Here is a 57,671-nt window from a genome sequence, read left to right on the forward strand (position 1 = left end):
CCGTGGGCTCCTTGGGACCGTCGTCGGTCGCGGCGAGCGCGGTGGCGGGCGCAGCGAGCAGCAGGGCGGCGCTGCCCAGCACCACCCCGCCGGCGAGCTTGGTCAAAAACCTCATCGACATGTTCCTCACTCCCTTCTGGTCGGCTCAGGAGGACGAGCCATGACGAACGTTAGGCCCGTTCATGTGAAACAAGAGGACTTTTCCGGGTTTCGCAACATGTAGTACTTGAGGTGCTATAAGTAGTTAGTTCACATCACCTGGGGTGTAAGGACCGTTATGTCCGCCTGAGTCCGATAGTGGCTAGATGCTGCCGGGTGGCGCTGCCACCTGCGCGGCTCGTTGCCACCTACGCACCGCCGGCGAGGGATCCGCCGGCCTGCCCCGGTCGTCGCGGTAGGGCTGCCCCCACCCCCCACCAGGAGGCTCACTGGATCGACCCGCCCCGTCGCGCTCCATACCGTTCGAGACATGAGATCCAGGGAAGACGTCACCGGCATCGCGGCGCACGTCGCGGTATGGAGTGCCCGTCACCGCACGCTCGCCATACTCGGCTGGCTGGTCTTCGTCGTCGGTGTCACCGTCCTGAGTGGGCAGGTCGGCATCGTCAAGGCGACCGACAGCGACTTCGGCCTCGGCGAGTCCGGCCACGCCGACCGCATCGTCGAACAGGCCGGCTTCCCCACAGAGCACGCCGGGGAGATGGTCATCGTCAGCTCGCGCACGTCGACGGTCGACGGTCCGGAAGGGCGGGCCGCCATCGCCGAGGTCACCGCCGCCGTGCAGGCCACCGGCGCCACCGATGCGATGAATCCGCCGGTGATCTCCGGGGACGGGAAGTCGGCGCTGCTCACCTTTGCCATGCACGGCGATCCGCGAACCGCCAAGGACCGAGTCGGGCCGGTCCTCGACGCCGTCGCCGCGGTCCAGCGGGCGCACCCGCAGTTATACATCGCGCAGGCCGGCGACGCCAGCAGCGACAAACTCGTCGGCGACGACCTCGACGCCGGCCTGACCAGGCTGTCGATGCTCTCCATCCCGGTCACCCTCGGCATCTTGTTCGTCGCCTTCGGCGCGGTCGCCGCCGCGTTGCTGCCGGTCGGGCTCGCCATCACCGCCGTCGTCGCCGCGATCGGCCTGCTCGGCTTCACCAGCCACCTGGCGCCGACCGTCGACACCACCATGCACGTCATGCTGCTCGTCGGGCTGGCCGTCGGCGTCGACTACTGCCTGTTCTACATCCGCCGGGAGCGCGACGAACGCCGGAACGGCTCGGATCCGCAGCGGGCGCTGGTCATCGCCGCGCAGACCTCCGGCCGGTCGGTCTGGATCTCCGGGCTGACCGTCATCGTCGCCATGGCCGGCATGTTCCTCACCCGCGACACCACCTTCGTCAGCTTCGCCGTCGGCACCATCCTCGTCGTCGCGACCGCGGTGCTCGGCTCGCTGACGGTCCTGCCGGCGCTGCTGTCCGCGCTCGGCGACCGCGTCGATTCGGGCCGGATCCCCGTCCTGTACCGCACCCGTTCTGACGGCCGGGTGTGGGGCACGGTTCTGCGGCTCGTCCTGCGCCGCCCGCTGGTCTCGGCGGTGCTCGCCGCCGCGGCTCTCGGCGCGCTCGCCGCGCCCGCACTGGACCTGCGCACGAAGGGGGAAGGCGTCGAGGACCTGTCTCCGAGCGCGCCGATCGCGCAGGCGTTCGTGGCGATCCAGACCGCCTTCCCAGGCGGCGCCGCCCCGGCCGAGGTCGTGGTCAAGGCCTCGCAGGTCACGGGGCCGGCCTGGAACGGTGCGATGGCGGCGTTCAAGGAGCAGGCGTTGGCGACCGGCCGGTTGCACGAGCCGATCACGGTCGAGGTCAACCCCGCCGGTACGGTCGCCGTCGTCAGCGTCGGGCTGTCCGGCTCCGGCGGGGACCGTACCTCCGAGGAGGCCCTGGCGACCCTGCGCGGCACCGTGCTACCGGCGACGCTCGGCCGGCTTCCCGACGCCTGGGTCGGCGTCACCGGCGCCACCGCCACCTCCCAGGATTTCAACGACCAGCTCGCGAAGTCCCTGCCGCTGGTCTTCGGGTTCGTGCTCGGCCTGGCCTTCCTGCTCCTGCTGGTGTCGTTCCGGTCCGTCGTCGTGGCCGTCACCGGCGTGCTGCTCAACCTGCTGTCCGTCGCCGCGGCCTACGGCATGCTGGTCTACGTCTTCCAGTACGGTCACTTCGAGTCGCTGCTCGACTTCCGCGCCACCGACGGCATCACCAACTGGATGCCGCTGTTCCTGTTCGTCATCCTGTTCGGGCTGTCGATGGACTACCACGTCTTCGTCGTCAGCCGGATCCGGGAGGGCCACGACCGAGGACTACCGACCCGGCTGGCGGTCACCGAGGGGATCACCCGCACGGCCGGGGTCATCACCAGCGCGGCGACGGTGATGGTGGCCGTGTTCGCACTCTTCGCCACGCTGCCGATGGCCGCTCCCAAGCAGCTCGGCGTCGGGCTCGCCGCAGCCGTGCTGCTCGACGCGACGATCGTCCGCGCGGTACTGCTGCCGGCGGTCATGGCCCTGCTCGGCGAGAAGAACTGGTGGCTGCCCCGGTGGCTGGAATGGCTCCCGCGCGTGTCGCACGACCTACCCGTGGCCCCGCAGCAGGAGTTGACGCCGGTGACGACGGGGGCGTGACCCCGCCCGCCGAACCCGGCCCTACCCGTCCTCGGGTCAAGGCCGGTTTCGGCGTCGGGTCAGGGGCGTGACCACACCTCCGGTCCCGAACACCGGCACCGGGCGGGCGGCGTGACGCGGTCGGCCACCGCGGGGTCAGGCCGCTTCCAGCTCCCGCTTCAACCGGCGCAGGGTCTCCCGCATGCCGTTCCGGTTCACGGTCGGGCGGTCGCCCGACGCCCTGCCGGTGAAGATCCGGCCGAGAACGTGGGCCACCCCGTTGCGCCGGTCCTGCCAGTACTCGGTCACCTGGGTGCCGCCGTCGGTCTCGCTGAACCGGTAGCCCCAGCGGGCCACCGGCTGGCCGAAGGTGGTGACGTCGAAGGCGAACTCGCTGCCCGGCGTCGCGGTGACGACCCGGCAGGTGGTGAACCACAGCAACGGGCCGCGACGGTTCCAGCCGACGAACCGTCGCGGCTGCCCGCTGTCGCGCCGGGTGACCCAGACCGCGACGCACTCCGGGCTCCACCGGGCCATCCGCCGTACGTCGGCGACGGCCGCGTAGACCGTCCCCGCCGGTGCCGCGACGGTGATCTGTTCGGCGACTTCCGGACCGTGCCCGGCTGCCTGCGCAGTCATGCCGCAACCATAGACGTCATTCGTTCCTCCACGGGAGGTGGTCGGGCAGGTCGCTGCTGACCCGTCCGGGGAAGGCCGGAGCGCGCCGCTGCCGGAAGGAGTCGAAGCCCTCCCTCGCGTCCGCGCTGGTCAGAGCCTCGGCGGAGAGTCGGGAATCCAGCCGGTGCGCCGGGTACGGCGAGTCCAGCGCGCTGGTCCGGTACAGCATCTGCCGGATGACCGCCACGGACACCGGCGCGGTGGTGGCGATGATGGTCCGCGCGAGCTGGTACGCCTTGTCGAGCAGGTGCTCCGGCTCGTGGACGCTGTGCACCAGGCCGGCCGAGAGCGCCTCGGCGGCGTCGAACGCCCGCCCGCTGATCATCCAGTCGAGCGCGCGGCCCATCCCGACCAGCCGCGGGAGGAACCAGGTGGACGCGCCTTCGGCGTAGATGCCGCGCCGGCTGAAGACGTACCCGAATCGCGCGTCGGTGGCGGCGAGCCGGTAGTCGGCCGGCAGGATGATGGTGGCTCCCGCGCCGACGGCCGCGCCCCGGATCGCGGCGATGACCGGCTTGTTCATCGCGAAGATCCGCATCGAGCACCGCCCCGCCGGTTCCGCCCACTCGGCCTCGGGGTCGTCGGGGGTGTCGAACTCCGTCACGGACATGTCCAACCCGGCGCAGAAGTGCTCACCCGTGCCGGTGAGGACGACGACCCGGACGTCGTCGTCGCGGTCGGCGCGGTCGAACGCGTGCGCGAGTTCGTCGGCCATCCGCAGGGTGTAGCCGTTGCGTTCCTCGGGACGGTTGAGCGAGACCGTGGCGATCCGGTCCGAAACGGAGTAGATGATCTCGCTGTACGTGTCCACGCCGGCACCCTAGAGCAAGGTCAACGCTCGCAGCAATGCTCGACGGGTCGGCTGTTCGGTCACCGACCGCTGTCCTGAGTAGACCATTGATCGGTTGGTGCCGTTCGGGCAGACTTCCGCCGTGTCCTCCAGTGTCTTCGATATCTACCGCCGCCATCTCGGCGAGGGGCTGGGTCGGGTCGCCGCCATGCTCCACACACCACTGGAGGTCGGCGCCACGGGCACCGTGGTGCACACCGCGGACGGTCGTCAACTGCTGAACTGCGCCGGCTACGGCGTGTTCTTCGTCGGTGCCGGGAATCCGGTCGTGCTCACGGCGGTACGCGACCAGCTCGAACGGCAGGCGTTGTCCACCCGGGTGCTGCTGAACGAGCCCGCCGCCCGGGCCGCCGAGGCGTTGACCTCGGTGGCGCCGGAGGGCCTGGTCAAGGTGCACTTCTCCAACTCGGGCGCGGAGGCGGTGGAGACCGCGATCAAGATCGCCCGGGCGAACGGGCGGCACCGGCTGGTTTCCATGCACAGCGGATACCACGGCAAGACGGTCGGCGCGCTGTCGCTCACCGCGCGGTCGCTCTATCAGGACCCGTTCCGCCCGCTGCTGCCCGAGGTCACCCACGTCAGGTTCGGCGACCTGGACGAACTGGCCGCCGTCGTCGACCGTGACGTCTGCGTGGTCGTCGAACCGGTGCAGAGCGAGGGCGGGGTGATCATCCCCCGGCCCGGCTATCTCAAGGCGGTCGAGGCGCTGTGCCGCGATCGGGGGGCGATGCTCGTCCTGGACGAGGTGATGACCGGGCTGGGGCGGCTCGGGACCTGGTGGGCGGCGGACCGCGACGGCGTACGGCCGGATGTCCTGCTGGTCGGCAAGGCGCTCAGCGGCGGGCTGGTGCCGGTCGCGGCGACCCTGGCGACCGAGGAGGCGTTCGCCCCGTTCGACAAGGACCCCTACCTGCACACGTCCACGTTCTCCGCGAACCCCCTCGCCATGGCCGCCGTCCGCGCCACGGTCGAGGTGATCAGGGAGGAGAAGCTGGTGGAGCGGGCGGCCGACCTGGGCGCGCGGCTACTCGCGGCGATCACCGGGACGGTGCGGCCGATCGGGCACCTGGTGGCCGACGTACGCGGCGCCGGGCTGCTCATCGGAGTGGAGTTCCGCTCCGGAATGCACGCCGCGGAGTTCCTGATGGACCTGCTCGACAACGACGTGGTCGTCAACCACTCGATGAACGCGCACCCGGTGCTGCGGCTCACCCCGCCCGCCACGATGACCCCCGACGAGGAGGACCGGCTGGTCGCCTCGTTCGAGCGGGCCTGCGCCGCCCTGGCCGCGCGTTTCCCCGCCACCGGAAGCGACTCCCCCGCATGACGCGACGTACCGTCCTGGTCACCGGGGCCAGCGGCGTCGTGGGCACCGCCGTACTGGCCGAACTCTCCGGGTACGACGTGATCGCCGCCGCCTACCGACGCCTGCCGGGCGGCTCGAACCGGGTGGTCCGGCTGGACCTGCACGCCCCCTCGCTCGGGCTCGACCGCCGCGCCTACCGCGAGCTGTGCGCCGAGGTCGACGCGGTGGTCCACTCGGCCGCCATCGTCAACTTCTCCGCCGACCAGGCGGAGGTGGACCGGCTCAACATCGAGGGCCTCGGCCGGGTCGTCGAGTTCGCCGCCGAGGCGGACGCGCCCCTGGTCCACGTCAGCACCGCCTACGTGTCCCGGTACGGCCGGGCCGGTGGCGGCGGCAGGCTGGGCACCGAGAAGGTGGCCGCGCGGACCGACGAGTACGTCACGTCGAAGTACCTCGGCGAGCAGACCGTCCGCGACAGCGGCATCGACGCGGTGATCGTCCGGCCGGCGATCGTCATCGGCGACTCCCGTACCGGCGTCATCCGTCAGCCCCAGGGAGTGCACCAGCTCGCCGAGTACCTGGTGACCGGCAAGCTGCCGTTCATCCCGGCGCATCCCGGCACGTTCTTCGACCTCGTCCCCCAGGACATGGTCGCGCGGGGAATCCGCGCGGTGCTCGACGCCGACCTGCGCAAGGGCGACTACTGGCTGACCGCCGGGCCCGCCGGCATCCCGGTCGAGCGTTACCTCGAACTGGTGACGGAGACCGCCCGCGAGTGCGGCATGGACATACCCGACGGCCGGATCGCGGATCCATCCATCGTGGACCGGCTGGTCCGGCCGGCGTTCGCGGACGTCCTTCCTCCCGAGGACCTGGCGCGGCTGGACGGCGTGGTGGCCGTCTGCGGGCTGGTCATCATCCCCGAACTGCTGCCGACGTCGTTCGGCACGATTCCCGGCGGACCGGACGCGATGACCCCGGCGCAGGCCGAGGACGCGTGGCGGGTCAGCCTGCGTCACCTGATCCGGGGGTTGCAGCAGTGATCGTCAACCCGAGCTGAGGAGGCCACCCGCGATGGAGTGCTCCGTCATCGTGCACGCTCTGCTGCCCAGGGCAGACGCCAAGGAGTCGTTCGACCGGTTGGCCGACTTCGCCGCGTATCCGGAGTTCACCGACACCGTACGGACGGTCGGGGTGACCCAGGTCAGCCCGACCCAGGTGGAGTCGAAGTGGGAGGTGAACTTCCGCCGGGGCATCCTCGTCTGGACCGAACGCGACGAGATCGACCCGGTCAGCCGCCGCATCGACTTCGAACAGACCACGGGCGACTTCGCGACGTTCACCGGCTCGTGGCTGGTCGTCGAGGCCGACGAGGGGGTACGGGTCGAGTTCGACAGCCGATTCGACCTGGGCATCGCCTCCCTGGCGAGCCTGATCGACCCGGTGGCGTGCGCGGCGATGCGCGACTCGATCCGGGACATCCTGCGCGGGCTGTTCGGCTCCGACATCGAGGTCACCGTGGTGGAGGCCGCCCCGCTCGGCTGAGCGACCGCGGGCCGTCCTCCAGCCGCCCGATCGGCTGGAAGACGGCCCGCTTTGTCGACGGCCGAGGCGGTCTCCTAGTCGAGCAGGTCGAAGAAGTCGTCCTTCGCCGCGTCGACCTTGTCCGACTCGGTGTCGACCAGCGACAGCAGCTGGTTCAGGGCGTCGGCGAGCCGCTTGCGCGCCACACCGTCCATCGTCAGGTTGGCCAGGCTGGACTCCAGCCGGGTCAACTCCTCCAGCACCCCGAGCGCGGTGGACGTCTGCTCGGGTAGCAGCTCACCGCGTAGGTAGCCGACCAGTTCCCGCACGTTCGGGTAGTCCAACACCAGGGTCGCTGGCAGGGTCAGCCCGGTCGCGGTGGCGAGCCGGTTACGCAGCTCGACCGCCGTCAGCGAGTCGAATCCGAGCTCGGGCAGGCTCCGGGTGGCGTCCAGGTCGGCGGCGGAGGTGTGGCCGAGAACCCTGGCGGCCTCGGCGAGCACCATCTCGCGCAGCACCCGGTCCTGTTCGGCGGGAGCGAGCCCGGGCAGGGTCCTGGCGAGGTCCGTGCCTCCCGCCCGGGTGCCACCGGCCGGGCCGGGCGCGCCGCCGGTCACCGGGTCGACCGACGCGGTGGCCGGCGCCCCCAGGTCGGCGGCGTCCGCGCCGGCCGGGCGGTCCGTGGTCATCAGGTCGTGCAGCACCGGCGGCACCGACCGCCGGTCGTGCCCGTCGAGCAGGGCGCTGTCCACGTCGACGAGGACCGGCGTCGCCGCGTCCGAGTCGAGCGCCCGTTCCAGCAAAGCCAGTCCACGCCCCGGCGGCAACGGCGTCAGCCCGATCCCGCGCATGCGACGCAGGCCGGTGTCCCTGACCTGCTCGGCCATCCCGTCCGGCAGCTCCCACAGGCCCCACGCCAGCGACTGCCCCGGCAGCCCCTGCGCGCGCCGCTGCTCGGCCAGGGCGTCGAGGTAGGCGTTGGCGGCGGCGTAACCCGACTGCCCGGGCGAGCCGAGCAGGCCGGCGGCGGAGGAGAAGAGCACGAACGCGGCCAGGTCGCACTCGCGGGTCTGCTCGTGCAGCTGCCGTGCGCCGTCCGCCTTCGGCCGCAGCACTCCGGCCACCCGCTGCGGGGTCTGCGACTCGACGACCCCGTCGTCCAGCACACCGGCCAGGTGCAGCACGGCGGTGAGCGGGTGCTCGGCGGGGACGGACCTCAGCAGGTCGGTCAGGGCCGCCGGGTCGGCGACGTCGCAGGCGACGACGCGCACCGACTCCGCGCCGAGCGCGGTCAGCTCGCCGACCAGGTCGGCGGCGCCGGGGGCGTCGGCTCCACGCCGGGACGTGAGCACCAGGTGCCGCACCCTGCGCCGCTCGACCAGGTGCCGTGCCACGATACGGCCGATGGCGCCGGTCGCGCCGGTGACGAGGACGGTGCCCTGCGGGGCCCACGGCCGTGCTCCGACGCGGATGACGGCCCCGGGATCAGTGGGGGCCCCGGTCTCCGGGACGAGGCTGTCGGCGGCCGACGGGCGCAGCCGAGGCACCAGCAGTCCGCCGCCGCGGACGGCGACCTGCGGTTCTCCGGCGGCGCCGGCCGCGGCGAGCGCCTGCCGCGACGCCGGGTCGTCGTCCAGATCGATCAGCGCGAACCGGCCGGGATGCTCGGACTGCGCCGACCGCAGCAGCCCCCACGCCGCCGCCTGCGCGAGGTCCCGGGACTGGTCGCCGACGGCCCGCCGGGTCACCACCGCCAACCGGGCGGCGCGGTACCGCGGGTCGGCCAGCCAGCGGTGTGCCAGGTCGAGCGCGGCGGCGACGGTGGGGTACGGGTCGTCACCGCCCGGCGGCAGTTCGGTGAAGACGAGGTCGGGAACCTGGTCGCCGGCCGTCAACTCGTCGAGCCAGGCCGCCGGCTGGTCGGATCGGACCGGCGCGGCCGGCACCCAGCGCAGCTCGTACCCGCCGCCCGACCCGGACGGCCCGAGGGCGAGCCGGTCGGGGGTGATCGGCCGCAGCGCGACGTGCCGGACCGAGGCGACCGGCGCACCGGACGGGTCGGCGAGGACGACGTCGACACCGTCGCCGTCGCGGGTCAGCCGGGCCCGCAGCGCCGTGGCGCCTCGGGCGTGCACCTGCAGGCCGGTCCAGGAGAACGGCAGCGCGATCCCGGCGTCCGCGCTGGCGTCGCCGAGCAGGGCGAGGGCGTGCAGCGAAGCGTCGAGCAGCGCCGGGTGCAGCAGGAAATTCTCGGTCGCGCCGGCGGCGTCGGCGGGCAGCGTCACGTCGGCGAAGATCTCGTCGCCCCGCTGCCACGCCCGGCCGACGCCCTGGAACACCGGGCCGTAGTCGTAGCCACCGGCGCGCAGGCGGTCGTAGAGGCCGTCCGTGTCCAACGGCGCCGCGCCCGGCGGCGGCCACAGCCTCAACCGGGTGGCGTCGCTGGTCCGCACCGGGGCGACGGTTCCCGTCGCGTGCGGCGTCCACGTTCCGCCGGGTGGGCGCGCGTGGATGGTCAGCGGGCGGGTCGGGTCGCCGTCCGTCCCGGCGACGACCACCCGGGTCTCCACGGCGCCGGCCTCGGGGAGCACCAGCGGCGCCCGCAGGAGGAGTTCCACCACCTCGGGGCAGCCGGCGTGCGCGCCCGCGCGCGCCGCCAGCTCCGCCAGCAGCGCGCCCGGTACGACGACCGTCCCGCCCACGCGGTGCTGGGCGAGCCACGGCTGGGCGGCGATCGACAGTTCGCCGGTCAGCAGCACTCCGGCGTCCAGCGTCTCGACCGGCTCCCCGAGCAGCGGCCGGACCGGTTGGGTCAACCAGTACCGCCGGTGCTGGAACGGATAGGTGGGCAGCTCCGCGGGCGGGACGTCCCCGCCGACCAGCGCGGGCCAGTCGACGTCTACGCCGTGGGCGAACAGGCGGGCCACCGCGCCCCAGGCGGAGTCCCGTTCGTCGCGCCCGCCGCGCAGCAGCGGCACGGCGATCGTCGTGTCGCCCGTATCGGCGTCCAGGTCGCCGACGGAGTCGAGGACCATGGCCGACAGCACGCCGCCGGGCCCGACCTCCAGGAACCGGCTCACCCCCTGCTCGCGTAGCCGGCGTACGCCCTGCGCGAACCGCACCGGTTGCCGCGCGTGCCGACTCCAGTGCCCCGGTGTGATCATGTCCACCGGCAGGCCCGTCTCGTTGGAGACCAGCGGGATCTCCGGCGCCCGGTGGGTGAGGTCCGCCTCCAGCTTGGCGAGGTCCGCGAGCATCGGCTCCATCAACGGGGAGTGGAACGCGTGGCTGACGCGCAGCCGGGTGGTCCTGCGCCCTCGGGCGGCGAACGCGTCGGCGACGGTCTGCACCGCGTCCTGCGGGCCGGCGACGACGACCGACGTCGGGCCGTTGACGGCGGCGAGCCCGAGCTGCGCCGCGGGGTCGGCGATCAGCGGCTCGACCTCCTGCGGGGTGGCCTGGATCGCGGCCATCGCGCCGCCGGCGGGCAGCGCCTGCATCAGCCGTCCGCGGGCGACGACGAGGCGGGCGGCGTCGTCCAGCGACAGCGCGCCGGCCACGTGGGCGGCGGTGATCTCCCCGATCGAGTGGCCGAGGACGAAGTCCGGCCGCAGGCCCCAGTGTCGCAGCAGCCGGTACAGCGCCACCTCCACGGCGAACAGCGCCGGCTGGGTGTACTCGGTCTGGTCCAGCAGGTCCGGGTCGCCGTCGATGACCGCGCGGATGGGACGGTCCAGGTGCCGGTCCAGTGCGGCGCAGACCTCGTCCAGGGCGGCGGCGAACCGTGGTTCGGCCGCGGCGAGTTCCCGCCCCATCCCGGGTCGCTGCGATCCCTGTCCGGGGAAGACCAGGGCCAGCCTGCCCTCGCCTGCCGTGCCGGTGACCACGGCCGGGGCGTCCTGCCCGGCGGCGAGCGCCGCGAGGGCGTCGCGGTCGAGGACGACGGCGCGCTGTTCGAACGCCGTACGCCGGGCCGCCGCGACCGCCGCCGCGCGGGCCGGCAGGTCGGGATGGGCGTCGAGGAAGGCGTCGAGGCGGCGGGCATGTTCGCGCAGCGCGGGGACGGTCCGCGCGGAGAGCACTAGCGGCGCCGGCACGGCCGCGCTGTCGGCCGGGGCGCCGGGCTCGTCCTGCGGCGCCTCCTCGACGATGACGTGCGCGTTGGTGCCGCTGATCCCGAACGACGACACCGCCGCGCGGCGCGGCCGGGCGCCGGCCGGCCAGGGCTGCTCGTCGGTGAGCAGCCGCAGCGGGCCGGCGGACCAGTCCACGTACGGGGTGGGTTCGTCGACGTGCAGCGTGCGGGGCAGCCGGCCGTGCCGCAGCGCCAGCACCATCTTGATGACCCCGGCCACGCCGGCCGCCGCCTGGGTGTGTCCGATGTTCGACTTGACCGACCCGAGCCACAGCGGGACCTGCCGGCCGGAGCCGTACGCGGCGGTCAGCGCCTGGGCCTCGATCGGGTCGCCCAGCCGGGTGCCGGTGCCGTGTGCCTCCACCACGTCCACGTCGGGTGCGTCGAGTCCCGCGTCGGCGAGCGCGTCGGCGATCAGGCGTTGCTGGGACGGACCGTTGGGCGCGGTGAGGCCGTTGGACGCCCCGTCGGAGTTGACCGCGCTGCCCCGCAGGACCGCCAGGACGCGCCGGCCGTGCCGGCGGGCGTCGGCGAGCCGTTCGAGGACCAGCACACCGGCGCCCTCGGCCCAGCCGGTGCCGTCGGCGGACGCGGCGAACGACCGGCACCGCCCGTCCGGGGAGAGCCCGCCCTGGCGGCTGAACTCGGTGAACACCAACGGCGTCCCGATCACGGTGACCCCGCCGGCCAGAGCGAGGTCGCACTCGCCGGTACGCAGCGAGCGGGCCGCCAGGTGCAGCGCGACCAGCGACGACGAGCAGGCGGTGTCGACCGACAGCGAGGGTCCTTCCAGGCCCAACGTGTACGACACGCGGCCGGAGACGATGCTGGTCGCGTTGCCGGCCATCAGGAAGCCGGCGACCTCCGGCGGGATGGCGCCGAGGCGCGGGGCGTAGTCGCCGGCGATGACGCCGGTGTACACGCCGGTGCGGCTTCCGCGCAGCGTGCGCGGGTCGATGCCGGCACGTTCCAGCGCCTCCCAGGAGATCTCCAGCATCAGCCGCTGCTGCGGGTCGGCGGCCAACGCCTCGCGGGGCGACAGGCCGAAGAATCCGGCGTCGAAGTCGCCGGCGTCGTAGAGGAATCCCCCGTGGCGGGCGTAGGTGGAGCCGGGACGGTCGGGGTCGGGATGGAACACCTGCGGGTCCCAGCCCCGGTCGGTCGGGAACGGCCCGATGCCGTCGCGGCCGTCGGCCAGGAAGGTCCAGAAGTCCTCGGGGGTGGCCGCTCCGCCGGGGAAACGGCAGGCCATCGCCACGATGGCGATCGGCTCGGACGCACCCGAGGGCGTGCCGTCCGGCTCGCCGGCCATCGGCGCGGCGACGCGGTGCCCCGGTCCCGGGCCGGCGTCCGGGCCGCCGACCTGTTCGGCCAGGTACCCGGCCAGGGCCGACGGGTTGGGGTAGTCGAAGGCGAGGGTGCCGGAGAGTTGGAGCCCACTCGCCTCGGACAGCCGGTCGGCCAGTTCGAGCGCGGTCAGTGAGTCGAAGCCAAGCTCGGCGAAGGCACCGTCGGCAGTGACGTCACCACGCGGCCGATCGAGCACCTCGGCCGCCTCGGTACGTACGACATCCAACCACCACTGCGTCCTGGAGTCACCCATTCAGGCGGCCGCCCTTCCGCGATCATCAATGTCGGTGCCGCGGTCACCCACCGGGCAGCGGTCATCCTCCATCGGTCACGGCGGCCAACACAATCGCCCGTCCGGACTCCACAAAGGATCTATGGTCTTTGTCGATCGCCCTGTCTACGCTGTCCCGCATGATTCAGGCGAGATCGAGGTGAGCCGTTTCGTCGATGCCGTCGTCGGCACCGCCGGGCGGTCGCCGGGCGGCATGGTCACCGGCGCCCCCGCGAACCCGGTGCGGCGCGGCTGGGGGCAGTTGCACGAGGCGGCCCGGCGTACGGCGGCGGCACTGGTCGCGGGCGGGCTGGCCCCCCGCCAGGCCGTCGCGGTCCTGGCCGGTGACCCGGGGGAGGTCGCGCGGGTCGCCCAGGGGACGTGGCTGGCCGGCGGCAGCGTGACCATGCTGCACCAGCCGACCCCGCGGACCGACCTGTCCGTCTGGCGCGACGACACGCTGCGTGTCCTGCGCATGATCGACGCGCGTCTGGTGCTGGTGGGCGCCCCGTTCGAGGCGATGGCCGACGTGCTGCGCGAGCAGGGCGTCCCCCACCGGATGATCGGCGACCTGGACAGCGACCGGGAGTTCACCGTCGTGCCCGCCGCCGAGGACGACACCGCGCTGCTCCAGTTGACCAGCGGCTCGACCGCCGAGCCGAAGGCGGTGCGGATCACCCACCGCAACATCCACGCCAACCTCGTCGACACCGCCGCCCACCTCGAGTGCGGCGACAACGACGTGCTGGTCAGCTGGCTGCCGCTCTTCCACGACATGGGCATGGTCGGCTGTCTGCTGCTGCCCATGTTCACCGGCATCGACCTGGTAATGGTCACGCCCGCGGAGTTCCTCGGCCGTCCGATGGTGTGGGCGGAACTGATGAGCCGGTACGGCGGCACGATCACCGCCGCGCCGAACTTCGCGTACGCGATCCTGACCCGGCAGCTCGCCCGCGCCGACGCCGGTTCGCTCGACCTGTCCCGGTTGAAGGCCCTGTGCAACGGCGCGGAGCCGATCGACCCGTCGACGGTCGAGGCGTTCGTCGCGGCCGGCGCCCGGTTCGGCCTGCGGCCGGAGGCGGTGAACTGCTGCTACGGCGCGGCGGAGAGCGCCCTGGTCATCTCGCTGTCGGCGCTGTCGGATCCGATGCTTCTCGACACCGTCGACGCCTTGGAACTGGAGAAGAACCGGCGGGCGGTACCGGCGAGCGACGACCACCCGACCGCCGTGCGCCGGCTGCCCATGCTCGGCGCCGCCCACCCGAGCGTGACCGTGCGGGTCGTCGACGACTCCGGCGCCGAGCTGGGCGACCGTGAGGTCGGCCGGTTGCAGCTGCGCGGCGACTCGGTGACGAGGAGCTACCTCACCGAGGACGGTCCGGCCCCGGCCCTGGACGACGACGGCTGGTTGGACATCGGCGACGAGGGCTACCTGGTCGACGGTCAGATCGTGGTCTGCGGTCGCCGCAAGGACGTCGTCATCATGGGCGGTCGCAACATCTATCCCACCGACATCGAGCGCGCGGCCGCCGGCGTCGACGGCGTCCGGGACGGCAACGTCGCGGCGGTACGACTGATGGCCGGCGACGGGGTGGCGCGGGAGTCGTTCGCGGTGCTGGTCGAGTCACGCCTGGTCGGTGACCCGGCCGCCGAGAGGGCGCTGTCCGACGCGATCGCCAACCGGGTCCTCGCCGATGTCGACGCCCGTCCGGCGGAGGTCGTGGTGCTGCCGCCGGGCAGCCTTCCGAAGACCCCGTCGGGCAAGCTGCGCCGCGCGGCGGCCCGCTCGCTCATCCCTCGTTGACCATCCGCCCCCGGAGGAAGCTGTGCGATCCCTTGATCAGGCCCGTGCCCTCTGCGAGTCGTACCTGCCGGGGTTGCTCGACGGGTTGTCGAAGGTCCCGTTCGAGCAACGGGAAGCCTCCGGCGGCGGCACGCTGCCGGTGTTCCGGGCCAGCGGCGGCCCGAGCCTGGTGATCCCGAAGGACTACGGCGGGCTCGGCGCGTCCCCGTTGGACGCGGTACGGGTCACCCGCGCGATCGGCGCCCACGCGCCGTCGCTGGCGGTCGCGACCACGATGCACCACTTCTCCGTGGCGACGCTGTTCACCTTCGCCGAGAGCATCAAGAACTCGGGCATGGAGTGGGCCCTGCTGGAGGCGATCACCAGCCGCAACCTGCTGGTCTCCTCGGGCTTCGCCGAGGGCCGCCCGGCCCAGGGGATCCTCTCCCCCACGATGACGGCGACGCCGGTGGACGGCGGCTACCGGATCAACGGGGCGAAGAAACCGTGCAGCCTGAGCCACTCGATGGACCTGCTGACGGCCAGCGTGGCGGTGCCCGCACCGGGCGGCGGCCAGCAGACGGCCTTCCTGCTCATGCCGGCCACGCTGCGCGGCATCACCCGGCACCCGTTCTGGGGCAGCAGCGTGCTCGCCGGCGCGGAGAGCGACGAGGTCCGGCTGACCGACGTGTTCATCGAGGAGGAGTTGGTCATCCCGACCGAGAACGGCCCGGACGGGATGCTCGACGACCTGCAGACCGTCGGGTTCATCTGGTTCGAGCTGCTCATCACCGCGTCGTACCTGGGCATGGCCAGCGCGCTCGTCGAACGCGCGTTGGCCGCCGGGCGCGGCGCGGTCACCGACCGCGCCGCGCTGGGCACCCGGCTGGAGACGGCGACGCAGCTGCTGGAGGGCGCGGCCCGCGCCATGCAGGCCGGCGAGACGGACAACGACGCGCTGGCCCGTGTCCTGATGGCCCGCTACGGCACGCAGGACGCCATCACCGACGCCGCCCGCCAGGCGGTCGAGATGCTCGGGGGCATGTCGTTCATCCGCTCCCCCGAGGTGGCCTATCTGGTCGCGGCCTGCCAGTGCGTCGCGTTCCACCCGCCGTCGCGGGCCAGCGTCGCGTCGCCGCTGGTCGACTACCTCGACGGCACCCGCCCGTTCATCATGAACGACAGCGCCCCGGCACCGGCCGCGCAGCCACCGGCGGCGCCGCAGCCGTCCGTGCAGGCACCGGCGGTGCCGGCCGCGCAGCCACCGGACCCACAGGCGGTGCGGGCACCGGCGCCGCAGTCGTCCGTTGCCCCGCCGGTCGGCGCACCCACGCCCAGCCTCGCGGTCCACCCGGTCCAGGACCCGGCCTCCACCCGGCCCGTCGAGGCCGCGGCACCGGTCACCGTGCCCGGCCCCCGCCCGCAGCCGGTGGTCACGTACAGCCCGCAGCCCGCCGCCCCCCGCACCGACGGACGGTCGGGAATGACGGCGGACGACGCCGCCGACTGGGACCAGGCGTCCTCCCTGTTCGACGGCGCGGAGGGCATCCGGCTGACCGCACGCGACTGCGACCTGCGGTACTGGTTCGCCAACGTCCCGCAGCGCACGCTGCGCGGAAACATCGTCGGCTACCCGCCGGAGCTGGTGACCCCGGACTTCCTGCACGAGCCGGGCCCGCTGCGGGACGCGCTGATCCAGGAGGTCGCGTTCCGCGCGCTGGCCGAGGAGCGGGCGGCCCGCGCGATCGGTCACATCGTGGCGTGCGCGCCGGACTCCACGACCGCCGAGTTCTACGCCACCCAGCTGATGGACGAGACCCGGCACGCGATGATCTTCCGAAACCACCTGCGGAACCTCGGCATCGACGAGCACGACGTCGCCGCCGTCATCGCCCGACAGACCGCGCACGACAAGGCGACCATCCTCGATCCGTTGGAGGAGTACGGCATGCCGATCGTGCGCGAGCAACAGGACTTCGTCGGCGGCGTGGTGCTGCTGACGATCCTGGTCGAAGGCTTCCTCGCCCCGTCGTTCGAACTCAGCGAGCGCAAGTGGCGACCGCTCGACCCGCGGATGGCGGACATGGAGAAGGGCGCCGCCATCGACGAGGTGCGCCACCTGGCCGTCGGCACGTCGATCATCCGCGAGCACGTGCAGCGGCACCCCGACGAGAAGGAACGCCTCGTCGAGCTCATCCGCGACGGCATGCGGCTGTGGGAGCAGTTGCCGGTGTCCGACCAGCTCACGCGCTGGGAGAACTGGTTCCAGGAAGGCATCGCCCCGCACCTGGCCACCATCGGTGACTACGAGGTGTGGGAGGGGCGGCGGCTGGTCGACACCACGCCGGAGGAACGCATCCAGAAGGCTGTGGAGGTCACGAGCATCGTGCACTCCACCCGCCTCACCGACATGGGCCTCGGCCGTGCGTTGATCTACTGATCCTCCATCCCGTGGCCTGGGGGCGGCCCCAGGCCACGGGCGCACCTCACGACGGGCTGGCACGGCGAGGGCTCCCTGGGCGCGGGCACCGCGGCGGCGCGGCTCTACGCGGCCGTACGCTCCGCGTCCAGGTGGCCGCTCTCGCCGCGGATCCCCCACCGGCTGTAGAGCGGTCGCAGTGGCCCGGGCACCCACCAGTTGAGCCGGCCGAGCAGCCGCATCGTGGCCGGCATCAACAGCGCCCGGACGATGGTGGCGTCGACGACGACGGCGAGGGCGAGCCCGATACCGATGATCTTCACGACCAGCACGCTCGCGGTCGCGAACGACACGATCACCACCACCAGCAGCAGGGCCGCGCTGGTGATGATCCGGCCGGACCGCTGCAACCCGACCGCGACCGCCTCGGTGTTGTCGCCGCTGAGGTCGTAGTGCTCGCGGATGCGCGAGAGCAGGAACACCTCGTAGTCCATCGACAATCCGAACGCGACGGCGAAGATCAGGATGGGTTGCACCACGTCGATGTTGCCGGTGGAGGTGAACCGCAGCAGCCCGGCGAGGTGGCCGTCCTGGAAGACCCACACCACCGCGCCGAACGCCGCGGTCAGGCTCAGCATGTTCATCAGGATCGCCTTGACCGGCAGCACCAGCGAGCCGAAGGACAGGAACAACAGCACGAACGTGGTGACCACGACGAGCAGCGCCATCCACGGCAGCCGCTGCTCGAGCATGTCCATCAGGTCGGCGAACCCGGCGGCGTCGCCGCCGACCAGCACCGTGCCGGAGGGCGGCGGTTCGACGCCGCGCACCGCGTCGACAAGGTCCCGTCCCTGCTCGGAGATCGGTTCCGCGTCGAACCGGACGGTGACCCGCGCGGTGTCGCCGGCCAGACCGCTGACGTCCGCCTGCCGTACGCCCGGCAGGGCGGCCACCCGCTGCACGTACGCGGCGATCTCCTCCCGGCCGGGAGAACCGGTCACCGGGCCGTCCAGCGTGACGATGGCTTCGATCGGCCGGGTGACGCTGTCCGGAAACGACCGCTCGATGGCGTCCTGGACCTGCCGGCTCTCCGCCGAGGCAGGCAGCACCCGGGTGTCCAGCCAGCCGTAGGAGATGCGCAGGAACGGCAGGCCGAGAACCACCAGCACGGCGATGACCGCGCCCCCGATGAGTACGGGTCGACGCATCACCGTCCGCGCGATCCGCGCCCACGCGCCGGAGTCCGGGTCGGTGTCGACCGGCCTGCGGCGACGTTCCCGCAGCCGCAGCCCGAACAGGGCCAGCATCGCCGCCATCACGGTCATCGCGAAGAACCCCGCCAGCAGCACCGCGGCGACCCCGCCGACGGCGATGGACCGGAGGAACACCTGCGGGAAGACGGCCAGGCTGGCCAGCGCGAGCGCGACGGTCACCGCCGACACGACGATGGTCCGGCCCGCGGTGACCATGGTCCGGCGCAACGCCGCCGGGACGGGGTGGCCCGCGGAGAGTTCCTCCCGGAACCGGCTGACCATGAACAGGCTGTAGTCCACCGCCAGCCCGAGACCGAGCAGCGTGACCACGTTGACCGCGAAGATCGAGATGTCGGTGAACTGTGCCAGCAGCCGCAGGCCCGCCAACGAGCCCACGATCGCCAGCACCCCGACCGCGACCGGCAGCAGCGCCGCCAGCAGGTTACGGAAGATGAGCACCAGCAGCAGAAACAGGATCGGCAACGCCAGCGCCTCGGCGCGGGTCAGGTCCGCCTTGCTCTGGCTGTTGACGTCGTCGATCAGCGCCAGCGGCCCACCGACGGTGACGTCGAGATCCGGGCTGGTCAGGCTGTCCTTGATGGCCAGGTAGTTGGTGAGGCGTTCGTTCTCGGTGGCGCCGGCGATCTGCACCGCCGCGAACGTCTCGTGCCGGTCGGCGCTGACCAGGGCGGGAGCCCCGGCCCGCCAGTAGTCGGTCACGCCCTCGACCCGGTCCGCCGGCAGCCCGTCCAGCACGCGCCGGGCGGCGTCGGCGTACGCGGGGTCCTCCACCGTCCAGCGGTCGCTGCCGAACAGCACGACGACGTCCGCGTCGTTGCGTCCGAGCGCCTTGCGTTCGACCTCGTCGGCGCGGGAGCTCTCGCTCGCCGCGTAGGTGAACCCGCCGACGGCCAGGTCGCCGAACGCGCCGGCGCCCCAGGTGCCCGCGGCGACCAGGAACACCGCAGCGCCGGCGATCACCCACCAGCGCGCCCGGTGCGCGAGCCGGCCGAGGAGATCCAACATGACAGCAACCCTTCGCTCGACCGCGGTGCTCGGGAGAACGACGCGGCGCCGGCACAGTCAGGACCGGCGCCGCGTCGATGTGATCACAGGATGGTGATGATCAGGTCCAGCGCCCGATGCCGATCGCCTTCGCATCGGAGAGCAGCTTCTCCCGGAGCGCGACCCGGCGGATCTTCCACGTGCCGGTTCGCGGGAACTCGTCCCACTTTATCTGGATCGGCGGGGCCATCGGGCTCAGGTCCGCGACCGCCCGCTCCCAGTCGGCCTTGTCCAGCGGAACGTCGTCCGCAGTGCTGACCACGGGTACCGGCAGGTCACCGGCGACCGGGAGGACGATGACCTCGGTGGTGTAGTCGATCCGGTCGAGGATGAGATCCTCGAACTCGATCGCGCTGCCGCCGGGGATCCGGTCGATCTCCCGGTCCACGATCCGCACGGCGCCCCACTTGTTGATGACCGCGAGGTCGCCGGTGTTCCACCACCTGCCGTTGCACTTGAGGTCGTGCCGGTCCTGCTCGCCGACGTAGGCGAGGCACCGTCCCGGCTGGTCGATCTCGATCAGGCCGACCTGGCCGCGCGGGACCTCCTTGCCGGTCTCCGGGTCCACCGCCCGCATCTTGGCGTGGAACGGGATGGGCCAGCCGATCAGCTGCGTCGGCGGCGGCCGGTGCCCCCTGCGGCGTACCACGAAGCGGAAGAACGGCCGGATGCACAGGGCGCCGTTCTCGCTCTGGCTCCACGACTGGACCCAGATCGGGAACCGGCGCTTGGTGGCGGCCATGAAGGTGCGGATCGTACGGGTGTGGATGGCGTCGAACGAGTTGACGTACTCGCGCACGTTGCTGAACAGGCCGGCGGGGTCGCGGGCCAGCGGCTCCCAGGCGAGGTAGATGTTCGGCAGCGCCTCCACCAGCGTCGGCTTGTGCTCGGCCAGCAGCTCCCGGATCCTCGGCGAGAGCGGGTCGGACAGGTAGAGCACCCGCGGGCCGACCGCGGCCATCGCCAACTGCATGGTGGTGAGCCGCTCGTGGGTGTAGGGGTCGCAGAACGCCACCGTGTCGCTGCGCCGGAGCCCGAACCTGGGCCACCGCTCGGTCTCCACGATCGCCATCGCGTAGATGGACTCGGCGGAGTGCATGACCAGCTTGGGTATGCCGGTGGTGCCGGAGGTGTGGGTGATGACCACCGGTTCCTTGAACTCGCGCATGTTCGGCTGGACCGGCGGCGCGTCCTTGAAGTCGTCCAGGTGCAGCACGTCCGGCCGGTCCGCGACCGCGTCGACGCTGATCGTCCGTACGGTGAGCTCCGCCACCACCTCCGGGGTGATGCCGCACTTGTCGAGGTGCTTCTGGTCGGTCAACAGGAACGGCCGTTCCAGCCGCTCCAGCATCGGGATCATCGCCTCCGGGCCGTAGGAGCCGGAGAACATGCAGGGAATGGCGCCGATCCGGGCGATGGCGCAGCCGAGAATGACGATGTCCAGGTGGTTCTGCTTGAGGATCGCCACCCGGTCCCACGGGCGCACGCCCGCCTTGTGCAGCCAGGCCGCGGCGCGATCGACGAGTTCCGCCCACTGGGTGTAGGTGCGGGTTTCGGCTCCGTCGGGGTCGATGTCCGGCGGGCGGTCGACGATGACCAGCTCGTCCGGGGCGGTCTTCGCCGCCACGTGCCAGGTCTCGCCCATCTTGGAGTGCTTCGGTACGCGCGAAAAGGGGCTCAGCCGACGGCGCCACCGGGTGGGCGTGAACTCGGTGAGAAACCGCGGAATGGGCCGCTGCGGCTCGACGTCGTCGCCGGCGACCGTTGAATCAGCGGGTGAGGCCACGAGCGCGTCCTCCTGTTCTCGGGGCTTGGGGAGGTCAGCTGACGACGAATGATCATCGGCCGTCCAATTGGCCGGTAACGATATCGACATTGTCCGGCGTAGACCAGATCTGGGTGGACGGAAATCCGACCCCGAACGCATCCGGCCCCCGGGCCGTCCGACCAGTGTGGACGGATCGACGACCGGCCATAATGGCCGCCGTTCCCCGTCGACGTGGGCGTCGCGGTGTCCGCCTGCGGCCATGGCCGCCTTCGGACAGCTCGGCCAGGGCCCGTGGTGATCACCCCTCTCCTATCGTCTGCTCGGCACATTTCTCATGATCACGGGCTTGTTAGCGAGGTGTGATGGCGACGCGTGGGCGGGAGATCGCTCGCGGCGCGATGGTTGCAGCCGTGAGTCTGCTACTGCCGGCTACGGCGGTGGTGGCGATATCGACGGGGGTTTCCGCGGTACCTTCGAGCGAGAACTCGGTGGCGGCGCGGGCCACGGGAAGTGAACAAGCGGCGGCCCTGGCGGCAGCGCGTCGGTCCGGGAAGCGAGTTCGGGTGCCGAGCCTGACGACCGAGACCGGCGAGGTGTTCGCCAACCCCGAAGGATCGTTCACGCTCGAGCAGCACGCCCACCCGGTGCGGGTGCGACAGGGCGCCGGGTGGGCGCAGGTGGACACCCGGCTGCGCCGGCAGGCTGACGGCTCCGTCGTCCCGGCGGCCACCACGGTGCGGGTCGCCTTCTCCGGCGGCGGTGACCAGCCCCTGGCGCGGCTGCACCGCGAAGGACACGAACTCCGGCTCGGCTGGCCGGGCCGGTTGCCCGAGCCGGCCCTGGACGGCGACACGGCGACGTATCCGGAGGTGCTGCCCGGGGTCGACCTGCGAGTTCAGGCCACCGTGGACGGCTTCACGCAGGTCCTCGTCGTCAGGTCGGCGAAGGCCGCGTCGAACCCTGCGTTGCATCGGCTGTGTCTGAGCACGACCGGCAGCGCGGGACTCACCGTCGTGTCGGATGCGAACGGAGGGCTCAGGGCGGTGACCGCTACGGGGCGGGTCGTCTTCCGGGCGCCCACCCCGCTGATGTGGGACTCCTCGGGGGTCGAGGCCGCCGCCGGGGCGGTTGCCGACAGCGGATCGGTACGCGGGCCGGGCACGGGTTCCCGTCAGGCGGCGATGGCTGTCGAGGCCCGTCCCGGTGAGCTGGCGGTCGTTCCCGACCGGCGGATGCTGACCGACCCGAAGACCCGCTACCCGCTCTTCATCGACCCGATCTGGGGCGGCACCAAGCAGGCCCACGCCGTGGTGTCGAAGCACTTCATAGACGAGCCGTACTACAACGGCAGCGGGGACGTGAAGGTCGGCTACTACAACGACCCCTACGCCTCGCCGACCAGCGACACCTACCGGTCGTTCTTCCGCATGGACACCTCCCAGGTGCGCGGCAAGCAGATCCTCTCGGCCACCTTCCGCATCCGGGAGACGCACTCCTGGTCCTGCTCGCCGCGGGCGGTGGAGCTCTGGGCGACGAGCTCGATCAGCGCCTCGACGACCTGGAGGGCCCAGCCGACCTGGGCCTACCGGATGGACACCAGAAGCGTCGCGCACGGCTACTCCAGCAGTTGTGGGCCGACCGACGTCGAGTTCAACACGTTGCAGCACGTGAAGGACTCCGCGGCGGGTGGCTGGACCAACGTGACCATGGGGTTGCGCGCCAGCGACGAGACGGACAAGTACGGCTGGAAGAAGTTCAACAACAACCCCGTCCTGTCGATCACCTACAACACGACGCCGAGCGTGCCGACGAACTCGACGACGTACCCCGACCAGCCCTGCCTGACCGGCGAGAGCAGGCCGGTCATCGGCCCGCCCGGCACCGTCAGGATGCTGGCGACCGTCGCCGACCCCGACGGCGGCAACGTCAGGGCCCGCTTCGAGTGGTACGACATCGGTGGCGCCAGGCTCGGCGAGACCCTCACCGCCGCGAAGAGTTCCGGGCTGCAGCACGAGGCGGTCGTCCCGTCGACCGACATCGGGACCGGCCGCACCCTCTCCTGGCGGGTACGCGCCGAGGACGGCACCGCGGTCAGCGCGTGGAGCGCCTCCTGCGAGGTGACAGTCGACCCGGAGGCGCCGACGAACGGCCCCACGATCAGCTCGAGCACGTATCCGGCGACCGGCGTCAACGGTGGAATCGGCCAGCCGGGCTCGTTCACCTTCGGGCCGAACGGCGTCACCGACGTGGCCAGCTACGAGTACGAGCTGGACGGCGCGGCCGGCGGCACCGGGACCGTGGCGGCCGGCGGTGACCTGACCGCGACCGTGTCGCTCACTCCCCCGGACTCCGAGGCGCTGCTGCACACCCTGCGGGTCCGCAGCCTCGACGCCGCCCACTCGCCCGGACCGTGGACCACCTACTCGTTCCAGGTGGGCGGCCGTGGCGCCCCGGTCGGGCACTGGACGTTCGACGAGGGCAGCGGCGCCACCGCGGCCGATTCCTCCGGCAACGGCCGCACCGCCAGCCTCGGCGCCGGGGCCGGCTGGACCGGCGGCCGGGTCGGCGCTGCGCTGACGACCGACGGAACCGCCGGTCACGCCTCGGCGAGTTCGGTGGCGCGGACCAGCAGCAGCTTCACCGTCTCGGCCTGGGTCCGGCTCGACACGGCGGGCCAGGACCGCACCGCGGTCAGCCAGGACGGCAACCACCACAGCCGCTTCTCTCTCGGCTACGACAGCGCCGACCAGAAGTGGTCGTTCAAGGCGCCGGTGATCGACAGCAGCAGCAGCTCCATGCACTACCGTGCGGCGTCCGACGCGCCCGCCACCCCGGGCACCTGGACCCACCTGGCCGGTGTCTTCGACGCGTCGGCCAGAGAGATCCGGCTCTACGTCAACGGCGCTCTCGCCGGGACCGCCGCCCACGGCGCCTTCGCCTGGCCGGCATCCGGATCCCTGCAGATCGGGCGGGGCAAGAAGTCCGACAGCGCGACCAACTACTGGGCGGGCGCGATCGACGACGTGCGGGTGTGGAACCGGGTGGTCTACCCGAGCACCATCGGCGGTACGGCCAGCGAGATCCGCAACCTGTCCAACCAGCCGCCGCGCGCCGAAGGGGCCTGGGCGCTGGACGAGACGGCCGGTACGAGCACGGCCGACACGTCCGGCAACGGTCGTACCGCCACGCTGCACGGCGGGGCGAGCTGGGACGAGGGCTACACGAGCGGTGCCCTGATGTTCGACGGCACCACCGGCTACGCCGCGACCGCAGGGCAGGTGTTGCGTACCGACAGCAGCTTCACCGTGTCCGCCTGGGTCCGCCTGGACCGGGCAGCCGGCGTCGGAGACCCGTCCGCCGTCTCGCAGGTCGGCACCCGTACCGCCGCCTTCTCCCTCGGCTACAGCGAGCCGGACGGCAAGTGGGTGGCGACCATGAAGGCCACCGACGCCGACACCGCGACCAGCATCCGCGCCCTCGCCTCGCCCGACCAGTTCCCGGTGACGGCCGGCGAGTGGACCCACCTCACCCTGGTCTATGACGACGCGGTGCGGCGGATGCACCTCTACGTGAACGGGATCTGGGCGGCGAGCAACACGATCGACGCGCAGTGGACGACCAGCGGCCCGTTGACCATCGGGCGGGCGGCGGCGAACGGCAGCCCCACCGGTTTCTGGCCCGGCGCGGTGGACGAGGTCCGGGTCTGGACAGGTGCGCTGACGGATGCGCAGGTCAACGGCCTTCCTCTCGAGATCTACCCGTAGCAGCTGCCAGCGGCAGCGACTTCGTCGGCGGAGCGGGCCGCGGCACCACGTGCCACGGCCGGCGCCGGCCTGCCCTGAAGCAACGCTCGACGTTCCGGCCGGATGCCGGTCTCACGAAAGGATGTCAGCGTCCAATGCGGACAAGAAGAGTCCCGCCTGGCGACTGGGCGCGCCTGCGGGCGGCCCTCCTGGCCGGGTTGGTCCTGGTGCCGCTGGCGGTCGCCGTACCGGCGCACGCGGCACCGGACGATCGGTGGAATCCACCGCGACCCGACCGGGGTCGCTCGGTTCAGGGTGGCGCACCGGCGGCCTGGGCCAAGACCCTGCCCGACCGTACCGCCCAGCACGCGGTCACCACTTCACCGAAGGTCTCCTGGCCGGAGGCCGGCAGCGCCGAGGTCGACCTGACCGGCGAAGGCACCGGTCTGGCGCGCCTCGCCGACGGTCGGTCGCCCCGGATCCGTGCCGGGGCACTTCCGGTCTGGGTGGGGCAGGTAGCTGAAGCCGCCAAGGCCAAGCAGGCCGGAGCACCGAGCCGGGTACTCGTCGAGGTGCACGACCGCGGAGCCGCGGACCGGGCCGGGGTAGCCGGCCTGCTCATGCGGGTCGAGCGCCGCGACGGGCAGACCCGTACGGGCGAGGTCACGCTCGACGTCGACTACGCCGCCTTCGCCGGGGCCTACGGCGGTGACTACGCGGCGCGGCTGCGCCTGGTGCGGCTGCCCGCCTGCGTCCTCACCACACCGCGGCTGCCCGCCTGCCAGCGGGCCACGCCGTTGCCCACCCGCAACAACCTCCAGGCGCGGCGGCTCTCCGCGCAGGTCACCGTCGAACCGGCCGGCGCTGACGCCACGATCCTCGCGGTGACCGCGAACGACGACAGCAGCGCGGGGGACTGGACGGCCACCCCGCTGGCCCCGTCCGCGAGCTGGCAGGCGGGCGCCTCGACCGGCGACTTCACCTGGTCGTACCCGATGCGGACGCCCGAGGTCGCGGGCGACCTGGTGCCGAAACTCGCCCTCGGCTACTCGTCGGGGAGCGTGGACGGCCGGATAGCGCAGACCAACAACCAGACCTCGTGGGTCGGTGAAGGCTTCGACTTCTGGCCCGGATACATCGAGCGCAGCTACAAGGGCTGCGCCGACGACATGGGGTCGGGGGCGAGCAACACCACCAGGACCGGCGACCTGTGCTGGGGCTACGACAACGCCGTCATGGTCCTCGGGGGACGGGCCACCCAGCTGATCCGCGACGACACGACTGGCGTCTGGCGACCGAAGGCCGACGACGGCTCACGGGTGGAGAAGCTGACCTCGGCGGCCACCGCCAACGGCGACAACGACGGCGAGCACTGGCGGGTCACCACCGTCGACGGCACCCAGTACCACTTCGGCCTCAACCGCCTGCCGGGCTGGGCCAGCGGCAAGGCGGAGACGAACTCCACCTGGGCCGCTCCGGTCTTCGGTAACCACTCCGGCGAGCCGTGCCGGGGCTCCACCTTCGCCACCTCCTGGTGCCAGCAGGCGTGGCGGTGGAACCTCGACTACGTGGTCGACCCGCACGGCAACGCCATGACCTACTGGTACGGGCGGGAGACCAACCACTACGGACGCAACGTGACCGCCTCCAGCGGCACGCCGTACCACCGTGGGGGCCACCTCACCCGGATCGACTACGGCCTGCGCTCGAATGCGCTGTTCGGCACCGCGCCGGCCCGGGTGGTCCTCACCGTCGCCGAGCGTTGCCTGCCCGACTCGACCTTCGACTGTGCCGAGTCGAAGCTCAACTCGGCCAACGCCAGGTACTGGCCCGACGTGCCGTTCGACCGGAACTGCAACGCCGGCGCCACGTGCACCAACAACTTCTCCCCGACGTTCTGGAGTCGCAAGCGGTTGACGGGGGTCACCACCCAGGTCTGGGACACCGCGGCGGTCGCCTTCCGGGACGTGGACACGTGGGCCCTGCGCCACCAGCTGCTCAAGCCGGGAGACGGGACGAGCCCGGCCCTGTGGCTTGCCGGCATCACCCACACCGGCAGGGCCGGTGGTAGCGAGGCCCTGCCGGAGCTGGTCTTCCACGGCACCCAGTTGGTCAACCGGGTCGACGCCCTGGAGGGCATCGCGCCCATGATCAAATGGCGGATCAGCGCGATCGTGTCGGAGGCCGGCGGCACCACCTCGGTGACCTACTCCGCCACCGACTGCGTACGCGGCCAGACCCCGGTCCCGGACGCCAACACCAAGCGCTGCTTCCCCAGCTACTGGACCCCGGACGGCGCGGCCAACCCCACCGTGGACTGGTTCCACAAGTACCTGGCCACCCAGGTCGTCGTCGACGATCGAGACCCCGCCTCGCCCGACCTGGTCACCCGGTACGAGTACCTCGACGGCGCGGCCTGGCACCACGACGACGATGACGGGCTGACCAAGGAGAAGTACAAGACCTGGTCGCAGTGGCGCGGCTACGGGCGGGTTCGGGTCACCAGCGGGGCCGACGGCGAGCAGCGTTCGCAGACCGAGACCCGCTACTTCCGGGGCATGGACGGCGACAGGCTCGCCGCCGGCGGCACCAAGGACGTCAAGGTCACCGACTCGCGCGGTGTGCGGGTCGACGACCACCGCGCGTTGGCGGGCCTGGCCCGGGAGACGATCAGCTTCGACGGGCCCGGTGGCGCCGAGGTGAGCAGCACGGTCACCGACGGCTGGATCAAGGGCAACGCGCCGACCGCCCGGATGGTCCGCCCGTGGGGCACGCTCGAGGCGTTCATGACCGACACCGCCGCGTCCCGCACCCGCACCGCACTGGCCGGTGGCGAGCGCGTCACCGAGACGAAGTACGCCTACAACGCCGACGGCCTGGTCACCGAGGCCAGCGACCTGGGCGACACCGGCACGGCCGCCGACGACCGGTGCACCCGCACCTGGTACGCCCGCAACGCCACCGCCTGGTTGCTCGACGCGGTGTCGCGGGAGGAGACCGTCTCCGCCGCCTGCACCGCCACCCCGGCCTACCCCGGCGACCTGATCTCCGACGAGCGCACCTACTACGACGACGCGCAGGCCCCGCACGGCACCCCGCCCAGCAAGGGTGACGTGGTCAAGGTGGAGGAGCTCGCCGGCTGGTCCGGCGGCCAGCCGCAGTACCTGACCACGGAGCGGACCAGCTACGACAGCCACGGCCGGCCACTGGACAGCTACGACGTACTGGGCAAGCTGACCACGACCCGCTACACCCCGGCCACCGGCGGTCCGGTCACCGCTGTCACCGTCACCAACCCGCTGGGACACGTCACCACCACCCAGCTCGAGCCCGCGTGGGGCGCCCCGAAGACGGTGACGGACCCCAACAACAAGGTCACCACTGCCGCATACGACCCGCTGGGTCGGCTGACCAAGGTCTGGCTGCCCGGCCGGTCGATGTCGCTCGGGCCGAACACCGAGTTCGACTACGCGGTGAGCAGCACCGGGCCGTCGGTGGTCACCACGAAGACGCTGCGCAACGACGGCAGCTACGCCACCGGTTACGCGCTCTTCGACGGCCTGCTCCGGGCTCGGCAGACCCAGTCGCCGGCGCTCGGTGGCGGGCGCCTGATCACCGACACCGGCTACGACTCGCGGGGCCAGGTGGTGAGGTCGAACGCGACGTACCACGCCACGGGCGCCCCGGCCACCACCGTGTGGCAGGTCGCCGACAACCAGGTCCCGTCGCAGACGGTCACCGTCTACGACGGCGCCGGCCGGCAGACCGCGAGCATCCTGCGCTCGTACGGCGTGGAGAAGTGGCGCACCACGACCACGTACGGCGGCGACCGCACCAGCCTCGACCCGCCGGACGGCGGCACCGCCACCACCACCGTGGTCGACGCCCGGGGCAGGACCGTCGAGCTGCACCAGTACCACGGCGGATCCCCGACCGGTCCGGCCGACGTCACCCGGTACGCCTACGACCACGCCGACCGCCTCGCGAGCGTGACCGACCCGGCCGGCAACACCTGGACGTACGGCTACGACCTGCGCGGCCGCAGGACCAGCATGTCCGATCCGGACCGGGGTGCCACCACGCTGGCCTACGACGACGCCGGTCGGCTGGTCAGCACCACCGACGCGCGGGGTCGGACCGTCGCGACCACCTACGACGACCTGGGCCGGAAGACGTCGCTGCGGGACGGCTCGGCCACCGGGCCAAAGGTGGCCGAGTGGGTCTACGACACGCTCACCAACGGCAAGGGTCAGCTCACCTCGTCCACCCGCTGGGCCGGCGGCAACGCCTACGTCTCGGCGGTGGTCGGCTACGACGACCGGTATCGTCCCACCGCCACCCGGGTCACCATTCCCGCCTCGGAGGGGGTGCTGGCCGGCACGTACCAGGTGAGTCAGCGCTACAACCTGGACGGCACGGTGCAGTCCACCACCTATCCGGCGGCCGGCGGACTGCCGGCGGAGGGGGTGCTGCGGCACTACAACGAGCTCGGGCTGCCCACGACGGTCTCCTCCACGCTGGGCGTCAGCTACCTGACCGAGACGGCCTACACCCTGCTGAACCAGCCGCTGTGGCACGTCCTGTCCACCGGCACCAAGCGCGCCCAGCGCACCTACGCCTACGACGCGACCAGCAGGCTGGTGCGAGCGCAGGTCGACCGGGAGGCGAACCCGTCGAAGGTGGCGGATGTCAACTACACCTACGACCCGGCCGGCAACGTCACCCGGATCGCGGACACCCCCGCCGGCGGCACCGCCGACGTGCAATGCTTCGCCTACGACTACCTGCGCCGGATGACGGAGGCGTGGACCGCCACCGACGACTGCGCCGGGGCGCCGGCGACCGGCGTCGGTGCGGCTGTCGGCGGCCCGGATCCCTACTGGCACTCGTACACCTTCGACAAGGTCGGTAACCGGCTCACGGAGACGCGACACGACACCGGCGGGGACCCGGCCAAGGACGTGCGGCGCGCGTACAGCTATCCGGAGGCCGGCAAACCCGGAGCACACCGTCTCTCGGGCGTGGTCACCACCGGGCCGGGCGCCGGCACGGACAGCTACACCTACGACGCCACCGGCAACACGACCCGACGCCAGGTCGGCGGCGCTGACCAGACCCTGACCTGGGACGCCGAGGGCCACGTCGCCTCGGTGGCCGAGGCCGGCAAGGTCACCGAGTTCGTGTACGACGCCGACGGCAACCGGCTCATCCGCCGCGACCCGGCAGCGGTGACCGTCTACCTCGGGGAAACCGAACTGAGGCTGGACCGTTCCGTCGGAACGGTGAGCGGGACCCGGTACGTCGACGTCGGCGGCGGCACCGCGGTACGCACCTCGGACGGCAGGGTGACCTTCCAGTTCGCCGACCATCACGGGACGAACACCCTGTCGTTCGACCCGGTCACCGCGGCGACCACCGCGCGCAAGAGCATGCCGTACGGCGGACCGCGCGGTGCCCAGCCGTCGAGTTGGGCGGGAGAGAAGGGCTTCGTCGGGGGAACACTCGATTCGTCGACCGGCCTCACGCACCTCGGCGCCCGCGAGTACGACCCGATGGTCGGACGGTTCATCTCGGTCGACCCGATCATGGACCTGACCAACCCGCAGCAGATGCACGGCTACTCGTACAGCAACGCCAACCCGGTCACCTTCAGCGACCCGACCGGACTGCTGCCGGGCTGGCTTGAGAAATCCGGTCAGTTCATCTGGGAGAACGCCGGCCTGATCTCTGCCGGCCTGTTCGTGGCGTCGTTGGTCACCCCGGTCGGTTGGCTCGGGCTTGCGGGATTTGCCTTCGGTGTGCTCGATACTGGGAAGTCATGCATCGAACTCAAGGGGAGTGACTGCTTCATCGGCGTCCTCAGCACAGCATTTGGTGGTGCCGGCGCTCTGATTTCCAAACTCACGAAGCCCACAATCACAGCAGCCAAGGTGGCGAAGGCGGAACTCGAAGCCGCCGACGACGCCGTGCGCGCCGCGTTCAACCCCGGCAAATTCTCCCAGAACTACCATTCCGATGTGTCGCGCTATTCCGCTGAGATGGCGGAGATGCAGGCCAAGCGTCAGGCAGCCGCCGAGGAATGGTCAAATCTGGACGAACTCGCCCGTGAGTCCAAGGCGTTCGTTCGCAGCGTCGAAACCACCTACAACCTGCCCATGGGCGTATGGAGCACCAGCTGGGAGGGGTGCAAGCTGTTCAGCAAGCCGAACGGCCTCTGCAAGGACTCCCTGGACGAGACACTCATGCCGCTGTACACCCCGTCGATCATCAAGCCGCCCAATTCGCGCCTCAAGCCGCGGTTCCATTCGATTGCCATGCGGACCTTCCGTCCTGTGCGGGCTCCGTCACCATCCTGGAGGAGGTCCGGTCGTCCATCATCGAGCAGCGGATCCGGTTCGAGCGGGCTGACGCGGCGGGAGTTGCACAACATCGGATGCCATCCGAACTGCGTCAGTGGCCCGATGTAGGAAACGGCAGCCGGACCGCTGCACATGGCGGCGGTCGAGTTGCCGTCTCCTCAATCACACCCTGACCCGCTAAGCGGTATTTGCACAGGTAGCGAACCCGCCGAGTTGCCTCGTGGCAGCCGGCGGGTTCGCCATTGGCGGCTCAGGCGTGGAACGGGTCGGTGCCCGGTGCCGGCTGGGGTGTGTCGTCGAGCCAGCCGAGGCGTACCGCCTGGACGCCGAGTTCGAAACGGCTGGTCGCGCCGATCCGGTCGGCCAGGTCGGCGATCATCCGCCGGACGGTGCGGGCGGAGACGCTGAACTGCCGGGCGATGCTCTCGTCCTTGGCGCCCGCCGCGAGCAGTTGGAGCAGGTGCCGCTGCTGCCGGGTCAACTCGCCCGGCGGCTGGGCGGCCTGCAGTTCGATCGGCACCGCGGAGAGCCAGTGCCGGCCGAACAGGTCGGCGGTGGCCGCCACGAGACCCGGGTGGGACACCCGGATGACGCCCCGCTGGTGGTCCGCCGGGTCGATGGCCATCACGACGTACCGGTCATCGACGACGAACGTCCAGACCGGCAGGGTCGGGGTGGTTCGGACCTCCACGCCGTTGTCATGAACCCGCCGGGCGCCGGCGGCCAGCCGCGGGTCGTTGACGATGCTGTCCAGCAGGATCAGCTGTACCTGGATCCCACGCGCGGCGGCGAACTCCGCCAGCCGGTACGCCGGGTCGTAGTCGGTGCTGGTCTCCAGCCCCGGCACCGCTCCGGCGGCAGCCAGGCACTGGATGCTCGTCGTCGCCTTCGCCGCGATCTCCTCCACGCACAGCCAGGCGTCCCGGTCGTCGAGCAGTTCGACGTCGTGCAGTGGCGCGGGGCTGGCCCGGAAGCTGGCCGACATCTCCGCGACGGCTGCCCGGGTCAGCTCCACCGCTCGCGTCCGCCGGGCGAGCCGTGCCTCGGCGTACGACAGCAGCGGCGCGAACCCGACGGCCGGGTTCACCGGCCGGATCTGCTCGGCGTGGGGCCGCCGGAGCAGTCCGATATCCACCAGACGCCGCACCGCCACGTCGACCTTCGCCGCCGGCTGGTCCACGGCGTCGCGGAGTTGCTCCAGACTCCACACCGGGCGCTGAAGGGCAGCCCGGTAGACCAGCTCACATGTCTCGTCCACGCCGACTTCCGCAAGCATCAACGCTTCTCCCCCTCCCCCAGCGCCACCACGCTGAGGGGAGAGGTTAGTACGGCGTCTCACTGGCCCCTGGCTTGGCTGCTCGGCCTTCACGCCGCACGCCCGGTGGCGGGGGTACCAATGGAAAGTCGTCCGTCCTTGGACATGGATCTGAAATGGCGTGTCGTCACATACGGACGAGGTCGTAGGCCCACGCCAGGTCGTCACCCCAGGACACGGCGTGGTCACGCTCGAACGCCCGATACAGCCGGTCGCGGACCGTCTCGCGGCGCAGCCAGCCGGCAAGCGCCGCCGACCGCCGGTCCGCGAAGTTGAGCCCGTTCACCGTGGCAGCCAGGTGGCGATCCGCCGCCGAACCGAGCGTGACGTCCCAGGCATCGAGGAACCGCTCGACGCTCTCCCCGCCGGCCACGACCGCGTCCAGGAAGGTGGCCGGGTCGGGAACCGAACCGACCTGCGACGGGTACGTCGCCAGCAACGACCGCCACACCGCATCCAGGTAGCCGTCGACAGCGCCCTGCTCGGCTTCGGGCCAGGTGCGCCACTGCTCGCGAGGCAGCTTGCCCAACACGATCGCCGGGTCGAGTTCGGTGGAGCTGACCATGCGCTCCAGCAGCAGGGGCAGCAGACTCTTCAGGTCGTCACGGTTGCCGACCGTGTTGCCGAGGCTGATGGTCAAAGAGAACAGGTCGTGATCGTCGACCGGCACCGGCCCTCGGCAGTGCGGGCAGCCTTCGAGCACTGCCCTGCGCGGGTACCGGGCGAACGCCTCCTGAAGGCCTGCCACCGCCACAGAAAGATCACCGTCCACCGGTCCATCCTCCCAGGGGCGGCTTGGGCGGGGCTGCCGGCACACGGCTACCCGCAGTTCGGCCCGGCTGCCGCGGTCGTGCCGCGGCGATCCGGGTCCGGCCGCCCGACTGGCGCTGCGGGACCGTGACGTGCCCTGGTCGCACAGACGCTGCCGCCGGGCGGCGGCGGTGGCCAAACCCTCGGCCTGCTGACCCCGAAGCTGTGGATCGGCCCCACTGCGAGCGCCCTCGACCGACAGTTCAAGGTTCTGGGGAGTTGTCAGGCCGGTGCCAGCACGTCGATCAAGAACGTCTGATCCTCGGCGCCGGTGCAGGGCGACTGCACGACCTCCCGGCCGGTAGCGGTTCCGGTGCCGCGCACGCCCAGACAGGCGTCGAGCCCCTCGGGCTGCAGCCGCCACCCGCTGACCGGGCCGGCGACAGGCTCGACGTGGAAGCGTTGCGCCGGCCCTCCCGCGACGCAGTCGGCCCACGGTTCCAGCATTCCTGCCGCGGGACCGCCCTGGATCACGGTCAGGCAGCCGACGCCGTGCTGAGGATGGTCCCATTTGATGTGATACAAGCCGTCGCCTACCGGCGCGAGGATGGTAAGCGGTGACGTGACCTCGGCACACGGGCGCTGCACAGCGACCGAGTCGTCGTGCCGCCCCGTACGTTCACGTCCCTCGGTCACGCAGAGTTGTGGCGCGCCAGCCGGATGGATCTGCACCACGCTCTCCTGCGCAGCAAGACGACGTTCGGGACCGGCCGACGGCGCGGCCTCGGACGGTGCGGACGCGACGTCGTCCCAGAAGAGGGCAGCACCGGCGAGCGGCGCGAGCACGAGCAATGTCACCACCCCATGGGCCGCCCGCCGTCGCGCCTTCGGCGACAAACGGACAACTGCCCTCATCCATCGGCCGTCCGGCGTCGCCGCCGCACCACGCGGCTCGTCGCCCGGCGGCGCTGGGGCATCGGCTACCTCGCCGTCCGCGGCCCCGGGTGACGCGGACCCGACCGGCGGTGGAGCGGGTGCCATCGCCAACCGGGCGGCAGCCAGCCGATCCCGGGCAGCCGCCCAGGTCTGCACCTGCACATCGTCGCCCGTACAGGCCCGCACGAAGGCGGCCAGAACGTCCGCCCGTGGCAGCGCGTTCCGGTGCAGCACGTTGGCGAGGGTGCTGCGCGGGAGCACGTCTCCCCCGGCAGCGGCCCGCTTTTCCAGTTGCCGGAGGGTGTATCCGGAGCGCGCCCTGAGCTGCCGCATCAATCCGACGAATTCGCCGACGTCGCGTGCCGTCTCCGGGCACACACCCCCCGTGTCCACAGAGGCCATCCTGCCCAGCAGGGCAGCCTTAGGGCAAGATCCCTCCGGTCACGAAAGCAAGAGTTCCCGGTGACCGGCTCGACCACGGCCGCCCGCTGCTGGACGGAGCGGAGGGTCTCGCGAGCCGGCGCGGCTTCGATCCGTGGCAAGGACGTCACTCGCCGCGCCTGCCGAGACTGCACGCTCATGGCGTACCTGGCTTCGAGAAGTGGAATACCTGGCCCCGGGCCGCCGGGTCGCACGCCTGCTGCACCAGTCGGGCACCACCGGCTGTCGAACCGCCGGCGATGCCCAGACAGTGACCGCTGTGCAGGGGCCGGATCCGGTAGCCGGCCAGCGGGGCGGTGACCGGTTCGAGGCGGAACTTCTGCGCCCTGCTCATGTCGGCGGGGCAGGCGCCGTCGGCCACCGGGCTACCCACGGTGGTGGATGGGTCCAGGACGAGGGTGCAGCCCACTCCGTGGACCGGGTGATCCGCCTTGATGAGGTACCGGCCGTTCCCGGCGGCTTCGACGCGCAGCGGTGGCGATGCCGTGCCGCACGCGCTCTGCTGCAGCAGGTGGTTCGGATCTGCGGGCACCTCGCCGACGCAGAGGCCCGAGTTGGCCGACCGGATCTGGGTGGCACCGGGGGCGGGCACGCCATCGTCCGGTACGCGTTGCAGCTCGAAGACCTGGCCGGGGGCGGTCGGATCGCAGGTGAGCTGCACGGCCGGCGCGCCGGGGGTCGCCACGTTGCCGGCAATCCCGACGCAGAGACCGCTGTGCTCGGCCTGCAGGAGATGCCCGCGTAACACGGTGCCGTAAACCGGTATCAGCCGGAACCGGGTCTGCCCCGCCCCCGTCGCACAGTAGTCGTCCTCGATTCTCGCCCCGACCTGCGTGGAGTTGTCGGCGACACGGGTGCAGCCGCGCCCGTAGACGGGATGGTCGGTGGTGATCCGGTAGAGATCGTCGCCCGCGGTTACCACCGACATGTCGGGGATCGAGCCGGCGCACCCGGTGAGCAGCAGGGCACCGCTGTCGTCGCCGCTTTTCTCCCCGAGGCACAGGTTGGCGTACGGGGCGAACAGTCGCAGCGGGCCGGGCGGCGGCGGGGCGGCGATCCCCGAGATGGCCCGGATCTCCTCCGCGACCGCGGCCCGGTCAAGGACCCGGAGCTGATCCACGACGCCGTTCCACGACGCCTGCCACCCACCGTTCCACCACGCCCGCCCCACCTGGAGGGATCCCCTCGCCGGCCACGGGGTCACCTTCGTCCCCCGGTTCGTGCTCAACCGGCCATTGACGTAGAGGCGCAACTCGCTCGCCGGCGCGTCGTAGACACCGGCCAGGTGGGTCCACGCGCCGCGCTGCGGCGCACCGTCCGAGACCGCCATCGAGACCCGGTCCATCGTGGGCAGCAGCGCGTCGTCGTACGGAACCGCGAATATCCAGCGGTTACGGTCGGCGCTGTACTCCAGGCTGAATCCGCTGCTGTGGTCGCCCTGTTGGCTGACCACGGCCCGCCGGCCACCGGTGTCGTCCAGTTTCACCCAGCCGACGATGGTGAAGCTGCTGGTGGTGCGGATGACGGGACCGGCCGTGGCGGCGTACCCACCGGCGCCGTTGAAGCCGAGACCCTTGCCGCGGCCATGGCCGGCGGCGTCGCGGTCCACCTCCGGACCGACGGTCAGCCGGTGCTTGTTTCCCGACTGGTCCGGCACTGAGGGCCCGGGCAGGTCGAAGTCCCACTCACCGCCGGAGCCCTCCAGGTTGTCACCGATCAACTCGCGGATCTGCCCGAGGCTCAGCGCGCCCTGCTGGAGCACCGGTTCGTCGATCGTTCCGGGAAACCACTCCACCGGCCAGCCCCGGTTGCGGCCCATGCCCACCAGGGTCTGCCCGGTGGCGTTCCAGGTGCCGTGGTGCGCGACGGCTCCGGTGAGCGCGCCGTTGACGTAGAGCCGCAACTGTCCGGCTTCCTGGTCGTACACCCCGGTCAGGTGGGTCCACACCCCCACCTCGGGTTCGGTGAGGGAGTACACGGTCGGCCACGCTCCACCGTCGCCGCTGTCGGTGCTCGGCATGGCGAACGCCCACCGCCGCGCCCAGGGGTCGTACCGCAGGGTGAAACCGCTGAACATGGTGCCGTTCTGGCTGAGGACCGTGGCGAACTCCGCGCTGTCGTCGAGGTGCACCCAGGCGGCGGCGGAGAAGCTCTGGTCGGTGCGCAGCACCGGACCGGCGGTGTACGCGTAGCCACCGCCGCCGTCCAGGCGAAGCCCGCCGCCGTTGCGGCCCGTTGACCAGGACGCGCCGGAGCCGGACAGGGTCAGGATGTGCCCGTTGCCGGTCTCGTCGGTGGCAGTACGCCCCTCGGTCTCCTCGAAGTGCCACCGGGCCTGAGGGCCCCACGGTTCGGGTGTCATCCGGTCGCGGATCTCCGCCTCGTTGACGGTGCGGTCGAACAGCCGCACGTCGTCCAGGGCGCCTTTCCACCGATCCGGATGGAAGCCGTGCCAGGAGGTGGTGCCGATGGCCGCTCGTCCCACGGCGTTCCAGCCGCTGCGGTGGGCGGCGATGCCCGCGAGCCGGCCGTTGACGTAGAGCCGCAACTGCCCGGCGGCGTGGTCGTAGACGCCGGTGAGATGGGTCCAGACGCCGACCTGCGGGGTGAGTTGCGTGGAGCTTGCCTGACCGGCCGCCACCTGCTCGGTGGTGGCGTCCTCCGCCGCCATCTCGAACACCCAGGCGCGCGGCCAACTGCTGTACTTCAGCGCGAACCCGGGGTGTCGTTCGCCGGCCTGGCTCAGTACCGTGGCCCAGTCACTGTCATCGGCCAGCTTGACCCAGGCCATCGCGGTGAAGCTGTCGTCGGTGCGCACGACGGGCCCGGTCGTCGCGGCGAAGGTCTGCTCCGACCCGTCGAGCACGAGGCCGCCAGAGCCGCGGCCCGGGCCGAACGTCGCCGCCCCGGTCAGCGTCGCGTCGTGCAATCCGAGAGTGTTGTCCCAGGCCACCTGGCCGTAGTCCTCCATCTGCCAGCTGGCCACGGCCTCGCTGAGCGGCTCGGTCTGGAACGAGTAGACACGCTCGGGTCCCCGCTGGCCGGCCCGGTCCACGCTGGCGACGACCAGGGTGTTGTCGGATGGTTGGGTGGGCACGACCCGCACCCGCGACTGCCCGTCGACCGCGGGCACCTGGGGTTGCTCGTAGCCGTTGACGGAGTAGCTGAACCCGACGACATCCGGGTCGCCGTTGGCGCTGAGCCACACCTCGCCGGCCTCGTACTGCCGGCCGCTCCGCTGGTCTTCGGGGAAGGCTGCCGAGGTGACGGCAGGGACGGTGGCCGGTGGGCGGGTGTCGATGGTGAAGCGGCACCACGCGCTCCACGGGCCCGCCGTCTTCGAATCCACCGTCCTGGCCCGCCAGAGGTAGCTCTCGCCCTCGGTCAGGGGGGTGGTGATCCGGACGTGCGCCGGCGTGCCGGGGTCGGCCAGTTCTGTGGATCTTTCGCCGAGCACCTGCCCGGCGCTGGTCGCCCACTGGAACGTCGCCCCGAACAACTGGACGTCCCGGTCGGCGTCGATGGGCATCGCGGTCAGGGTCGGAGTCGGGTTGGGGACGAAACCCATCGAGTCGTCGACGCAACCGGACAGTTCCGGGACCTCCGGCACGGTGTTGTAGGTCACGAACAGTTTCGTCTCCGCGGGATCGAACTGCTTCGCCCCGTTCGCTCCCGCCGTCTCGTCGGATGCGAGCGCGAGGGTGATGGTGCGGGTCCGGGCTGCCGCCGCCTGCGTCACCGCGGCGGTGGCGTCGAGTTCGAGGTGGCCCGCCGCTTCGAGGCAGGGGCTTGCGCCGTCCTCACCGCCCTTCGCGGCGCTCACCGTGTCGAGTCTGCGCTCGACGAGCAGCGGCGGCGCCGTGTTCCAGGTCATGCTGGCCGTGATCGCACCGGTCTGGTACAGGTGCACCGGTTCGGGGGTGCACGAGTACGCCCACGACTCGTAGGGGCGGAACTGTGCCGTCTCGATGACCTTGCCCGCCACGGCGGAGACGTTCATCTCGAAGTAGGACCGGAACCGGTCGGTGGTGGACTCCCGCGGGTCCCGGCCCACCTGGGCCTGGAACTGGGCATGGTCCCACCAACCGTGGTTCGGCAGGTCCTTCTCCACCATCAGCCAGTGCTCCCGATAGCCGGTGAAGTCCGGATCGAGGTACAGCGGGAAGCGGATCCGTGGGTCGGCGAGCAGGGCCGTGTCGGGGGTCAGGGTCAGCCGTCCGGCGGCGACCGTCAGGCCCATGGGCGCGTACCGGGTGCGTCGACCGGGGCGGGCGTCAGCCCCGACGTCGGTGGAATCCCACATCCAGGCGGTGCCCGAGCTGAGGACCGGACGGCCCCGCCGATCGGTCAACTCGACGCCCCCGGCGGCGTTGCGTCGCACGGTCAGGCCACGGGTCCGCAGGCCGAACGAGATCCGCGCCAGAGCGGGGTGGCGTGCTGCTGCCGCCGTCTTGACCACGAGCATCTCGGCGAAGCCGGTCGGGGTGGCAGTGACTCGCAGGTCGACGCCGGGCAACACCTCCGGATAGGTGGCCGTGTCCGCGTCCAGCACCGGCCGGGGCAACCGGGTGGGCCAGCCCAGTTCCACCGAGCCTCCCTCGGTGGTCAACCGGGCCATCGGCGCTCGCCCACCGCCGGAGAGCACCAGATCGGCGGCGGCGACCGGGACGACCGCGCCATCGGGGCGGGCCCGCAACCGGGTGTCCAGGGGCACCCATCCGCCGTCCCGGCGTATCCGCTGTGGCCCGTGACTGATCTCGGCCGTGAAGCTGCCGTTCGGGTTGGCGAAGATCCGCGTCGTCGGGGTGGTCCGGTCGGTCAGTTCCACCCGGCGGCCACTCCGGGCGGCCTGCACGCTGGCGGGGACCGGCGCGTCAGGGGTGGTCGCCGGCTCCGTCGTCAGGACGGCCGTCGAGGCGGTGAACGAGCCGGGCAGGGTGAGCAGGCTGGCCGCCAGGGTGCCTGCCACCAGCGTTGCCGTGAGCGGTCTGCCCCAGCGGACGGTCACGACAGCCGCCAGATGATCGACGGCAGCGACGGCGCCGGCTGCTCACCCGGCAGGGCCGGGCGGGACCCGGAGCCACCCCACCACGGCGACAGATTCCAGCGCACGGGCAGCGCCGGGCGCACGGCGGGCACACCGCGGATCGCCGAACCCCACTCCGCTCCCGCCGCGGACTCCCACACGATGCTCTGGTCGATCGGTCGCGGCGTCAGGCACTGGTTCCAGCCGACGCAGGGTCGCTCCTGGTACTGGACCACCGGCGTGTCGTAGTCGTACGGGTCGTAGTCGTAGTAGTCGTCGTCGTGCCAGTCGCCGCCGCCCCCGCCGACGCGGTCCTCCCAGGTGATGACATCGCCGCCGGCCTCGAACCCCCAGTCGATGTCCACCTTCGCCGGTACCGGCTTCTTGGTCGTACGGGACGTGCCGCTGCCGCGCTTGGGCTTCGCGGCGTCCGACGACCGGTTCTTCTTCGGCCCGACGCCCATCACGACGTCCTTCAGCGGGCGCCAACCGTTCAACGGCCAGGACCCCCACTCGACGCGCGCCGAGGAGGGACCGGCCCTGTCGAGGGCCGCCCGGGCGTTGTTCACCGCACCCGTGAGGATCCGGTTGATGACGGTCCCCGGGTGGACCTTGACGGTCTTGAGGCCGTCCGGGTCGCTGAAGGTGGTGGGGTTGTGGCTGCCGTAGGCGTATCCGCCGATCTGCTGCGGATCCCCGGTGTCGGTCACCGGATCGAGCGAGACGAACGAGCCGATCTCCGGGTCGTAGTCACGGGCGCCGAGGTGGACCAGCCCGGAGTCGGCATCGACGGTGCCGCCGACGAAGCCCCGGTCACCGGCCCAGCCGGCGGGGGAGGCGGCGTCCCGGCGCTGCCCGTACGGGGTGAGCCACCGCCGGGTGACGGACAGGTCGACGGCGCTGATCTGCGTGTCGGCGGTGCCGTGGTGGTCACCGACGGCCCAGCTGAGCGCGCCGCCCCGACGTATCGCCACGATCTCGCCGTTGTGCCGGTAGTAGCGGGTGCCGGTGATCTGGCCGTCGGGAGCGCGGTGCAGCTCGGTGTCCCCGAGGTACAGGGTCGTGCCGGCGGAGTCCCGACGCAGCACCCGGTTGCCCTCCGCGTCGTAGCCGAACGACGACGTCTTCCCGGCCTCGGTCACCGAGGCCAGCCGCCCCTCGGCGTCCCACTCGAGGCGCTGGTCGTTGCGGGTCAGCAGACGGCCGTCCGTGTCGTAGGTGTACGTGTCGGTGCGGCGGCCGCCGTCCGGCTCCTCGACCGTCACGGAGCGCAGGGTGTGCGGCTGGGCGGCGCCGGGCGCCGGGTACTGGTAGGTGCGGGTCCTGTCGCCGGCCGCGCTCCGGCGGGTCTCGACAGCCCGGTTGCCCGCGGCGTCGAACGTCCACTGGTCCCAGTAGGCTGCGGGGCCGCCGAGCCCGGCGACGATCGGGGCGACCGCACAGCCGCCGGCCGCCGGCGTCCACGCCTCGGTCAGCCGCCGCAGCCCGTCGTAGCGCAGGCACTGCGTGTCCGCACCGGCGGCGTCGGCGATCCGCGTGACGTTGCCGACCTGGTCGTAGTCGTAGGAGACGTCCCCGGCCGGGGATTGTCCCTCCCGCGCGGTGGTGGCCCGGGTGAGCCGTCTCGTCGCCGGGTCGTAGCTGAACGTCCGGATCACCTGCCGGCCGGCTGCGCCGAGGGTGTAGCTCTTCGGCTCGCCGGTCTTCTCGTAGGTGGTGGCGGTGACATACCCGTTGGACAGCGTGGTCGGCCGGCCGGTGGTGTCGTAGCCGTAGCGCAGGGTCTCGGTGGCGGCCAGGCCGCCGCTGGCGGCGGCGGGCAGCGTCAGGGTCGACGTGTAGGGCTGGTTGTCCTCGTAATAGACGTGGCTCGTCTGGTAGGTGCCGGCGAGCCCGGGCTCGGCGACGGTGACGGCGGTACCGGTTATCCGGCCGCGTGGGTCGTACCCGGTGACGGCGGTGACGATGTCGCCGGTGGCGGCGTGGCGGGTGGTGGTGGCCGGCCTGCCCTTGCCGTTGGCCGCGGTGTCGTACGTCCAGCCGGCGAGCAGGGTGCCACCCTCCCGCAGGCCCGTCCGGCGGCCCAGCGCGTCATAGGAGGTCGTCAGGGTCCGGCCGTTTCCATCGGTGCTGGTGACGATCCGCCCCTCGTCGTCGTAGGTGCTCGTCCGCACCCCGGCGTCCGGCGTCTCGCTGCGCGTCTGCCGGCCCCGCCGGTCGTAGTGATAGCGCCACACGTTGCCGGCGTGGTCGGTGACCGTCGCGAGTTGCCCGAGCCGGGTGTAGGTGTACCGGGTGCTCCGGTGGTCGCCGGTGGGTGCGCCACCGAGGAACTGCCGCAGCTCCACCGGGTGCCCCCGGGCGTCGCGGATCTCCTGCGTCGCCGTGCCCCCGGTCGGCGGGTCCACGGACGTGCGGTCCCCGTCGTGGTGGGTCGTGGTCCGCCATTTCTCGACACCGCCGGAGTAGAGCACCTCCGCGCTCTGCCGGCCCGCGCCGTCGTAGCCGAACCGGGTCTGCGCCGGCACGGCGGCAGGCTGGGCGACCAGGCCGGTGCCCGGCGTGCCCGCGTCGTAGCGGGGCGCGGTGGTGGAGGCGATCCGGCCGTGGGAGTCGTACCGCGTATCGGTGAGGATCCGGCCGCCGCCCGGCGCCGGCTGCTGGACCTGCCGGGACCGCAGGAACCCGTCGAACAGTTCGACGCTGGTGCGGTAGGTGTTGCCGCTGCCGATCAGCTCCTGGCTGGTCACCGCGCTGGCGGCGGTGTCGCGGACCAGATACGTGTAGCGGCGGTTGGGGGTGGCGGTGGTGGCCCGGCCGGGCAGCCAGACCGACGTCAGCCGACCGAGTGGGTCGTATCCGCTGGTGCTGCTGGCGCCGTTGGCGTCGACCACGGTGACCGGCTGGCCGAGCAGGGGATGGAAGCTGGTGGTGGTGACATGCCCGGCGGGATTGGTGACGGTGGTCGCGGCGAGCGGGCCACCGACACCCGGGGTGTAGGCGGTACGGGTGAGATCACCCGAGGCGTCCCGCTGCTCGATCGGGCGGCCGTGCGCGTCCACGGTCGTCCGTTGGGTCGTGACGTACCCGGTTTCGGTGCCCTCCTGCACCTCGGTCACGTCGCCGGTTGTCGGCGCCGTGTCCCAGGAGTTGCCGTCGTACGAGTAGCGATGCTCGGCGAGGACCTCGGTGCCGGCGCAGTCGCCGGCGACCGTCACCTCGCGGGAGCGGGCGTTGACGATCCAGGCGGCGTCGTTGACGGCGTAGCTGGTCCGGACGCAGGTGTCGTCGCCGGGGTCCGCGGTGTCGCCCAGGTCGTGGCGCTCGGCGACGAGGCCGTGGCCGTTGTAGCCGTACCGCTGTTCCGTCGTCCGGGCACCGCCGGGAACCGTGGTCGTCGTGGTGACGGAGCGGACCTCGGTCACCCGGGCGCGCAGCGGCCCGGCGTCCCGGACCCGCTCGGCGGTCACCGGGAGCTGCACCGGCGCGGCGACGGTACGCGACACCACCGCCGCGTTCGGCCCGTCACCGTCGTACACGGTGCTCCACCTGGCGAACCCGCGCAGCGGTGACTCGTCCCTGATGCTGTCGGTGGTGACGCTCTTGGTCGAACCGTCGGCGTTGCGGTCGCCGTCCATGCCGCGCAGGAAGAGGTGCTCGGTGAGGGTGCGGGGTCCGTCCACGCCGTCGCCGGTACGCACCCGCACCTTCTGGTAGCCGCGCCACTGCCCCCACGACTTGAACGCGTCGGGCACCAGTTCGGCGTCGTCGTGGTGCCAGGCGCCGCCGTCCAGGTACTCGTACTCGGTGATCTTCGGTTTGTCGCTGTCCCCGCCCACCCGGTCGGTCTCGGTGACCCGGCTGACGACGTACTTGGCAAACCAGTCGATCGTCGGGGTCTCCAGGTCGTGCGCCCAGTAGGCCGGGTAGCAGCGGGCGGTGTTGCGGTCCGGGACGGGCAGGCTCCCCGGCTGGCAGTCGGTCGCGGTGTAGAGGAGGCTGGTGCTGCCCCCGGTCTCGTTGCTGATCCGGCCCAACCGGAACTTGCGCATCGCCGGCTGGCTGTCGCCCTTGGTGTCGATCCGGTTCGGGGTGCCCTCCCCCTGGGGCGTGGTCGCCGGATCGAAACGGACCAACGGCATTGCGGCGGTGCCGCCGGCGTGCCCGGTGTGGGCGATCGACTCCAGCCACAGGGTCGGCGCCTCGCCGTCCTGCGGAGAGGGGAACGTGTGGGTGAACGTCCACGAGTCGACGTCGCGGTAGCCGCCGTCGTCGACCTGGGTGGTGACCTTCGCCAGCCGGCGGGTCGTCCAGAACGTCGGCGCGAGCGTCGGGCACGACGTCGACCCGCACGCCTGGTCCAGCGGGGTGTCCGGGTAGTCGGCCGGCCCGGACTGCTGGCAGGCCGAACCGGGCAGGCACCGTTCGGCCGAGGTGAACACCACCCGCGCCGCGGCTGGCGCGCTGTAGACCGAGCCGAGCCGCAGGCCGTACTCGATCCGCCGCACGTTGCCGGCGCGGACGTACGGGGTGACCGCCGACGGCGAGCCGTTGCGGCCGTACGAGTTGGTCTCCCGCTCGTAGTGGTAGGCGGTGACGTCGCCGTGCGGGGTCACCACGAAATCCAGGTTCCAGCGGTACGCCTGCTGGCACCACGAGACGGCGAAGGACGCCCCGTGGCACGGCTCGCCGACGTGGTTGCCGTAGACCGGCACGGTGAACGCGGAGTCGGTCTCCGCCGCACCGTCCGTCCAGCCCGGCATCCGGTTGCGGCCGAAGAAGAACTGCGTGCCGTCCGGCGAGGTCAGCCTCCAGTACTCGCCCCGGTCCCCGGGCGCGGTGCCGGACGGGGCGTCGCCCTCGTCGCCGTTGGCCGCCCCGGTGAGCAGGTCGGCCCGCCAGCCGCCGTCCTGCTCGGCCCGCCAGGTGCCGGTGGCGTCGTCCCGGACCAGCTCGCTGTTGAGGCCGGGCAGCGACACGGTAGCGCTCTGCACCGGCTTGCCGGCGGCGTTGGACGCCCAGCACAGGTCGCCGATCCCGGCCTGGCCGTCGTCCGCGCACGGCTGGTAGGACCGTTCGATGAACCCCGGCTGCGACTCGAAGCCCTCCCCCACCCAGGACGGCTGGTTGTTGGTCGCCGCCGTCCGGCCGTCGACCCGCGCCGAGGAGTAGTCCAGGGCGAGCACCGGCGCGCCGCCGGGCAACTGCGGGGTGCGCATCGGGTACGACCAGCTGAAGTCGCCGGACTGCAACCCCACCTGCCAGGTCGCCGACGGGGTCAACGAGGTCGGCTTGAAACTGCCGGCCGCCCCGCCCGGCGCGGCGGTCAACGCGTACGTCCCGTCGGTGACCTGCGCCGTGACGCGGGCGGCGCGGTGGTTGTTGGCCGAGGCGACCGGCTGCGCCCGGCCGCAGGCGGGACCGGCGGTCAGCGCGCAGTCCGGCAGCCTGACCAGTCGCAGCCGGGTGGCATAGTCGCCGCCGTACGCGGCCCGGAATCCCGAGTAGTCCAGCTCCAGCTTCGAGCGCCCCGGCTTCGCGCCGGCGGCCGGTGCGTGCCGGACCCGGACCACCATCCCGCGTACCTGAGCCTTGGCGGTGGCGGCCCGGTCGGCGACCTCGACGGTCACGGTGCCGGCCCCGCCGTCGGCGGCGCTCACCCACAGCGGCAGCGCACCGGCCCTGCTGCTCGCGGCGGTCCGGCGTACCTCGACTCGGGTGGCCTCCGGCCACGTGATCGCAGGAGCCTTGCGCACGGCCAGCTTCTGCGAGATGTCCTCGCCCCGCGGGGCGACGGCCACCAGCGGGCCCGGCCGTTCCCGCCCGGCCGCCTGGCCGTCCCGCGCCCCGGGCACCGTCACCGTGGCGGCGACCAGCGCCGCGACGAGCAGCCCCGTACGAACAACACGCATCCGAACCCCTCCGCGACGACTGAGCCCGACCCGTCGTACGACGGGTCGGGCTCAGCGTCAGGCACCTGCGTACATCAGGGCGTACACCGCCAGCTCTGCAAACGAACTGGAAGGTCCTGCGCGACTACGGTCGCGCCGCCCGCGCATTGACCGATGCCGCCTCCGGCATCTCCCACCTGCACAACACCGCCCTGACCTGGTGATCGCCAACCCGGCCGCAGGCAACCCCTCCGCATAGTTACGAGACAGCCCAAAGAGGGCTTGGGCGTGCCCGTTGTCTCTACTTCCAGCGTTTATCGATCTGGTCATTGACCTGCTCCCCGACCCACATACCAGCGATAGCACCAAACGTGGCGCCGATCAACGCACCACCGGCCGCACCGATAGGACCGATAGCGAGGCCTACCCATGCTCCTGCGGCAGCGCCAGCCTTGGCCCCAGCCCAACCGGCGGCAAAGTCGACCCCAGTCTTGGTGATCGCCTTCCCGGCAGAGTCGCCGGCGGCGAGGCTTTCACCAAGCGTTAGTGCGGACCCCAGCACAGCTACTCTGCGAGCCGCTGATTTGAGGCCAGGTGTATCCAGCCTGGGGTGATTCTTAGTCCGAGCAACTTCTTTCGCCAACGGCGATTCCTTCCGGAGCTTTCGCTGAGCGTCGGTGTACGACCTCAGACCCCCCAGGCCAGCATTCGCGACGTTCGCCCCGTTCGCCCCGCGCTTGTATGCGTTGGGTTCCTTGTTCTCGCCGGTCGCCGACTTTCCGCCCTTGGCACTTCTCGGCAGGTTGATGTTCTTGGACTTCTTCGGCTTGTTCGTCGCGTTGTCCCGCCGGCAGGCGGCATTACAGCCGGGATCCACCTTCGTCCGCTTGGCCTTGGGCTTCGGCTTGTTCGTCGCGTTGTCCCGCCGGCAGGCGGCGTTGCAGCTCGCCGCGGTCGCCCGGGACGCCTTCGACTTCGTCGTCTTCGACTTGACCGACTTGGACGGCTTGCTGGTCTTCTTCGACTTCTTGTACGTCACTCCCCCGGCCTCGCGGAACAACCCGTCGGGGTCGCTGAACGTGGTCGGGTTGTTGTCGGAGTAGGCGTACCCGTGCATTTGCTGCGGCTCGAAGATGTCGATGATCGGGTCGACGGAGAGGAACCGCCCGATCGCCGGGTCGTACTCGCGGGCGCCGATGTGGGTCAGGCCGGTGTCGGCGTCGATGGTGCCGCCGACGAAGCCCCGTTCCCCCGGCCAGAGGCCGGTCCCGCCGCGAGCGCCGCCGTACGGGGTGAGCAGCCGCCGGGTCACCGCCATGGTGACCGAGTCGACGGCGATCTCGCCCGTGCCGTGGTGGTCGGAGAGCAGCCATGTCAGCTTGCCGCCCTTACGCAGCGCGACGGTTTCGCCGTCGTGCGCGTAGTAGCGGGTGGCCGTCACCGCGCCCCCGCCGGTCGCCTGGTGCACCTCGGTGTGCCCCAGGTAGAGGGTGGTGCCGGTGCTGTCCCGGCGCAGCAGCCGGTTGCCGTCGGCGTCGTAGACGAAGGAGGACGTCGTGCCGTTCGCGGTCACGCTGGCGACGTGCCCCTCGGCGTCCCAGGTGAGGGTCTGCTCGGTGCCGTTGACGGTCCGGCCGGTGGTGTTGCCCTCCGCGTCGTAGGTGAACGTGTCGGTCCGGTCGACCGAGGGGCCGGTGGTGCGTACCGACTTCAGGGTGTGTGGTTGGGGTGTGCCCGGCGCGGGATAGGCGTAGCTGGCGGTGGTGTCGCCGCCCGCGCTGTGCCGGGTTTCGGTCAACCGGTTGCCGACCTTGTCGAAGGTCCAGCTCTGCCAGTAGCTCGCCGGCCCGCCCAGCGCCGCCGCCGAGCGGGGGGTCGCGCAGTTTCCGTCCGCCGGCGTCCACGCCTCGGTGAGGCGCCGCAGGTGGTCGTAGTCGAAGCATTGGACGTCGCTGGTGACGGCCTCACCGATGCGCTGGACGTTGCCGGCGGGATCGTAGGTGTAGGCGGTGTCGGCGACCGGTGTCGTGCCGGGTGCCATGGCCTTCGCGCGGGTCAGGCGTCCGGACGCCTCGTCGTAGGTCAGGTCCCGGGTCACCTGCATGCCGCTGGCGCCGAGCACCTTCCGGGTGACCTCGGCGGTCCTGCTGTAGACGGTGTCGGCCACATAGGCCACCCCGGTCGCCGTCAGCGACTTCGGCAGCCCGAGGCTGGTGTAGGTGGATTTCAGGGTCTCGGTGGGCAGGTCGCCGGCCGAGGGCAGATTCGTCTCGGTGACCTGGCCGACCGCGTTGTAGCGGAACGTGGTGTCGTAGGAGCGGCCGAGGTTGCCCTCCGCGCCGGGGATGACGACCGAGGCGCCGGTCGGTTGGCCGGTCGCGTCGTAGCCCGCCACCCTGGTCTCGTAGGCGTCGGAGCCCGCGTACCGCGTCGTGCCGGTCAGCAGGCCGACGCCGCCCGGCAGGGTGTCGAACGTCCACTCCGCCAGCTTCCGACCGGACAGCGAGTCCTCGTGCACGGCAGTCTTTCGGCCCAGCGGGTCGTACGCCATGGCCAGGGTGCGGCCACGACCGTCGGTGGTGGTGACGAGCTGGTCGGCGTCGTCGTAGCCGAACCGCTGGGTACCGGCGTCCGGATCCTCGGTGCGGATCTTGCGGCCACGCAGGTCGTAGTGGTGTCGCCAGACGTTGCCCGCCGGGTCGGTGACCGTGGCGAGCTGACCGGCCCTGGTGTACGCGTACCGGGTGGTGTCGTAGCCGCTGGTCACGCCGGCGGTGTGCTGCCGCAGCTCGGTGGTGCGCCCGTCCGCGTCGAAGACGGTCGTGGTGGCGGTGTCCCCCGCGGGCGGGGTCACCGAGACCCGGTCACCGCCGTAGCTGGTGGTGGTGCGCCACTTCTCCACGCCCTTGGACAGGAGCAGCTCCGCGGTTTCCCGCCCGACACCGTCGTAGACGGTGCGGGTCTGGGACGGGACCACGGTGTCGGCGGCGGTGGCGAGCGCCTTGCCGGGCAGCCCGGTGGTGTAGTAGTCGGCGTTCTCCTTCCAGTCCCGGCCGTGCGAGTCGTAGAAGGTGTCGGTGACGATCCGGCCCAGGCCGTCGGGCGACGGCTCCTGGGTCTGCCGTTCCCTCAGGAAGCCGTCGAGGAGGTTGTAGGAGGTGGCGTAGGCGAAGCCGCTGCCGAGCAGCGTGCGCGTGCCGACCACGCTGGGCGCGTCCCGGCGTACGTCATAGGTGTACTCGATGTTCGGCGTGGTGGTCGCCATGGCCCGGCCCGGCAGCCACACCTTGGTCAGCCGGCCGAGCGGGTCGTAGGTCAGGTCGGTCCGTCGTCCGTTGGCGTCGACCACGTTGACCGGGTCGCCGGCGACGGGGTCGAAGGTGACGGTGGAGGCGTGCCCGAGCGGGTTGGTGGTGACCGACCTGGTGACCGGGCCGCCGGTGGCCGGGGTGAAGGCGACGGTGCTGGTGCGGCCGAGCACGTCGGTGACGGAGGTCGCCCGACCGTGGTCGTCGACGGCGGTGGTGTCGACCGTCTGCCAGACCGGCTGTCCGTCGGAGTAGTCCTTGACCTCCTCGGTCCTGGTCACGTCGCCCCGGGTGGGCGGCGTGCCGAAGGGCTGCCCGTCGTAGTGGTACCGCTCGTCGCTGACCAGGTCGTCCGGGTACGACGGCTGCTGGCCGCAGGGGCCGAGCGTCGTCGTCTCCCGCTTCTTGGTGTCGATGATCCAGTCGGTGCTGTTCTTGGTGTACTCGGTGACGGTGCACCGGTCGTCGTCGGTCGCCGCGACGTCACCCCGGTCGTGCTCCGAGACCGGCAGGCCGTCCTCGTCGTAGCCGTAGGTGACCTCCGTGGTCCGGGTGGCGCCGCCGGGCAGCGCCGTCGTGGTGGTCTCCGAGCGCTCGCCGGTCACCCATGCCTCCAGCGTCGCGCCGGTGGACCTCGGACGACTCGCGGTGCTCCTGATCTCCAGCGGGGTGCTCACCGTACGGGAGATCATGTTCCCGCTGACGCCGTCGTAGACGGTGGTCTGGCGGCCGAAACCCCGCCGGATCGGCTTGTCGGGGAGCCCGTCGACGCTGACCGACTTGGCGCCTCCGGCCGGGCCGGCCCGGTCGCCGTCCATGCCACGGAAGAAGATGTGCTCGGTGCGGGTCTGCGGGCTGTCCACACCGTTGCCGGTGATCACGTCGACCTTCTGGTAGCCCCGCCACTGGCCCCAGGTCTTGAACCGGTCCGGGGTCAGCTCGGCATCGTCGTGGTGCCAGGCGGCGTCCCGGTCGGGGTAGCGGTACCGGGTGACCTCTGGTGTCGCGCCGCCGACCAGGTCGGTTTCGACGACCTGGGTGACCACGTACTTCTGGAACCAGTCGAGCGTCGGCGTCTCCAGGTCCCGCGCCCAGTAGCCGGGGAAGCAGCGGTCCTTGTTGGTCTCGGGGGTGGGCAGGGCGGTCCGGACGCAGCCGGTCGGGGCGTAGGTCACCGATATCTGGCCGCCGGTCTCGTTGTTGATCTGTCCCAGGCGGAACTTGCGCAGCCCCGTCTGCGTGTCGCCCCAGCCGTCGACCCGGTTCGGGGTGCCCTCCCCCTCGGCGGTCGTCGCCGGGCCGAACGTGATCGTGGGCGTCGTGGCGGTGCCGCCGACATGGCCGGTCTGCACGATCGACTCAAGCCAGAGCGAGGCGGTTGAGCCGTCCGTCGGGTCGGGGAACGTGTGGGTGAACGCCCATGACTGGACGTCCTGGTAGCCGCCGTTGTTGACCTGCGTGGTGATCCTCGCCAGGCGTTTCGTGCCCCAGAAGGTCGGGGCCGGCGACACACAGGTGACACCGGTGCAGGACAGGTCCCACGGCACGTCCGGGTAGTCGGCCGGTTGGCAGGCCGAGCCGGGCAGGCAGCGTTCCGCGGTGGTGAAGAGCACCCGCGCGTCGGCCGGGCGGGTGAACAGGGTGTCGGCCCGCAGCCCGTGCTCGATCCGCTTCAGGTAGCTCGCCCGCACGTACGGCGTGGGCGCCGCCGGGTTGTTGTTGCGGCCGTAGTGGTTGGTCTCCCGGTCGTAGTAGTACGCCATCGCGTCGCCGTGCGGGTCGACCACGTAGTCGAGCTGCCACCGGTACGCCTGCTGACACCAGGAGTCCGCGAACGTCGCCCGGTGGCAGGGCTCGCCCGTCTCGTTGCCGAAGACGGGCACGGTGAGGGTGGAGTTCGTCTCGTCGCGTCCCGACGACCAGCCTGGCAGCTGGTTCAGCCCGAAGTAGTACCGGGTGCCGTCCGGAGCGGTCAGCCTCCAGTGCTCGCCCTTGTCGGTCGGCTTTCCGTCGCCGTCGCCGTCGTCGCCGTCGTCGCCGTTCCGGGCGCCGGTGAGCAGTTCGACGCGCCAGCCGTCGTCCTCCTCGGTGCGCCAGACGCCGGTGGCGGCGTCGCGGACCAGTTCACCGGCCACCCCGGGCAGAGACACCACGGCGTTCGCGGTCTCCCAGCACTCGTCGGTGACACCCGCCTGTCCGTCCTCGGCGCACGGCTTGTAGGACCGTTCGATGAAGCCCGGTTGCAGGTCGAACCCCTCACCCGCCCAGGACGGCTGGTTGTTGGTGGCGGCGGTCTTTCCGTCCACCGCCCCCGAGGAGTAGCCCAGGCCCAGTTCCGGCTCCATCCCCGGCACCGCCGGTGCCTCGATGGGATACGACCACCCGAAGTCGCCGGACTGGAGGCCGACCTGCCAGGTGGCCGACGGGGTCAGCGACGTCGGCGCGTAGCTGCCGTTCGCGCCGGCCGGGGCGGCCGTGACCGCGTAGAGGCCATCGGAGAGGCGGGCGGTGACGGTGCCCGCGCGGAGGTCGTTGCGGGTCCGGATCGGCTGCTGCGGCCCGCACGCCCCGCCCCGGGTCGCCGCGCACTCCGGCAGCTTCACCAGACGCAGCCGGGCGGCGTAGTCGCCGCCGAACGCACCCCGGAATCCGGAGTAGTCCACCACGACTTCAAGGTCGCGGGCCTTGCCGTCGGTGTGGGCGATCCGCATCGGCACGCCGGTGACACGGAACCGGCGGGCGGCAGCCTGGTCCAGCACCTCCACCCGTACCGGTGCCGTGACCCCGACCCGGACCGGCGTCTGCCCCGCCCGCAGCAGGGCCGGCCGACGACCGGACCGTGTCGCGCGGTCCCGCTCGGCATCCGTCAGGTTCCTCGGCCGCACCACGGACACGGCGGCATCCGGCCAGGACACCTCGGGTGCCCTGGTCACCAGGGGTGTCCGGTCCGGCGTCGGGGGACGAACCGGTACCGCCCGGGTGGGCACCACGGACACGGAGGCTGGCGCGGGCGGGGCGGCGGCCGTCGCCTTGTCCGCCATTGTCGGGGCGACCGCGCCGAGGGGCACAGCCACGACCAGGGCGAGCAGTGAAAGGGCGGATCTGGGCAGCCCGGGTAGCGGCTTTCGAGACATCACGGCGGCTCCAGTGGAAATGTGCCGACGGTCGGCCCAGACATGCTGCGGCGCTCCCGTACGAGGAGGCGTACACCGAGACGTCGGCCGAGTCAGCGACGCACCGACCAGGGCCGGGATCTGCGGTGCGGCCCCCGGCGCCGTCACGCATGCTGACGCCGTGGGTCGGCCCATGGCTGTCCCAGCCTGTCCCGGACAGTGCGAGAGGCTGGCTGGACAGCGTTGGGACATCGAGCATCAGGGCCCCGATCTCCTTCGCGGCCGTGTCGGACCCACACGGATCGCCCGCATCCCCTGAGGTGGCGATGAGCCTTTCGATCAGCCTGCTCGGTCCACTACTGATCCGGTCCGACGGCCAACCACTCCCGCCGCCCGTCGGACGCCAGCGGACGCTGCTGGCACTGCTGGTGAGCGACCTGGGACGAGTGACCAGCCGGGACCGGCTGATGACGGAGCTGTGGCCGGACGGCCCGCCTCCGTCCGCCGCGGTCAATCTCCGTGGATACATGTCCGGACTGCGCAGATGGCTTGCCGACAACTCGTCGCGCGACCGGCGGGCCGCGCTGCTTCGCGAGGGCGTCGGGTGGACGTTCTGGTTGCCTCCCGAACTCCGAGTGCGCCTCGACGTCCGGGACTTCGAGCGGGACCTCGCCGAAGGCCGCCGCGCCGCCGACGACGGCGATGTGCCCGCAGCCGCCGATCACCTCCGAGGCGCCATCGCACGGTACCGGGGCGCCCCCATGCAGGACGTGCCCCGCGGGCCGGTGCTGTCGTCATGGTCGGTGCTGCTGACCAACCGATGGATGGACGCGGTGGAGGACTACGCCGATGCGCTGCTGCAGATCGGGCGGTATGCGGCCACCCGGGATTTGCTGCATCACTTCGTCGAGCGGCATCCGTTCCGGGAACGCGCGTGGGGCCAACTCATGACGGCGTACAGCCGCTGCGGTGACACCGGTGCGGCTCTGGCTACCTACCAGGCCGCCCGGACGGCGCTCGTGGAGGGACTCGGCGTCGAGCCAGGAGCAGAACTTCAGGCACTGCACAATGCCGTGCTCCACCGGGATCCGGCCCTGACGTCGATGCTGGTGCTGCAACGTCACTTCGCCTCGGCGATTGCCGGCGCCGGCGAACGGCGGCGGAGCTCGGCGCGGCCCGACACTCCAGCCGCACTTGACTGATCTGTGGTCTCGGCGGGTCGGCGGTGCCGTCGGTCGGCGTGGAGCAGGCGTGGGCGGCGTGCGAGAGTGTGGGCCGGGCGGCGGTCGACGGCTGACCGAGCGCCCTTGAGCAGGGAAAGGCAGCCCGCCGATGTTCAACACCGCACGCCTGCAGGTCGTCCTCGAGATCGCCCGCCACGGCACCATCGTCGCCGCCGCGGAGCAGCTTCGGCTGAGCCCGTCCGCGGTCTCCCACCAGCTCGCCACCCTCGAGCAGGAGGCCGGGGTGGCGCTGGTGGAGCGGGGGCCGCGCAGCCTGCGGCTGACCACCGCGGGCCAGCGCCTGGCGGACTACGCGCAGCAGATCGTCGATCTGATGTCGGCCGCCCGGGACGAACTGGCCACGCACGGCAAGGGCCGCCAGGGAATGCTGCGGATCGGATTCTTCGCCACCGCCGGCACCGAGCTGCTGCCGCGCGCCCTGTCGAGCTTCACCCGCGAACATCCGCAGGTGGAGCTGGCGCTGATCCTGGGGCAGCCGCACGAACTGCTGCCCCGGCTGCAGCAGGGTGAGCTGGACCTGGTGGTGGTCTTCGACCATCCGCTGAGCCCGGCGCAGGAGTCGCCGCACACGAAGGTCCAGCCACTGATGGTGGACCCGCAACTGGTGGTGCTCCCCGCCGACCACCCGCTCGCCGGGCGGCGGCGGCTGCGGCTCGCAGATCTTGCCGCCGAACCGTGGATCACCACCCTCGGCGTGCAGGGTGAGGTCTCGGTGCTGGAGCTGGCGGCGCGGGCCGAGGGCTTCCCGCCCCGGGTCCGCTGCCGCAGCGACCACTACGAGGTGGTGCTGGGCCTGGTGCGGGCCGGTGTCGGGGTGGCGCTCGTGCCGTCGCTCGGCCTGGGCGATCCCGGCGGGGTGGCGGTGCGGCAGCTCGCCCACGCGAACCTGCACCGGGAGATCGGCGTGGCGCTGCGCCCCGGCAACCCCAATCCGGTGGTCGGCAGCTTCGTCGAGCGGCTGGCCGGCGCGGCGGCGACGCTCAGTCAGGAGCTGTCCGATCGGTGGGCTCCGGCGAGCCGGTCGACCGCCGCACCCCAGCGCCGCAGCTCGGCCACGGCCTCCCGCTCGGCCCCGGGCTCGAACGCGGCGATCACGGCGTAGACGACGGTGTGCCGGCCGGACACGATCCCGGTGTCGGCGCGTACCCCGGTGTCGGTGCCGGTCTTGTTCGCCACCCGGACGCCGTCGCTGGACCACGGGTCGTGGTCGACGGAGTCGGCGACCATCGTGCGGTCGGTGTTGCCGGCGAGCCAGCCGCGCAGCAGCCGGCACGCCTGCGGACTCTGCCAGGTCCCCGTCGCCACGTCCGCGAGGAAGGCGCAGAGCTCGTGGGCGGTGCCGGTGGCGAAGGTCCGCGGCACGTCGGGGCCGCGCTCGGCCCGGATCCGGTCGTGCACGGTGGTGTCCCGCAGCCCGGCACGGCGGGGCAGCTCCTGCACGGCCTCGAGGGTCACCAGCCGCAGCAGGGCGTTGGTGGCGGCGTTGTCGCTGACCGCGGCGACCGCCGTGGCCAGGTCGGCGACCGTCCATCGCCGAGGGGACAGCCGGCCGAGCAGTCCGGTGCCGCCGACCTCCCGGTCGGCGTCGAGCAGCTCCACCGGCTGGTCCGGCGCGAGCGTGGCGTCGGCGAGCCGCCGGGCCACCTCGGCGAGGAGCAGCACCTTGCCGACGCTGGCCAGCGGCAGGGCAAGGTCGGGGTCGGCGGAGACCGTGCGGCCGTCGTCCAGCCGGCGCACCATCGCCCCGACCCGCACCGCCGGCCTCATCGCGGCCCCGGCCGGGCGGGCTGCCGGTCCGGCACGGCCAGCACCCGGCCCGGCCGCGCGTCGGTGACCTCGCCGCCGTCCACCACGATCCGGCCACCGACCACCACGCACCGCACGCCGTGCGGAGGCGCCAGCGGATCGTCGTACGTGGCGCCGTCGGCGACCCGCTGCGGGTCGAGGACCACCAGGTCGGCGTGGTACCCGTCGGCGAGCAGCCCGCGCTCTGGTAGGCCGAAGCGGCGGGCAGGCATCGCCGTCATCTTGTGCACCGCCTCCGCCAGCTCCAGCAGTCCCACGTCACGAACGTAGTGGCCGAGGACCCGGGCGAAGCTGCCCGCCCACCGCGGGTGCGGGCGGCCCCCCTTCGGTACGCCGTCCGAGCAGAGCATGGTCAGCCGGCTGGCCAGCACCCGGCGTACGTCGTCCTCGTGCATCGAGTGGCTGAGGATCGTGACGTCGCCGCGTTCGGCGGCCAGCAGGTCGCAGGCGTAGTCGACCGGGTCGACGCCGCGCGCGGCGGCCAGCTCGGCGATCGTCTGCCCCTGGGCGTCGGTGTTGCGCGCGACGGACGCGACCCGGATCAGGTCCCAGCCGCCGTTTCCCACGGTGTTCTCCCAGCCCGGCACCCCGGCGACCAGGTCGGTGCGGATCCGGTCGCGGACCGCCGTATCGGCGACGGCGGTGAGCATCGCGGGCACCCCGTCGGCGATCAGCCACGGCGGCAGCATCGCGTGCAGGGCGGTGCTGCCCGCGGTGTACGGGTAGACGTCGCAGGTGACGTCGAGTCCCTCGGCGCGCGCGCGTTCGAGCCGGGCGAGGGTGCGGACGGTGGCGCCCCAGGCGCGCCGCCCGGCCGTCTTGTGGTGCGAGACCTGCAGTGCCGCCCCGGCCGCGGTGGCGATCTCGACGGCCTCTTCGAGGGCCGACTCGACCTGGGACATCTCGTCACGCAGGTGCGTCACGTACGGCTTGCCGTGCGCGGCCGCGACCCGGGCCAGCGCGATGACCTCGTCGGTGCCGGCGTTGACGCCCGGGGAGTAGATCAGGCCGGTCGACAGGCCGGCCGCGCCCGCGGCGAGCGCCTCGTCGAGCAGCCGGCACATGCGCCGCATCTCCTCGGGGGTGGCCCGCCGTTGGGCGAAGCCGACCACCGCGGCGCGCAACGTTCCGTGTCCGACGAGGGCGGCGAGGTGGTTGCGCCGGGCCACGCCCTGCGCGTCGGCGAACTCGGCGAACGACGCGTACGCCGACGCGGGCGGGCCGAAGGTCGCGGCGAGCAGCTCCCGCACCGGCCCGGCGTGTTCGGGTGGGACCGGGAAGGGGCTGATCCCGCAGTTGCCGCAGATTTCCGTGGTGACGCCCTGGACCAGCGGCGCCCGGCGCAGCACCTCCCGCTGCGCGTCGTCGCCGGCGAGCAGGTCGGAGTGGGTGTGCACGTCGATGAAGCCCGGCGTGACGGCCAGCCCGCTCGCGTCGACCACCTCGCTGGCGGGCGTGCGACTGCCCGGCGGCAGCAGCACGATCCGCCCGTCCCGGACGCCCACGTCGGCGGGGCGGGCCGGCGAGCCGCTGCCGTCGATCACGTCCCCGCCGGTGACCAGCAGGTCCAACCGCGCCATCAGAGGACCTTGGACAGGAAGGCGCGGGTACGGTCGTGCCGCGCCGCGGCGAGCACCTCGCGGGGTGGCCCCTGCTCGACGATCAGGCCCTCGTCCATGAAGACGAGGTGGTCGCCGACCTCCCGGGCGAAGCCCATCTCGTGGGTCACCACGATCATGGTCATCCCGCTCGCCGCGAGGTCCTTCATCACCTCCAGCACCTCGCCGACCAGTTCCGGGTCGAGCGCCGACGTCGGCTCGTCGAAGAGCATCAGCTTCGGCGACATGGCCAGGGACCGCGCGATGGCCACCCGCTGCTGCTGGCCGCCGGAGAGCTGTGCCGGGTAGTGGTGGGCGCGGTCGGCCAGGCCGACCCGGTCGAGCAGGTCGGCGGCGCGCTGTCGCGCGGCGGCCGCCCGGACGCCCTTCACCGCGACCAGGCCCTCCATCACGTTCTCCAGGGCCGTGCGGTGCGGGAACAGGTGGAAGCGCTGGAAGACCATGCCGATCGACTCGCGCTGCCGGCGCAGTCGCGCGTCCGGCAGCGGTCGCAGCCGGCCGCCGCGCTCCTCGTACCCGATCAGCTCGCCGTCGACGTAGACCCGACCCGCCTGCGGCTCCTCGAGGTGGTTGAGGCAGCGCAGCAGGGTGGATTTGCCGGATCCGGACGGGCCGACCACGCAGACCACCCGGCCGCGTTCGATGGTCAGGTCGATGCCGCGCAGCACCTCCACGCGGCCGAAGCTCTTGCGCAGGGACCGGCACTGCACCATCGGCGGGGTCATCGCGCGCTCCCCGTGAAGCGCAGGTTGCGGGTGATCCGCCCGCGCAGGGTGCCCGGAGCGGTGGCGCCGAAGCCGCGGCTGAACCGGCGTTCCAGGTAGTACTGGCCGATGCTGGCGACGGTGGTCAGGACCAGGTACCAGATGGACGCGACGATCAGCAGGGCGATCACCTCGAAGTTGGTCAGGTAGAGCCGCTGGGCGACGGTGAGCAGGTCGGCGCCGGCGATCACCGAGACGAGCGAGGTGGTCTTCAGCATGGAGATGAACTGGTTGCCGGTCGGCGGGACGATGATCCGCATCGCCTGGGGCAGCACCACCCGCTTCATGATCTTCGTACGCGACA

The 57,671-nt window shown here is 71.9% G+C and carries 26 protein-coding genes (2 of these 26 cut by a window edge); 10 read left to right on the plus strand and 16 right to left on the minus strand.

Going from position 1 to position 57,671, the window contains the following annotated elements:
- Positions 1 to 121, minus strand: partial view of a hypothetical protein gene (locus tag ACGF5C_RS22320; protein ID WP_393304403.1) — the 5' portion only. It extends 548 nt beyond the left edge of the window; only the first 121 of its 669 coding nucleotides appear in the window; the start codon lies at positions 119 to 121; its stop codon lies off the left edge, out of view.
- A 348-nt stretch (positions 122 to 469) separates the two neighbouring features.
- On the opposite strand from ACGF5C_RS22320, the gene ACGF5C_RS22325 reads away from it, so the two are divergent.
- A complete protein-coding gene (locus tag ACGF5C_RS22325) occupies positions 470 to 2,671 on the plus strand; it encodes an MMPL family transporter (RefSeq protein WP_393304405.1) in 2,202 nt (733 codons plus the stop codon).
- Between the two features lie 135 nt (positions 2,672 to 2,806).
- Here ACGF5C_RS22325 and ACGF5C_RS22330 read toward each other — a convergent pair whose 3' ends face one another.
- Complete coding sequence (locus ACGF5C_RS22330; protein ID WP_393304407.1) at positions 2,807 to 3,289, minus strand: SRPBCC family protein; 483 nt, start codon at positions 3,287 to 3,289, stop codon at positions 2,807 to 2,809.
- Positions 3,290 to 3,305: 16 nt separating this feature from the next.
- The gene (locus tag ACGF5C_RS22335) at positions 3,306 to 4,139 is read right to left on the minus strand and encodes an enoyl-CoA hydratase-related protein (protein ID WP_393304409.1); all 834 of its coding nucleotides are present in this window, start codon (positions 4,137 to 4,139) and stop codon (positions 3,306 to 3,308) included.
- Positions 4,140 to 4,260: 121 nt separating this feature from the next.
- Here ACGF5C_RS22335 and ACGF5C_RS22340 point away from each other — a divergent pair, with 121 nt between their 5' ends.
- From ACGF5C_RS22340 to ACGF5C_RS22350, 3 genes are read left to right on the plus strand one after another with little or no spacing between them, the layout of a single operon-like run.
- Positions 4,261 to 5,505, plus strand: coding sequence for an aspartate aminotransferase family protein (locus ACGF5C_RS22340; protein WP_393304411.1), 1,245 nt, complete (start codon positions 4,261 to 4,263; stop codon positions 5,503 to 5,505).
- Positions 5,502 to 6,527 carry an SDR family oxidoreductase gene (locus ACGF5C_RS22345; protein WP_393304413.1) on the plus strand — a complete coding sequence of 342 codons (1,026 nt, stop codon included), beginning with the start codon at positions 5,502 to 5,504 and terminating at the stop codon, positions 6,525 to 6,527. Before ACGF5C_RS22340 ends, ACGF5C_RS22345 begins: the two co-directional genes overlap by 4 nt.
- Before the next feature lie 31 nt (positions 6,528 to 6,558).
- Entirely contained in the window at positions 6,559 to 7,029 is a 471-nt protein-coding gene (locus ACGF5C_RS22350; RefSeq protein WP_393304414.1) for a type II toxin-antitoxin system RatA family toxin, read from the plus strand.
- A 74-nt stretch (positions 7,030 to 7,103) separates the two neighbouring features.
- Here ACGF5C_RS22350 and ACGF5C_RS22355 read toward each other — a convergent pair whose 3' ends face one another.
- A complete protein-coding gene (locus tag ACGF5C_RS22355; RefSeq protein WP_393304416.1) occupies positions 7,104 to 12,746 on the minus strand; it encodes an SDR family NAD(P)-dependent oxidoreductase in 5,643 nt (1,880 codons plus the stop codon).
- A gap of 178 nt (positions 12,747 to 12,924) precedes the next feature.
- Between ACGF5C_RS22355 and ACGF5C_RS22360 the strand changes: the two genes are divergently transcribed.
- Positions 12,925 to 14,568 carry a fatty acyl-AMP ligase gene (locus ACGF5C_RS22360; RefSeq protein ID WP_393304417.1) on the plus strand — a complete coding sequence of 548 codons (1,644 nt, stop codon included), beginning with the start codon at positions 12,925 to 12,927 and terminating at the stop codon, positions 14,566 to 14,568.
- A gap of 22 nt (positions 14,569 to 14,590) precedes the next feature.
- On the plus strand, positions 14,591 to 16,987 hold the full coding sequence (locus tag ACGF5C_RS22365; protein ID WP_393304419.1) for a hypothetical protein: 2,397 nt from the start codon (positions 14,591 to 14,593) through the stop codon (positions 16,985 to 16,987).
- Between the two features lie 104 nt (positions 16,988 to 17,091).
- On the opposite strand, the gene ACGF5C_RS22370 is transcribed toward ACGF5C_RS22365, so the two are convergent.
- Positions 17,092 to 19,245: an MMPL family transporter gene (locus ACGF5C_RS22370; protein WP_393304421.1), complete on the minus strand. Its 2,154-nt coding sequence runs from the start codon at positions 19,243 to 19,245 to the stop codon at positions 17,092 to 17,094.
- Positions 19,246 to 19,345: 100 nt separating this feature from the next.
- The gene (locus tag ACGF5C_RS22375) at positions 19,346 to 20,929 is read right to left on the minus strand and encodes a class I adenylate-forming enzyme family protein (RefSeq protein WP_393304422.1); all 1,584 of its coding nucleotides are present in this window, start codon (positions 20,927 to 20,929) and stop codon (positions 19,346 to 19,348) included.
- 686 nt (positions 20,930 to 21,615) lie between these two features.
- On the opposite strand from ACGF5C_RS22375, the gene ACGF5C_RS22380 reads away from it, so the two are divergent.
- Together ACGF5C_RS22380 and ACGF5C_RS22385 are read left to right on the plus strand one after the other, a co-directional pair.
- Positions 21,616 to 24,816, plus strand: a complete 3,201-nt coding sequence (locus tag ACGF5C_RS22380) for a LamG-like jellyroll fold domain-containing protein (protein ID WP_393304423.1) — start codon at positions 21,616 to 21,618, stop codon at positions 24,814 to 24,816.
- A gap of 134 nt (positions 24,817 to 24,950) precedes the next feature.
- The gene (locus ACGF5C_RS22385; protein ID WP_393304425.1) at positions 24,951 to 31,262 is read left to right on the plus strand and encodes an RHS repeat-associated core domain-containing protein; all 6,312 of its coding nucleotides are present in this window, start codon (positions 24,951 to 24,953) and stop codon (positions 31,260 to 31,262) included.
- A gap of 142 nt (positions 31,263 to 31,404) precedes the next feature.
- Here the strand turns inward: ACGF5C_RS22385 and ACGF5C_RS22390 are convergent, their stop codons facing one another.
- The 6 genes from ACGF5C_RS22390 to ACGF5C_RS22415 all read right to left on the minus strand — a co-directional run bounded on the left by ACGF5C_RS22390 (position 31,405) and on the right by ACGF5C_RS22415 (position 51,754).
- Positions 31,405 to 32,412 (minus strand): LuxR C-terminal-related transcriptional regulator, encoded by a 1,008-nt coding sequence (locus ACGF5C_RS22390; RefSeq protein WP_393304427.1) that lies wholly within the window; start codon positions 32,410 to 32,412, stop codon positions 31,405 to 31,407.
- Positions 32,413 to 32,596: 184 nt separating this feature from the next.
- Positions 32,597 to 33,217, minus strand: coding sequence for a hypothetical protein (locus ACGF5C_RS22395; protein ID WP_393304429.1), 621 nt, complete (start codon positions 33,215 to 33,217; stop codon positions 32,597 to 32,599).
- A gap of 284 nt (positions 33,218 to 33,501) precedes the next feature.
- Positions 33,502 to 34,548 carry an RICIN domain-containing protein gene (locus ACGF5C_RS22400; protein ID WP_393304431.1) on the minus strand — a complete coding sequence of 349 codons (1,047 nt, stop codon included), beginning with the start codon at positions 34,546 to 34,548 and terminating at the stop codon, positions 33,502 to 33,504.
- Between the two features lie 184 nt (positions 34,549 to 34,732).
- The gene (locus ACGF5C_RS22405) at positions 34,733 to 39,565 is read right to left on the minus strand and encodes a LamG-like jellyroll fold domain-containing protein (RefSeq protein ID WP_393304433.1); all 4,833 of its coding nucleotides are present in this window, start codon (positions 39,563 to 39,565) and stop codon (positions 34,733 to 34,735) included.
- Between the two features lie 35 nt (positions 39,566 to 39,600).
- A complete protein-coding gene (locus tag ACGF5C_RS22410; RefSeq protein WP_393304434.1) occupies positions 39,601 to 45,534 on the minus strand; it encodes an RHS repeat-associated core domain-containing protein in 5,934 nt (1,977 codons plus the stop codon).
- A 280-nt stretch (positions 45,535 to 45,814) separates the two neighbouring features.
- Positions 45,815 to 51,754 carry an RHS repeat-associated core domain-containing protein gene (locus ACGF5C_RS22415; protein WP_393304436.1) on the minus strand — a complete coding sequence of 1,980 codons (5,940 nt, stop codon included), beginning with the start codon at positions 51,752 to 51,754 and terminating at the stop codon, positions 45,815 to 45,817.
- A 506-nt stretch (positions 51,755 to 52,260) separates the two neighbouring features.
- Between ACGF5C_RS22415 and ACGF5C_RS22420 the strand changes: the two genes are divergently transcribed.
- Positions 52,261 to 53,136 carry a BTAD domain-containing putative transcriptional regulator gene (locus ACGF5C_RS22420; protein ID WP_393304476.1) on the plus strand — a complete coding sequence of 292 codons (876 nt, stop codon included), beginning with the start codon at positions 52,261 to 52,263 and terminating at the stop codon, positions 53,134 to 53,136.
- Positions 53,137 to 53,266: 130 nt separating this feature from the next.
- A complete protein-coding gene (locus tag ACGF5C_RS22425) occupies positions 53,267 to 54,280 on the plus strand; it encodes a LysR family transcriptional regulator (protein WP_393304438.1) in 1,014 nt (337 codons plus the stop codon).
- Here the strand turns inward: ACGF5C_RS22425 and ACGF5C_RS22430 are convergent.
- The 4 genes in view from ACGF5C_RS22430 to ACGF5C_RS22445 are tightly spaced (each overlapping or abutting the next) and all read right to left on the minus strand, a layout consistent with a single transcriptional unit that may run on beyond the window.
- Positions 54,163 to 54,945, minus strand: a complete 783-nt coding sequence (locus ACGF5C_RS22430) for a serine hydrolase (protein ID WP_393304440.1) — start codon at positions 54,943 to 54,945, stop codon at positions 54,163 to 54,165. The genes ACGF5C_RS22425 and ACGF5C_RS22430 overlap by 118 nt on opposite strands.
- Positions 54,942 to 56,564, minus strand: a complete 1,623-nt coding sequence (locus tag ACGF5C_RS22435) for an amidohydrolase family protein (protein ID WP_393304442.1) — start codon at positions 56,562 to 56,564, stop codon at positions 54,942 to 54,944. Before ACGF5C_RS22435 ends, ACGF5C_RS22430 begins: the two co-directional genes overlap by 4 nt.
- Positions 56,564 to 57,328, minus strand: coding sequence for an amino acid ABC transporter ATP-binding protein (locus tag ACGF5C_RS22440; RefSeq protein WP_393304443.1), 765 nt, complete (start codon positions 57,326 to 57,328; stop codon positions 56,564 to 56,566). Before ACGF5C_RS22440 ends, ACGF5C_RS22435 begins: the two co-directional genes overlap by 1 nt.
- Positions 57,325 to 57,671 carry the final stretch of an amino acid ABC transporter permease gene (locus tag ACGF5C_RS22445; protein ID WP_393304445.1) on the minus strand. It continues 604 nt past the right edge of the window, so only the last 347 of its 951 coding nucleotides appear in the window; its start codon lies beyond the right edge, outside the window — the gene reads right to left on this strand; its stop codon occupies positions 57,325 to 57,327. Before ACGF5C_RS22445 ends, ACGF5C_RS22440 begins: the two co-directional genes overlap by 4 nt.

The organism is Micromonospora sp. NPDC047620, from assembly GCF_043205005.1.
In the GTDB taxonomy this organism is placed as follows: domain Bacteria; phylum Actinomycetota; class Actinomycetes; order Mycobacteriales; family Micromonosporaceae; genus Micromonospora.

Bases quoted from the DNA above. Each gene is read 5' to 3' on its own strand.
- ACGF5C_RS22440 (WP_393304443.1), bottom strand. From the start codon at position 57,328: ATGACCCCGCCGATGGTGCAGTGCCGGTCCCTGCGCAAGAGCTTCGGC.
- ACGF5C_RS22435 (WP_393304442.1), bottom strand. From the start codon at position 56,564: ATGGCGCGGTTGGACCTGCTGGTCACCGGCGGGGACGTGATCGACGGC.
- ACGF5C_RS22410 (WP_393304434.1), bottom strand. From the start codon at position 45,534: ATGCGTGTTGTTCGTACGGGGCTGCTCGTCGCGGCGCTGGTCGCCGCC.
- ACGF5C_RS22385 (WP_393304425.1), top strand. From the start codon at position 24,951: ATGCGGACAAGAAGAGTCCCGCCTGGCGACTGGGCGCGCCTGCGGGCG.
- ACGF5C_RS22430 (WP_393304440.1), bottom strand. From the start codon at position 54,945: ATGAGGCCGGCGGTGCGGGTCGGGGCGATGGTGCGCCGGCTGGACGAC.
- ACGF5C_RS22425 (WP_393304438.1), top strand. From the start codon at position 53,267: ATGTTCAACACCGCACGCCTGCAGGTCGTCCTCGAGATCGCCCGCCAC.
- ACGF5C_RS22350 (WP_393304414.1), top strand. From the start codon at position 6,559: ATGGAGTGCTCCGTCATCGTGCACGCTCTGCTGCCCAGGGCAGACGCC.
- ACGF5C_RS22325 (WP_393304405.1), top strand. From the start codon at position 470: ATGAGATCCAGGGAAGACGTCACCGGCATCGCGGCGCACGTCGCGGTA.
- ACGF5C_RS22330 (WP_393304407.1), bottom strand. From the start codon at position 3,289: ATGACTGCGCAGGCAGCCGGGCACGGTCCGGAAGTCGCCGAACAGATC.
- ACGF5C_RS22345 (WP_393304413.1), top strand. From the start codon at position 5,502: ATGACGCGACGTACCGTCCTGGTCACCGGGGCCAGCGGCGTCGTGGGC.
- ACGF5C_RS22355 (WP_393304416.1), bottom strand. From the start codon at position 12,746: ATGGGTGACTCCAGGACGCAGTGGTGGTTGGATGTCGTACGTACCGAG.
- ACGF5C_RS22375 (WP_393304422.1), bottom strand. From the start codon at position 20,929: ATGGGCGAGACCTGGCACGTGGCGGCGAAGACCGCCCCGGACGAGCTG.
- ACGF5C_RS22420 (WP_393304476.1), top strand. From the start codon at position 52,261: ATGAGCCTTTCGATCAGCCTGCTCGGTCCACTACTGATCCGGTCCGAC.
- ACGF5C_RS22370 (WP_393304421.1), bottom strand. From the start codon at position 19,245: ATGTTGGATCTCCTCGGCCGGCTCGCGCACCGGGCGCGCTGGTGGGTG.